The organism is Butyrivibrio sp. CB08 (assembly GCF_003625485.1).
Classification (GTDB): Bacteria; Bacillota; Clostridia; order Lachnospirales; family Lachnospiraceae; genus Butyrivibrio.
In genome coordinates, this window is sequence record NZ_RAIR01000003.1 from 1 (window position 1) to 53,919 (window position 53,919).

Sequence of the window (53,919 nt, forward strand, 5' to 3'; positions counted from 1 at the left end):
TTACTCTAGTGTAGCAGCAAAAGGTTATTCCTGTTTACAAAAATAAGTTAGGTGTCTACTTTTACGTTATCACTTCACTTCCAGCAAATGACCAACTGTCATCGAGGAAAAAGTATACCTTCAGAGCACAGTCATACCTCCTGAAGGCATATTTCAAATTTTTTCGCACTCCAAAACTGAAATGACAACAAGAAAGAACAACAAGAAAGGACAACAAAAGAAAACCAGAGAGAAAATGGATCTTTATAGAGCCAGTGGGATCTATCCTGGCAAGAATCTGATGTTCACCTACGAGACCGAGGATAATCCACTGGACATCACCGGCGTAAGAAAGATGCTGACTGAAGTGTTTCTGTCTTGAAATCAGCATAAAATCCGCTAGACTAATATATAACATCTAAAATCAGGAGGACTTATGCGTACAGCACGTAGTGAAAAAGAGAACCTGATCAGAGAGAAGATGCTCTCTGAATTATATTCAAATCAGTACAACCAATTTATTGGTTTCGAGGTATTGGAGCTTAGTCCAACCTACAGTAAATCCAGAGTCAAATGTGACGAGAGACTCCACAATACCTACGGAAGCATACACGGCGGAGCACTGCTGTCATTTGTTGATGCCATGGCCGGCGCAACAGGCAGCATGAGCGGTTATTATGTTACCACCGTTTCCGCGAATCTTAACTTCCTTCTCCCTGCGGTTAACACAGAGTACATATACTGCGAATGCATGAAACTTAAGACTGGAAAACATATCCTCGTCTTTGACATCAGAGTAACTGACGATGAGGGCAACCTGCTTGATAGCGGAGAGTTCTCCTTCTTTGCCAGCAAAGTTCCAGTACTTGATAGCAACCTGAAATATGGCAAATAGGAAGATCACAGAAAACATGAAAACAATCGACATCGTTGGCGACAACTATTTTGGGAAATGGACTAACACCCGCACGGCCTGCAGGGCGGTCATAATACAGGATGGCAAGCTCCTGCTGTCCTACGCAGCTGTAGACGACATATGGATGCTTCCTGGCGGAGGACTTGAGGATGGAGAGGGAGAAAGAGATTGCTGCGTCCGGGAAGTTGCTGAGGAGACCGGATATGTGGTAAGACCCTCAGACTGCATGCTGGAAATAAATGAATACTACGAAGACTGGAAATGGGTAAACAGATATTTCTTCGCAGAGGTAGTGGAGACAACAGAAGTGAAGCTCACGGAGAGAGAAAAAGAAGTTGGAATGGAACCAAGGTGGCTGCCCATAGATGAGATCATCGCCATTTTCTCAGAACACGCTTCCTACGCTGATACAGACGAGATGAAGCGTGGGATGTACCTTAGAGAATACACGGCACTTCAGGAGCTGATTCAGCAAGCAAACTGAACCGAATTCCCTAAACGCATACAAAAAGCCTGAGAGCACACTCGCTCCCAGGCTTAAATTTTCCATCAAATTCTTCAATCATCAAACAGTGGTGTTGAGAAATATCTTTCCGCCGTATCAGGCAGTACAGTCACAACAGTTTTCCCAGGACCAAGCTTTTTGGCGAGCTTGATGGCTGCAGCAACATTGGTTCCGCTGGAGATTCCGCACATGAGACCTTCAAGTCTTGCAAGGTCCTTGGATGTCTCGATGGCTTCTTTATCAGAAACCAGGCAGATGTTGTCGTAGATTGACTGGTTGAGGATCTCAGGGATGATGCCATCTCCGATACCCATCTGCAGGTGAGTTCCGATGTTTCCTCCGGCAAGGATCGCGGCGTTTTCTGGCTCCGCTGCCCAGATCTCCATGTCAGGGTATTTCTCTTTTAACACTTCACCGATACCTGTCAGGGTGCCGCCAGTGCCGATTCCTGAGCAGAAACCGTGGATCGGGCGATCAGCCTGTTCAAGAATCTCAAGGGCTGTGGCCTTTTTGTGGGCCATGGTGTTGTTGGGATTTTCAAACTGCTGTGGCACGAAGACCTTAGGGTTTTCATCGCGCATCTTAAGAGCAGTCTGCAAACATTCGTCGATGCACTTTCCGATGTCGCCGTCGTCGTGAATAAGGACAACCTCAGCGCCGTAGTGCCTTATGAGCTTTCTGCGCTCTTCGCTGACGGAGTCAGGCATGATGATAATGGTCTTGTAACCTTTGACTGCGCCGATGAGCGCCAGGCCAATTCCCTGGTTGCCGCTGGTGGGTTCCACAATAATGGAATCCTCGTGAATGAGGCCCTGCTTCTCAGCCTCTGTTATCATGTTAAGGGCGGTTCTGGTCTTGATTGATCCGCCGATATTTGTTCCTTCGAATTTAACAAGGACTTCTGCGCAGTCCTTATCAACCATTCTGTTAAGTCTCACAAGAGGCGTATTTCCAACTGCCTCAAGCACATTTTCGTAGATCAAGATTTCCTCTTTCTACCCTTTCCGAAAAGGGCGTCCAAAATTCTTCAAACAATACATATTTGAGCATAAGTTTCTTTTTTAGTGCTGTCAAGAATTAGCGAAATATTGTGGTAAAATATGTTGAGAGTTAGGAGGCAAGGACATGACAGAGTTATTTACCGGAAGACCAGTAAGCGCCGAGGGGCGCCTGCCAAGAGAAATCAGAGTCTATGATCTGTTGGACGAACTTCAAATAGAGTACAAAAGAGCTGACCACGAGCCCACCACAACCATGGAAGCCTGCGAAGAGGTGGACAAAGTGCTGGGCACAGTGATGTGCAAGAACCTGTTTTTGTGCAACAGACAGAAGACCAGGTTTTACCTTCTTCTCATGCCAGGTGACAAGAAGTTTAAGACAAAAGAGCTGTCGGCTCAGATAAATTCAGCCAGGCTCTCTTTTGCCGAAGCAGAAGATATGCTGAAATACCTGGACATCGAGCCCGGGGCAGTGAGCGTGATGGGGCTCATGAACGACAAAAATCACGAGGTGCAGCTCCTGGTGGACGAGGACGTCAAGGCCGGAGAGTTCATCGGATGCCATCCATGCGTTTGCACATCCAGCATGAAGATCAAGGCCGCAGACATTTTCGAGAAGTTCCTGCCGGCGGTGGGACACGAATATCAGACAGTGCATCTGGTTGGGGAGGACTAAAAATGAAGCATTACATAATCGCGAAATTCAAGGACAGAAACGATACAGAAAAGCTCCTTCCGGAGATAACAGCTCTTTTCCAAAAGAGCCTTGACCTTCCGGGAGTTGATGGCGTCACCATTCACAAGTCAAACAGCACCAGGGACAACAGGTACAGCCTCATGATCGAGATGGATCTGTCAAAAGAGGGACTGGAGGCCTTTGATGCGTCGGAGGTCCACAAGGAGTGGAAGGCGACCTACGGGGAGAGGCTTGAGAGCAAGGCGATATTTGACTGCGACTGATTTGATGGGAGGAGCGAGGATATGCTTAACGACTTTTACGATGACAGTGAACCAATAGTTAACTTCGAGACTTTTTACGGGCCCAGGAAAAATCTGGTGGAGAAGTGCCTCGTCATTTTCTCAAAGGTGATCTATGACCACATGCTTGAGGAATATGAGTGCGAGCAGATTGCGGAGATCGGGGCCTGCAACGGCGCGATCCCGGTTATGGCTTTTGAACATAATGGAGAAAAAGTCGCTTTCTACCTGACAATGATCGGCTCCGCGCTGGCGGGAGGAACTGTGGCGGAGGCTAGTCACCTTACGGGAGCCAGCAAATTTGTGATGTTTGGATCCTGCGGAAGTCTTGACGCGGAGAAGACAACTGGAAAGTTTATCTTACCAACGGAGGCTTATAGAGGAGAGGGCCTGTCATATTACTATGCTAAGGCCCAGGATTATATCAAGGTAAAGAACTCCGATAAGCTGGCGGAAATCTTTGCGGAGATCAACGTTCCATTTGTACAGGGAAGAATCTGGACCACAGACTCAATGCTCAGGGAAACAGTGAATCTCGTTAACAAGAGGAAGAGCGAGGGCTGCATCGCAGTTGAGATGGAAGTTGCCGGAGTGCAGGCGGTGTGCGATTTCTACGGATATGAGCTGTACGATTTTCTGGCAGCAGGCGACGTGCTGGTTGAAGGCGACTACCAGGTGGAGGGGCTTGCAGACGCCAACCACAACCTGGACAAGCTGCAGATCGCGCTTAAGATTTTGGAGAGAATTTGAGGCGGACGATAGTTCTTTTGCCGGATTGAGAAATTCTCCTTGCGCGAAAGCCGCTTATGGTCTATCATTGAACCTAATGTAACAACAATTCAATAGACGGGAGCTTGTATTACAGGCTGAGAGGAAGGTGCGACCTTCGACCGAGAACCTGATTTGGATAATGCCAACGTAGGGATGCCTTCTGGATTTGCGTGGAATGGAAGAGTTTGCGGGAGCTATCTTGTCAGGTAGCTCCCTTTTTTGCGCCCGTCGGAAGGAGACAGTATGAAGAAAAGTAACTATCTAAAACGAATGGTGATGCTGGGCATGTTCGTGGCCCTTGGGGTAGTCATATCGCCAATTCTCAGAGTTGAGGGGATGTGCCCCATGGCGCACCTCATCAACATCACCTGCGCAGTTTTCCTGGGCCCCTGGTACGCCCTGCTTTGCGCGCTTCTGATCGGAATCATCCGAATGGCGGTGATGGGGATCCCGCCTCTGGCCCTGACCGGAGCCATCTTCGGCGCTACATTATCCGGCGTCTTCTACAAACTATCCAAAGGTAAGATCATCGCCGCGGTCCTCGGGGAGATCATCGGCACCGGCGTCATCGGCGCCATCGTTTCCTACCCTGTCATGACTTTTTTCTGGGGAAAAGAGGGACTGACCTGGTTCTTCTATGTTCCCTCATTTATCATGGGCACGCTGATCGGCGGAAGCATCGCATTTTTCCTGCTTAAAAACCTCGAGGCAGCGGGACTCCTGACCAGGATGCAGGAGAGCCTTCGCGACCAACCAGCAAAGGAAAAAGAGGCAGCATGAAAACTAAGAATTCACCACTAATTCATTGCATCACAAATCCGATTTCCATGACCCAGTGTGCCAACACAGTCCTGGCCCTTGGGGCTAAGCCCATCATGGCAGAGCATCCAGGGGAGGTAAAAGAGATAACGGCTACCGCGAAAGCGCTCCTGCTTAACCTGGGGAACATCTCCGGCACCAGAATGGAAGCCATGGAGATAGCCTTTGGGGAGGCTTTGGTGCGTGACATCCCAGTTGTTATAGACGCTGTGGGTGTTTCCTGCTCGAAGCTTAGAAGAGATTTTCTGCTAGCTCTTTTGGGGAAAAGAGCTAACGACTCATGTCTGGTTATCAAAGGAAACTACTCTGAGATCCTTGCGACATGTGATGAGAGCTACAGGTCTGAAGGCGTTGATGCTGCGAAGGGAATTGAAAGAGAAGAGGTTGCAAGGGCGGCGGAAGAGCTTGCGAGAGAGCGAGGGGCTGTTGTTCTTGCCAGCGGCGCCGTGGACATCGTTACGGACGGCGAGAGGACAGAGCTTGTGGAAGGCGGATGTCCTGAGCTTGCCATGATAACAGGAACAGGATGCATGCTTGGGGCGATCTGCGCGACGCTGCTGGCGGAGAGCAGAGGATTGGCAACTGTCGCGGATGCGTGCAGACTTCTTGGAACAGCTGGGGAGAAGGCTGCCAAGGACTCTCATGGAGGAGCTGGCTCGTTCCTTGTTAAGCTAATGGACGACATTTCGATGGGAGGCGAGCAGGTTATGCAGCGCGTGACAAAAGACCAACTAAAACTCTACCTGGTCACAGACAGTACCGGCCTTTCAGAAGAGGAGTTTTTGACGAAGGTGGAGGCTGCACTGCAAGGCGGAGTCACCTTCCTGCAGATCAGAGAAAAGGACAGACCAACCCTTGATTATATTGACCTGGCCAGAAAAGTCCACGAGATCAGTGCTCGCTACAACGTGCCCCTTGTGGTAGATGACAGGGTGGATGTTGCTATGGCAATTGATGCTGAGGGAGTACATCTTGGCCAGAGCGACATGCCTGTGGACGAAGCAAGAAAGCTCCTTGGAGATAGCAAGATAATTGGAGCAACAGCCAAGACCGTGGAGCAGGCAAGGGTAGCCAAGGACATGGGAGCTGACTACATAGGAGTTGGAGCCATCTATCCTACAACAACTAAGGTAAAGACCATCATCACTTCAGTGGATACTTTAAGGGACATCTGCGAGAAAGTGGAAATCCCTGCCAATGCCATCGGAGGACTTAATAAGGACAACATCGACGTGCTTAAGGGAGTGCCAATCGCCGGCATCTGCGTGGTGTCAGCAATCATGAAGGCAGAGGATTCCTACAAGGCCACAAGAGATCTGCTCGCGCGAATGGACGAACTTGAAATAGGAAAGGGGAATAGCCTATGAAATTTGGAATAGGAAAGGGGAACTGTCCATGACACCTATGAAAAAAGTTTTGACCATCGCAGGAAGTGACCCTTCCGGAGGGGCAGGAATCCAGGCAGATCTTAAGACCATGGAGGCCCACGGAGTATATGGCATGAGCGTTATCACAGCTCTCACAGCTCAGAACACCATGGGAGTTACTGGGAAATTCCCGGTACCAGCAGACTTCGTCACAGAACAATTAAATTCAATTTACGAGGACATCATCCCCGACGCTGTTAAGATTGGAATGCTGCCAGACGCAGAAGTGATGCGCTCTGTCCGGGATGCGCTCGTAGCTCATAACCAAAAGAATGTAGTACTGGACCCGGTTCTTAGCTCCACATCAGGAACCAACCTCTCGGAGGAGGATGCAAGGGAAGTTTTAAAGACTGCTCTTTTCCCGGTGTGCAGGCTAATTACGCCAAATATTCCTGAGGCAGAGGTGCTGGCAGGAACTGCCATAACATCTAAAGAAGAGATGGAAAGAGCCGCTAAGTTTCTATACGAAACCTACGGCTGCGGCGTTCTGATAAAAGGCGGACACAGCGGATTTACTGGGGAGAAGGCGGAAGATTGTCTGTGCGACGATAGCTCTTTTGCCTGGTTCTCGGACAGAAGGATAGATAATCCAAACACTCACGGGACAGGATGTACGTTGTCCAGTGCCATTGCATGCAATCTTGCGGAAGGCTTGAGTCTGCCAGAAGCAGTAGAACGCGCGAAGGCTTACCTTACAAAATGCATAGAAAAAGGGCTGGACCTTGGAAAAGGCAGAGGCCCGCTTGAACATAGAATTTAGGAGGAGATTTAGGAATGAGAAATTACACAACACAGATGGATGCTGCAAGGCAGGGGATCATCACACCGGAGATGGAGGCGGTTGCCAGGGACGAGTACAGGACTCCCGAGGAGATCAGGGACCTGGTTGCCAGGGGACAGGTTGCGATCTGCGCCAACAAGAATCACAAATGTATTCAGCCAAAGGGCGTGGGTTCCATGCTGAAGACCAAGATAAACGTTAACCTTGGTGTGTCCAGGGACTGCAAGGACTACGACGTGGAGATGGAGAAGGTGATGGCGGCTGTGAACATGGGGGCTGACGCTATCATGGATCTGTCATCCCACGGAAATACGCAGCCTTTCAGGAAAAAACTCGTGGAGAGCTGTCCTGTGATGCTGGGAACTGTGCCAGTTTACGACAGCGTTATCCACTATCAGAGGGATCTGTCAGAGCTTACTGCTAAGGATTTCATCGATGTGGTAAGGCTTCATGCTGAGGACGGCGTTGACTTTGTGACTCTCCACTGCGGTATTACCAGAAAGACCATCGAGCAGATAAAGAAACATAAGAGAAAGATGAACATTGTTTCAAGGGGCGGATCTCTGGTGTTTGCCTGGATGAGCATGACCGGGCAGGAGAATCCATTTTATGAGTACTACGACGAGATCCTGGAGATCTGCAGGGAGTACGACGTGACCATTTCTCTGGGAGACGCCTGCAGGCCTGGATGTCTTGCGGATGCCAGCGACGTGTGCCAGATCGAGGAGCTGGTAAGGCTTGGGGAGCTCACCAAGAGAGCCTGGGAGAAGGACGTGCAGGTCATGGTTGAGGGTCCTGGACACATGCCAATGGACCAGATCGAAGCCAACATGAAGATGCAGCAGACCATCTGCATGGGCGCTCCTTTCTATGTTCTGGGACCTCTTGTTACTGACATCGCTCCTGGCTACGACCATATCACTTCAGCTATTGGCGGTGCTATCGCGGCTGCCAGCGGTGCGGCTTTCCTGTGCTATGTAACTCCCGCTGAGCACCTGGCACTTCCAAACGTTGAGGACGTTAAGCAGGGAATCGTGGCTTCCAAGATCGCTGCCCACGCTGCAGATATCGCCAAGAAGATCCCACACGCCATGGACATCGACAATAAGATGGGCGACGCCAGAAGAGTTCTTGACTGGGATGCCCAGTGGGAGTGCGCCATCGACCCTGAGACCGCCAAGAAGATCCACGCAGACAGGGCTCCTGAATTTGACGATACCTGCTCCATGTGCGGAAAATTCTGCGCGGTAAGAAGCATGAACAAGGCTCTGGCAGGAGAACATATCGATATTCTGTAATGGCTGGTTCATGTCACTGACAGTGCTGGGCTTTGACGCAAAGTATCTGGAATAAAGAAGAGAAAATGATGATTGGCGCTGTTGCTTTTTGATTTTGCCAGGTTTATGATATTTCCAATCATGAATGAAAAAAGTTTGGGGATTAAAACTAGAGAAGTGATAGGACAGGCCTTTTACAGGTCTGTTCCTGTTATGGCTGGATATATTGTTCTTGGAATTGGATTTGGAATTCTGCTTCGGAACGCTGGATTTGGCGTCATCTGGGCCTTTGCCATGAGCGCGCTGATCTACGCAGGTTCCATGCAGTATGTGGGCATCGGCCTTCTGACAGGTGGAGCTTCGGTTGTCACCACCATCATCACCACCATCATGGTGAACGCGAGACATCTCTTTTACAGCATCTCCATGATCGACAAGTACAAGGGCGCAGGCAAGTTCAAACCCTACATGATCTTCGCGCTGACAGATGAGACCTATTCTCTTTTGTGCGAGGATAGAGGGCCCTCTGCAGAGACCCTGAATCTATACCGCTTCTTTGTGTCGCTGTTTAACCAGTGCTACTGGGTTACGGGCAGCGTTCTTGGAAGCCTTCTTGGGAGCATTCTTCCCTTTTCTACTGAAGGAATTGAATTCTCGATGACAGCTCTTTTCATCGCCTCATTCACTGAGCAGTGGATCTCGTCAAAAGAGCATGTTCCGGCACTTACAGGACTGGCTTCAACGGTGCTGTGCCTCTTGGTGTTCGGGCCTCAGAAGTTCCTCATCCCGTCAATGCTCCTCATCACATTTGTACTATCTATCATCAGGAAGAGGGAGGTGGCAAAAGCATGACAGCAGCTATTCTCATCGCAGCCATGGCGCTTACCACCATGGCCCTTCGGTTCCTTCCATTTCTGATATTTGGCAAAAACACTCCTGAGTACATCTCGTATCTTGGCAGAGTGCTGCCCCAGGCTATCATCGCTCTTCTGGTGGTGTACTGCCTTCGTGAGGTTTCATTTCTATCCAGCCCCTTCGGAATCCCGGAGCTGGTGGCTGGCGCATTCGTTGTAGGAATGCAGGTCTGGAAGAGAAACGCGGTTCTGAGTATTCTGCTCGGAACAGCGGTTTACATGTTGCTGATTAGATTGTAAAAAATCTAATTGACAAATACCCCCTTAGGGTATATCATGCAATCATGATAGATACCCAGAGGGGGTATTTTATATGGAGGGAAAAGAGATGTCAGATCACCCACACTGTGTTGAAAACATAGAAGAATCCTGCTCCTGCTGCTGTTCAGGTAAGCACAAGGAGCGCGATGAAAAAGAATACAAGGACCTCATGAACAGGCTTAAGAGGATCGAGGGACAGGTTCGCGGCGTTGAAGGAATGCTTGAAAACGACGCCTACTGTACCGACGTTCTCATTCAGGTTTCAGCCATTACAAGTGCCCTTAACAGCTTTAACAAGGCGCTTCTTGCAAACCACATGAGGACCTGCGTTGCAGACAATATCAGGGAAGGCAATGACGAAGTGATCGATGAGCTGGTCACCACATTGCAGAAGCTGATGAAGTAATGTAAGGAGTTATTATGGAACAATATAAAGTTACAGGGATGAGCTGTGCTGCCTGCCAGACAAGAGTTGAGAAGGCGGTCAGCGCTGTTGACGGCGTTGAGAGCTGTGCAGTGAGCCTTCTTACCAACTCCATGGGAGTTGAGGGAAATGCTCGTCCGGAAGATATAATTGCTGCGGTTGAGGCAGCAGGGTATGGAGCAAGTGTTAAAGGCAGCGGATCTGAAAATGGAGCCGGCAGCGGAAGCAGCGGCAGCGGCGCCGGAGCCGGAACCATTAGCAGCGCATCAGCCGACGATTCTCTCAAAGACACCGAAACCCCCAAGATGAAAAAGCGTCTCATCTGGTCGATAGTTCTCCTGGTTCCACTTATGTACGTGTCCATGGGACACATGCTCTGGAACTGGCCACTACCAGGATTCCTTGATGGCAATCACGTTGCCATGGGAATATATCAGATGCTTCTGGCAGGAATGGTAATGGTCATCAACCAGAAGTTCTTTATTAGCGGATTCAGGGGGCTCATTCACAGGGCTCCAAATATGGATACACTGGTGGCGCTGGGTGCTACCGCATCTTTCGGTTACAGCGTAGTGGCGCTCTTTGGAATGAGCCGAGCCGTCATGGATGGCAACCAGGACCAGGTCATGTACTTCATGAACCAGTTCTACTTTGAGGCGGCGGCCATGATCCTGACCCTTATTACTGTGGGCAAGATGCTGGAGGCAAGGTCCAAAGGCAAGACCACAAGCGCCCTTAAGGGACTTATGGATCTGTCACCCAAGACCGCGGTGGTCCTCAAGGATGGCGCAGAAGTTACCGTTCCAATAGAGACCGTGAAGGTTGGAGATAAATTCGTAGTAAGGCCCGGAGACAGCATTCCTGTTGACGGCGTTGTGTCTGAAGGCGAGAGCGCAGTGAACGAATCTGCCCTTACCGGCGAGAGCGTTCCTGTTGAGAAGAACGTGGGCGACACGGTTTCTGCTGCTACCATCAACACCTCAGGCTACATGGTCTGCGAGGCTACAAGGGTTGGCGAGGACACCACTCTTTCAGCCATCATCAGGATGGTCAGCGACGCTGCGGCCACCAAGGCACCCATCGCCAAGATCGCCGACAAGGTTTCAGGCGTGTTCGTGCCAGCTGTAATAGGCATCGCACTGGTGACATTTATCGCTTGGCTCATTGCAGGACAGAGCGTTGGATACGCCATCGCAAGAGCGGTTTCAGTGCTTGTTATCAGCTGCCCATGCGCTCTTGGCCTGGCAACTCCTGTTGCTATCATGGTTGGAAACGGCGTTGCAGCTAAGACCGGGATCCTCTTTAAGACCGCAGCTTCTCTGGAGCAGGCGGGCAGGACCCAGATCCTGGCCCTTGATAAGACCGGAACCATCACAACCGGCGAGATGAAGGTTACCGACATCCACCCACTTAACGCATCTTCAGAAAAAGAGCTGCTGACAGTAGCCTACGCTCTCGAGTCAAAGAGCGAGCATCCAATCTCCAAGGCAGTTACAGACTACGCCAGCGAGAACCACATAGAACTTGCAGAGACAACAGAATTCGAAGTCCTCTCAGGAAACGGCCTTAAGGCCAAGCTTAATGGCAGCGAGATCACCGGCGGAAGTGCCAAATACATAGGCAGTTTGATCGGAGGACTAAGTAAAGAGACTGATGAACTTATAAAGCATCTTGCAATGGAAGGGAAGACGCCAGTTCTTTTCACCAAGAGCGGAGCGCTTCTGGGCGTCATCGGAGTTTCGGATGTGATAAAAGAGGATTCCACAGAGGCAATCGCAGAGCTTAAAAAGCTGGGAATCCACACGGTTATGCTGACCGGCGACAACGAGGTTACCGCAGCTGCGATCGCAGCCCAGGCGGGAGTTGACGAGGTTGTTGCTTCCGTCAAGCCAGATGGCAAGGAGGCTGTGGTAAAGCAGCTCATGGAGCACGGCGTTGTGACCATGGTGGGCGACGGCATCAACGACGCTCCGGCTCTGACAAGTGCGAACCTTGGAATCGCCATCGGCGCTGGAACAGACGTTGCCATCGACGCGGCTGACGTGGTTCTCATGAAGAGCAGCATCAGGGATGTTGCGGCGGCCATCAGGATCTCAAGAGGGACACTTAGGAACATTCACGAGAATCTTTTCTGGGCATTTTTCTACAATGTCCTTGGAATACCGCTTGCTGCGGGATGTTACGTGGCGGCTTTCGGATGGGAACTTAATCCTATATTTGGCGCAGCAGCCATGGGACTATCGAGCTTTTGCGTGGTGTCCAATGCGCTTCGCCTTAACTGGCTTAAGCCCTACGACAGCAAAGGCGATAAAATAGTTAAAAACCCTGTAACAGGGATTTTAATAGAACAGAAAACTGAAATTGAAACAATAAAGGAGAACAACGAAATGAAGATCAAAGTTAACGGAATGATGTGTGGACACTGCGAAATGCACGTAAAGAAGGCTCTTGAGGCAATTGAGGGAATCGAAAGCGCAACAGCATCTCACGAGGAGAACCAGGTTACAATCGCTACATCTGCAGATGTTGATGAGGCTGCGATCAAGGCAGCAGTTGAGGAAGCAGGCTACGAGTACGCTGGAATTATGGAGTAAAGAACATGATCACTGAGCTGAGTCCATCCTACGACCTGGAGCTTGCGGAGCTCATCAGGGTCAACCTAAAAAAGCACCATCTTGATATCCCAGGCACGGTCTATTTTGATGACAACTTGAATCACCTCAGCGACTTTTACCTGGCTGAGCCATCAAAGCGCAGTTATTTCATCATGACTGATGATGATGGCAGGCTCGTTGGCGGCATCGGCCTTGCGGAGCTTGAGTTTATCGAGGACTGCTGCGAGCTGCAAAAGCTGTATCTTTCAGATGACGTTAAGGGTGCGGGGCTTAGCTATAAGCTTATATCCCTCGTCGAGGACAAGGCAAAAGAGCTGGGCTACAAACGGATGTATCTCGAGACCCACGACAATCTTGCTGCGGCCATTCATGTCTACGAAAAAGCTGGCTTTAAAGAAATTGATAAGCCAGCCGGCGTTGTTCATGCTACAATGAATAGGTTCTTTATAAAAGAACTTGGCTGAAACTTTGGCCGGGAAGGAAATAACGTGAGCATAGACAGACAGCGGGTCAGGGAGCAGTTCGCCTCCTACACAAGAGACTACGACCCCACAGACCCCAAGATCGCGCTTAAGATTGCGCATACATACCGCGTCGCCGACAACTGCGAGAAGATCGCACAGGCCATCGGGCTGACTCCCGATCAGGTAGATTTTGCCTGGCTTTCGGGCATGCTTCACGACATCGGCAGGTTCGAGCAGGTGACAAGGTACAATACTTTCATTGATTCCCAGTCCGTGGATCATGCGGAATTCGGGGCTGACCTTCTTTTTGGAAAAGAGAACCTGATAGCCGGATACTTCGATGACAAAGGCGCATATGATCAGCTGGAGACCGTCATCAGGCAGCACAACAAATACAGGATCGCTGAGGAAGTGACTGGAGATACGCTTGTTTTCTGCAAAATCTTAAGAGACGCTGATAAGGTGGACATTTTGCGGGTTAACGTTGAGACTCCCATGGAGGAGATCTACAATGTCTCCGCAGAGGAGCTGCATTCTTCCGGAGTGTCAGAGGAAGTCATGAAGCAGGTCAGAGAGCACCATGCTGTCAGCCGCGATGTCACCAATACCCCGGCGGAGCACCTGGTGGGACATATCGCTCTTTGCTTTGAGCTTGAGTATCCAAAGAGCTGGGAGCTTGCCAAGGAGCAGGGATATCTTAATAAGATGTATAGATTCCCTTCAACCAACGAGAGCACTTTGAAGGCGCTGGATGAGATTAAGAAAGAGCTGGAGCTCTTTTACCAGAATAGATAAGATTTAGAGGCTGTTTGAACGGCCTCTTTTTTTTTGTAATTTTTTTTGAAATTTGTATTGACCCTGACGTTACGTTATAGTTTATGGTATAGATACACGTGAAGGAGATGAAAGCCATGATGACAGTAAATGAAGTAAGTAAGCTGACGGGAGTGAGTATACGCACCCTGCAGTACTACGACCAGATCAAACTCTTAAAGCCCACGCAATACACGGAGTCGGGCTACAGGCTGTATGACGATGCGGCCCTTGAGAAGCTGCAGCAGATCTTACTGTTTCGTGAGCTGGAATTTCCCCTTAAGGATATAAAAGAGATTGTAAGCAGATCTGACTTTGACGAGAAGAAAGCGCTTGAGCAGCAGATCGAGCTCCTGGAACTTAAAAAGGAGCACATCGAAAACCTGCTGAACATGTGCAAGTACCTGAAAAAGAGAGGAGTGAAGAAATTGAATTTTTCAGCATTTGATACAAGTAAGCTTGATGAATACGCACAGAAAGCCAAGGAGCAGTGGGGCGACACCGCGGCTTACAAGGAATTTGAGAATAAGAGTAAGGGCAGGACAAAGGAGCAGGAGAGTGGCCTCATGGCTGATCTCTCCAAGGTCTTCGAGGAGTTTGGCGCTATGAAGGGCGAGGAGCCAGGTTCAGACAGGGCCCAGGCTCAGGTCAAGAAGCTCCAGGACTTTATCACCAAGAACTTCTACACCTGCACCGACGAGATCCTTTACGGCCTTGGAACAGGCTACGTTGCCGGCGGCGAGATGACCGATAACATCGAGAAGATGGGCGGCGCAGGCACCGCACAGTTTGTGTTCGACGCGATCAAGGTTCACTGCGGGAAGTAATTTTTTAAAAAAACCCCAGTGTAGAATAAGTAGTATAATACTAAGCAGAGGCTTCTTAGGAGGCTTCTGCTTCTTGTTTTATCAGGAAGCGTGAGAGGAGGATGAAGAAATGACTATCTTTAGAAACAATAATAGAACCACACTTAGCAGCTGCGGGAAAAGAGCTATCGCAGTGATCTTCGCTGCAACCATGGCCCTTACAATCTGCGCATGTGGAAAAGAAACTTCTGACGCCGACAGTGGCCTGGCCTTCGAGCCAGTAGAGGCAACAGATGCAAACGCCGGAGCAGAGCAAAACGGCGGAGCAGAGCAGAACGCAGCAGGCGCCGCAACCCTTGCAGCTCCAGTCGTTAAAGACGGCGAGCTCAGGCCTGGCGAAGACTGTGTTGAGACATACTTTGAATGGGAACCAATAGATGGCGCTGAGGGCTACGAAGTAACCGTGCAGAACAAATACTACGAAGAAGAAACCTACAGAGAACCTGCAGAAACATTCGAGATAACAGACCCTAACTACGCTGCAGGAGCACAGGACTACTTTGATTTCAAGATCAAGGTTAGAGCCTACAAGGGCAGCGGAGATGCAAGAGTCTACAGTGACTATAGCAACGAAGCAGTTGGATCAACCTACGACGAGGCCGAGATTCAGAACGCAAACTAACAGGAGCGCCTCACAGGATGATGTGCGGGATGTGAAGCTCTGTACCGTCTACGTGTATACAAGGAGAAGGGAATATCGTGAGGGGAGTCAAGGTTCAGAAAGCAAATGTGAAAAGCAGGATACTGGAAAAGACAGGCGGAGTCTGCGCTGTGTGCGGAAGACCCCTGGAGTTTTCCAAGGTGACCATAGAGCACTACATCCCAAAGTATCACGGCGGGACAGACGACGAGAGGAATCTCCTGCCCCTGTGCAGGACTTGCAACCGGAGCAAGGGCTCGCGCCTTGTGCAGGCAAAAGAGCATTATCCGTACCTTAAGTCTGCTTACATAATAGAGACTAAACAATACCAAAACGAATGGGAGAATGGAGGAGACAAACATGGCAACAGCTAAGAAGACAACCACAACCAAGAAAGCAACAACAGCTAAGAAGACAACAGCAAAGAAGACAACAGCTAAGAAACCAGCTTCAACCACAGCCAAGAAAACTTCAACTGGCACATCCGTAAAGGTTACCGCCACAGAGAAGAAGCTCCTTGAGCTCTACAGGGCAGCAGACGCCGACACCAAGAAGGCAGCAGTAGCGCTTCTTAAGGGCGAGAAGTCCCAGCTTAGCGGAATCCTGGATTCCATTCTTGATAACAAAGCTATTATGAATACAGTTACAAGCTTGTTCAAACAGTCCTAAACAAGGGCTTTTGAAATATATCTTATGAGGAGCAAAGTTATGAAAAAGTTCTACAGACACCTGCCAGTCCTGGCAATGATCATGTTGCTCACAGGATGTGGCAGCAGTACCACTGCGCCTTCAGATGAGAGCGCAGAAACAGAGACTTCTACAAAAGAGGCTAGCATAGAGTCAGAAGCTCCCGCAGCTGAATCCAGCGTAGAAGCGGATTCAGAGCCTGCAGACGCAGACAGCCAAAGTGCCGACGCCGAAACATCTCCCTTCGAACTCTGGGAGTATGTGGGCTACGTTGACGAGTGCACCAATTACACCTGGCGCGCGGAGTTCGACAACTGCGACTACGACGGGGATGGCAAGACCGACCGCGTAAACCGCGACTGCGACACCAAGGAAGAGAGCGCCATCTACACCATCAAGTTTGGCAACGGCGATGAGCTTGTGACACCCAAGGGCTGGGATACCGGATTCCCTCACATTCAGTCAGGAGACCTTGATGGAGATGGGGCAAAAGAAATCCTGGTGACCCTCACATACGACACCAGCACTGATCCATTTTCCTTTGGTGACATGTGGCTCTTCCACAAGGACCAGACCACCGGCCAGTACAGCCAGGTTGAGCTTCCACTTGCAAATGGAGAAAACGGAGCTAAGGGATTTACCACGGAATACGATGAACCAGAAGATGGCAATATCAAATACACCTTCAAAGAAGCAGGCCTTTCAGCAACAGAAGAAGTCGGAGAAGACTACATCAAAGACTGGTGGACGACAGACGCTGTTACAGAGATCAGACCGGTATTCTTTGCAGAGATAATAAATGAAGACAGCCCGGTGTTAAGGTGCTACGTTACACCTTTCCCGAGGCTTGGAACCATCATGGGCTTTAACCTCAACTACAATAACGGCAAGTACGAGATTGGCTACATCGAAAGAGATGAGCCCAAGACCTGGGCCCAGTAAGAAATCACAGATTGACCTCACCCCACTTCTTCAGTTCAAGAAGGATTGGGATGAGGCTTTTTGCTTTTTTGGTCAGATTGTACTCGACACGGACTGGCATCTCGTCGTACTGCTTGCGCTCTACAAGACCGTCTGCCTCAAGCTCTTTAAGAGAGTTTGCAAGCATGGTGTTGGTGATGCCATCAACGGCGCGGTTGAGCTCACCGTAGCGCACTACTTCTTTGTTGTCGATGACGCAAAGGATCATGATCTTCCATTTGCCGCCGACTATATCTATTACTTTCTTAAGGCCGCAGCCCTTCCCAGCGATATCTTCACACAGAGGCTCGCGCTTCGCACCAGAAGTCTTCGCACCAGAAACCTTCCCACCTACATTCTTTTTTGAAGCCATAATTCCCATCCTTTCCCATTACTCAGTTTTTTCGTACCAGGTCTATATTATTTGCGTACTTGATATACTTTTTATACCACCTATAATATGAGTATCGCTCGCAAATTGCAAGCGGTAAAAGGAAAGATGTAAAAAGCGAGAATTAGATGGGAGAAGATCAAATGAGAAAGGCAGCAAACGACATAAACAGATGCGTTGCCTGCGGCGTCTGCGCATTGCAGTGCCCGCGAGGAGCAATCAGTATCTGCAAGGGATGTTATGCCGTTGTTGATATCGCGACCTGCGTTGGATGCGGACTTTGCGCCGGAGCCTGCCCCACAGGTTCCATGTCCATTCAGGACACCCTAACCCCCCTCAGAGATATCCAAGAAGAACGCACGGAGGACGCAGCACGATGAAGACGGCAACCAAGAAGAAACACTGGTACGACTACCTGTGGATCTGGACAATAGTATATTTCGCCCTTGGCTTTTTTAACATTCTGTTCGCCTGGCTTGGGCTCATTGATTTCATTCTCCCACTGATATTCGCCATCGCAGGAGGAAACAAGCTCTTTTGCAATCACTTCTGCGGAAGGGGACAGCTCTTTTGGGTGCTTGGCAGGAACATGAAATGCTCAAGAAGAAAGCCCGCCCCGAGGTGGATATCCTCAAAGTGGTTCAGATACGGGTTCCTGACATTTTTCATGACAATGTTTGGCAGCATGATCTTCCAGACATATCTGGTGTTCTCGGGAGCCGGAACTCTTCGGAAGGCCATCAAGTTATTTTGGACCTTCAAAGTACCCTGGAAATGGGCGTATAATGGAAGTGTGTTCCCGGACTGGGTGGCACAATTTGGATTTGGATTCTACAGCCTGATGCTGACATCGACGCTGATCGGGCTGATAGTTATGGCACTTTACAAGGAACGGACCTGGTGTTCATTTTGTCCCATGGGGACCATGACTCAGGGCATTTGCCAGATCAAGGCAAAGAAAGGTATGGAGAAATGACTTTACAGGAAAGAGCCGACAAGGCAGTACAATTAAAGGCTTCAGGAATGTACAACTGCGCGCAGTCAGTAACAGCGGCGCTGGCTGACGAAACGAACCTCACAGAGGAGCAGCTTTGCCAGATCTCTGCAGGCTTTTGCGCTGGAATGGGCAATCTCGAGGCAACCTGCGGCGCTCTCATCGGAGCAGGCATGGTAGCAGGCCTTAAGACCGAGGGCCGTGGAACTCTTGGAAAGACCAGGCAGATCCAGGAGGAGTTCGGCAGAAGATGCGGCGCCATCAAGTGCAAGGACCTCAAGGCCGTAACCGACGGCAAGCCCCTTTGCCCCTGCGAAGAGTGCGTAAGGAACGCAGTCATGATCTACGGCGAAGTCTTCGGGCTCCAATAATATAAGTGCAAATCAGGCCGTTATCCGTGTGAGTAACGGCCTTTTTTCATTTGCGGTATACTATTGGTATCTGGGAAAAGAGCTACAAGCTCCCCCGGAAAGGACGCCACAACAATGAACAAAGATGTAATAATCACTGAAGCGATAGAATACGTAAAAGACCTGTTTGCCGGAAATTCCGATGGCCACGGCGCTGACCACACCATGAGGGTCTACCAAAACGCCAAAGCCCTGATGGAATCTTACCCGGAGGCAGATGGCTTTATGGTCCTTCTGGCAGCGCTCCTTCACGACGCCGACGACCACAAGCTCTTCAACACAGAGAACAACGCCAATGCCAGAGCTTTCCTCGGGAAAAGAGATATCCCTGCCGAGACTGCAGATCAGATCTGCACCATGATCAACGCAGTTTCATTTAGCCAGAACAGAGGAAAGACACCAGAGACCTTAGAGGGCAAGATCGTCCAGGATGCAGACAGACTGGACGCCATTGGAGCTATCGGAATCGCCAGGACCTTTGCCTACGGCGGAAAAGTCGGAAGAGACCTGTCAGTTTCTATCCAGCATTTCTACGACAAGCTCCTTCTCCTCAAAGATGAGATGAACACCGACGCAGCCAAGGCCATGGCCCAGAAGCGCCATGAATACATGTGCGAGTTCTTGGAGGAATACTATAAAGAGACTGGAATGGAGAGACCATGAATGGTCTGCGATATTGGTGATCAAGGGGATGGCACAGAGTGCCATCTCCTTTTTCCATTTTTCGCAGGGGTCCATTGACAAAGATTTTCTTTGATAGTAATCTGTAACTAGAAAATAGTTACAAAGGATAATACGATGCCCAAAAAGGAAGACCTGCTTAGAAAGCTACTTAGTAAGCCAACACCTACAAATTTCACAACTCGCGAACTTGATGCGCTCATGAAGAAGTGTGGCTGCAAGAAATTTGAAGGAGGCAGAGGCTCAGGGATAGGCTATTATCACGAAGAAACAAAACGTATCGTTCAGTTTGATGGTCCACATCCTGGCAATGAGTTATATCGCTACCAGATAAAAATGATCATCAAGTTTTTAGGAGAGGTAGGTGAAATCTAATGCATAGTTCACTAATGGAATGTGAAGGTTATCACGCTAAGATTGAATTTGATCAGGAAGATAAGATATTCGTTGGCCATGTTCTTGGGATAAATGACTCTATAAATTTCCATGGAGAATCAGTAACAGAGCTGATGGTGGAGTTCCGTAAGTCAGTTAATCACTATGTTGACTATTGCATCCAGATCGGAAAAGAGCCTGAAAGAGAATTTAAAGGTTCCTTCAATGTCAGAATTAAACCGGAGCAACATAAAAAGGTGGCTCTCCATGCGGCTAATGAAGGAATAACAATAAACCAGTTTGTTGCCAGAGCGATTGACGATGAACTGGCTATGCTTGAAGGATAAGATGACATGAGCAGAATGTTACGACCACATCATGGGATGTGTTTTCAATTCTATGAAGGAAAAGGATACAGCGAGGATTTCACAGACCACATGGGCAGGATAATCCGTGAGATGGAGGCTGATCCGACGCAGCAAGTCATGCTTAAAGTAGAGACAGACATCGTATGCGAAAACTGTCCAAACAACGAGGGCGGAAAGTGCACAACCCAGGACAAGGTGAAGCGCTATGACGAAGAAGTCCTGAAAGCATGCGGCCTGGAAGACAGAGACGAAATCCCTTATGCCGACTTCATTACACTGGTCCATGATAAGATCATCAAAACCGGTCTTAGAAGCGACATCTGCGGCGACTGCAGCTGGGATTACATCTGCAGGGGAAAAGAGCTTCCACAGTAATACATGGAATTATAATTCCGCCAATACTATACCCCACGAAACAAACTCTCAAAAGCGGCAATTTTGCCGCTTTTTTTATATGCATTTTATTGACCGTAAGTCAACTAAGGGATAAACTCTTTACGATATTGCGATTAGTGTTATGAAAGATGAGGGACGAATAGCATGAATTTTAAAAGAGCTTTAGCCTTAACCTTGAGCGTAGTTACATTTGCAGCATGCTCAGTAACTGCCTTTGCAGCGCCAAAGAAGATGGCGGACGGAACAATGTTTGACGCTGAGTTTTATGCAAAGCAGTACCCTGATGTAGCAAACGCTGTAGGAACAAGTGAGAAGGCTTTATATAACCACTATGTTAACAACGGAAGAGCAGAAGGCAGATTTGCCACCGCAGACGCAGCAGCTGCCGCAGGCCAGTCAGCAATAGCATCAGCAACCCCTGCTGCCACCACAAACTTCGTTGCCTTGAAAGACCTTGCCAACTACAAGAGCCTTAAAAAGAAAATGACCAACCAGGAATTCCAGCAGGCCTACGACGTAGCGTATCAGCTGGTAGCACCTCTGGCAGGAATGAGCCGCCAGGATCAGCTGGTAGGCGTGGCAACAGGAATCAGAATGGGAGTTGACCTTGGAGTAGTTACCTACACAACAGAAGCTCCTCACTACAATGACCCTTATGGTTACTTTGTGACAGGCGTTGGCTCCTGCGCAGGATGCACCAGAGCAACAGGCCTTTGCCTCAACATTCTTGGAATCCCATACGAGCACGTAAACGAGAACCAGTGGGGCCATCAGTGGTGCAGAGTCCCAATGGGCGATGGAACCTACTGGATCTGCGATGCCTATGGTCTCTACTGCGGACCAGAGCCCGCACCATACAAGCACCCATATATACAGTGAGATATTTAAATTTTTAGGGAACTTTTGGTACAATTATCACATCAAAAGTTCCCTATTTTTATGGGAAAAGAAATATCGGAGGAGTGTTGGGGGATTATGAAAAAAGCAGTGGCAATGATTCTTTCATCAGCCATCCTGATAGTAGCATCCGGCTGCAGCGCACTAGATCAGGTAAAAGAGCCTATAGAGTACGCATACCCTGTTGACGAAGCAATCTACTATCAGACCATGGACAAGATACTGGGGCAGTACAATTTCAACGGGCTTGAGTGGGGCAGCAAAGTGAATCTTACAGAAGGTACAGACGCCCTCATCTTCTGGGATGAGGACGAAACAGGACGATATAAGGCCTACGGTGTTATCAGCATGGATGCAGGATGCTATGGAATAATTCTGGACGATACCATAGACGGAACAGATGACAACGCCAACTATGTCTATGAGGAATGGGCATATACTGGTAAGGCAGAGGATAAGCCTAAGTTTAAATGGGATGGTAATCAGCTGTACCTGACATATCCGGTTTCAGAAGATGGCGAAGTGACCAAGAAGACTGTAGAGATCGGCCACGGATTTGATACTGGACATATGGAATTTAGAGACTGAGGAAAGTAAACGTATAGTAAATATATGAAAACAGTGAACGTAGTCGCAGCAATAATCTGCGACGATTACAACAAGAAAACAAGAATATTCGCAACCCAGCGTGGTTATGGTGACTACAAGGATGGCTGGGAATTCCCAGGTGGCAAGATCGAGGATGGTGAGACTCCAGAGCAGGCTTTAGTCCGCGAGATCAGGGAAGAGCTTGGAGCTAAGATAGAAGTCCATGACCTTATCGACATCATCGATTACGACTATGAGACATTCCACCTCCACATGAACTGCTACTGGGCAACTGTAGAAGAAGGTGAACTCCAGCTCCTTGAGCATGAAGCTGCAAAGTGGCTTGAGTACAGTGAACTCAGAAGTGTTGACTGGCTTCCTGCGGACCTGGCGCTGATCCCTAATATCGCAAAAGAGATGTTTGATAACAACGTTGAGTATTACAACGAGAATGCTGACTCATTCTTCGCTGGAAGTGTTGATGCCAACATGTCCTATGCCAGAGAGAAGTTCACTTCACATCTCCCATCAGGAGCAAAGATCCTTGACGCAGGCTGTGGAAGCGGGAGAGATAGCAAGGCATTCCTGAATGCAGGATATGACGTAGAGGCCTTCGATGCATCTCCTGAGATGTGTAAACGCGCTTCTGAATATACTGGCTTAGACGTTAAGAACATGAGATTCGAAGACATGACATATACCAAAGAGTTCGATGGCATATGGGCATCTGCGACACTTCTCCATGTGCCAATGACAGAGCTTCCAAGCATCCTCCAAAAGATGAATGCAGCTCTTAAACCTGACGGAGTAATATACGCATCATTCAAGTACGGCGACGGAACCAAGATGCGTGGAATCCGCAAGTTCAGCGACTTCAATGAAAAGACCATAGTTCCACTTTTTGAAAACGCAGGATTTACAATCCTGGACAACGAAGTTGGCAATGACAACAGACTCGGCAGAGAAAGTGAAATGTGGGTAGAGGTAATAGTTAGAAAATGACAACAAAAGAAAAACCCTTAGGAATGAGAATAGGTGAGAACGTCTTCTGCATCGGCTATCTGATGTTTGCCCTGATCGCAGGGATCATATTCATCACCAGGACAGCCACCACCGGCAATCTGTTCTTTAGGATCTGCGCGGTCATGACCCTGCTCCTTGGCGGTGGCGATGCATTCCACCTGATCCCAAGGATCATCTACAACTTCAGGGGCGAGCCCTCGGGAAAAGAATTGCAGCAGAAGCGAGATTTCTGGCTGGGACTGGGAAATCTGATATCATCCATCACAATGACCGTGTTCTACATTTTCTTTTTCGCAGCATTGTCCGTAAAGCATGGAAAGTATGATATCAGCTCCGTGATGCCAGAGAAGTTCACTCTGTATTTGATACTGAATGCCCTGGCAATCATCCGCATCATCCTGTGTATGTTCCCTCAGAACCACTGGTTTTCCAAGGACCAGGAGACAAGATGGAACCTGTACAGAAATATCCCCTTTGTTATTATGGGAGTGATCACAATCCTGTATCTGATCATTTGGTATAAAGAGCTACTGCTGGCAGCGTTAGTGACAGTGAGCTTTGTCTGCTACATGATAGTAGTGCTGGGCGCCAGGAAAAAGCCCATGCTTGGAATGATGATGATTCCAAAAACAATATGTTATATCTGGATGATTGCACTGTTTCTATGAAGCCTGACAAGAGGAGGAAAATGAAATGAGTAATTTGGGGATGAGTATGCTCTGCCTTGCAGTGTGCTATATATTGGTGACCTGGGTTGGAATCGGTCACACGATTTTTAACGTCAAGGTGCTTCACATGAAGTCCATGAAGGAAGGGCCGGGAATGGGCGAGGCCTATGAAAAGACCAAGCCCTGGCATCCACTGTACAACATAATCCTGTTCCCTGTGTTCGGATATATCTACATGCACAGTCTCGCAAATCCAACAATGACTGAGGCTTTGCTGACAGGCTGCATCTGGGCAGTGATCAGCATCATCGTGGACCTGGTGGGCTGGGTCCTCATCAAACATCCATGGAGACTGACTTTCAAGCAGTTCTATGTGGAATACCAGCCATGGATCACATTGATCTATATCGCGATCTTCCTTGGACCAGTGATTGGATTTTTGTTTGTGAAGTAATTGGCAAGAATAAAGTTACTGGCATGATGTGCTTATAAGCCGCTCTGTTGAGCGGCTTTTTTAGTGTCCGATTTATCGCCCAAATGTTGTGGGATAATCCTATCATCAGAAGATTGGATTATAGAAAAAGGAGATTTTAACTATGTTAATAATATTGATAGCACTGTTTCCGGTACTGTTTACGCTTTGGGTCTTGGTACAGATAATCATAATTATGGTTCGCTTTATTAGCTTTGATATCAAACTTGCTTCTATCAAGCGCACTAATCCTAAGCTGTATGAAGAGTTAAGATATAAAGCCAATATGATGTCCAATGGATGTAGGACTGTGATTATTAAAGAGGATCATTACCTTTGATATTGGCAAAGAGGAACAAAAGATGAATGGTTTAGATATGCCCATGAGGGCAGGAGGTAGAACATGTTTTTTGGAAAGAAAGACAAAGATGTAAGACTAACTGATAAAGAGTACAAGAACCTGGTTGGTAATATGAGCAAGAAGGAGCGCAAAGACTTTGATCGTAGGCAGAAAGAGTTCAGACGTGACAGAGAATATGATCGCCTGAATGACTGGCTAGATTTTGAAGACGATATGGATGATATGGGATGTTAAAAGTAGGAGTTGCTTATGAAAAGACTATTGTATTGGGTAAGGAAGTGTTTCCTAAGGCATAACAAGTTCTGCAAGCACTTTTGTGTTACATGTAAGTACTATGAAATATGTCGCAGAGACGGAATGGAGTGATACAAAAAGATTATACGAATAATAATACATATTCATCCAGTTGATGGAAAATCGCAAGAACATGAATAAAAAGCTTAGTAATTTGGTGCGTTGCATAGCTCTATGTGATAGAATTAATCTCGTGTAACCGTATCTTTTATTATCAGTGAGGCGGAGTATGAAGATTAGTTATAAGAAATTATGGATTATGTTGGCAGAACAGGAAATGAGTAAGCAGGTATTCCGAGAAGAATTGAAAATTGCCTCTGGTACCATGACCAAATTAAATAAAGGTCAAGAAGTCTCCTTGTCTGTTATTCTTCGCATATGTGAGTATTTTGATTGCAATATAGGCGATGTATGCGATGCGGTTAAGGCAGAATAAATAGAGTGGTGGATGTATGATAGAAAGAATATGCCCAAAATGTAAAGTGCCAATGAATGGGGACAATTGTGTTAATCCTAAATGTGGTCATGCAACAGAAATGGCTTCAACAATATATTGGTGTGATGAGTGTAATATACCTATTTATGAGAAAGAGTGTCCTGTTTGTGGGAATGAAGGCAGATATCTGTCTACAGATCTAAGACCGGTTTTCCCTGAAGAAAACATGCTGGTTTCATTACTTATTACTGGTAATCCTTTTGAATATCAGAAGAGTTCGGTGTGGTACGGCTCGAATGCATATATCATTGATGGACAGAAGATAAAGTTTTCTGTGGGCAAAGAGAATGCCAAACCTTTAGATGAGATAAAAGCAATAAAAGCGGCTTATGATGAGGCGTCAAAGAGTCTTGATTATAAGTATTTTGAACAAAGTGTCAGCCTTTTTGTCAAAGCTAACGCCGACCGATACAACTACATAACTGAAGAGGCAATTAACTTTATTCAGCAGTATCTCAACAAATATACAATAGAGGATATGATGGTTTCGTTCAGTGGAGGAAAGGATTCTACTGTAACATCGCATCTTGTTAATCGTGCGCTTGGAACGAACAGGATATTGCATGTTTTTGGAGATACTACATTAGAGTTCCCATATACTCTTGAGTATAAGAAAAGATTTAATAAGAATGAAGAATCACAAGGGGTTAGAATTCTTACTGCAAAAAACAGAGAAAAGAATTTTGAGAATTTATGTGAGGTGGTTGGTCCACCTAGTAGAGTAATGAGGTGGTGCTGTACAGTTTTTAAAACGGGTGCGATACAGAAGACTATAGCATCAGCATTTAAAGATAAGAATAATATCTTGAGCTTTCAAGGAATACGACATAATGAATCGGCTAGCAGAAGTAAATATGAACGTGAGAGTGAAAGCCCAAAGATCTCAAAACAAACTGTAGCTGCGCCTATCATCGATTGGACAGACTTTGATGTATGGCTTTATATCCTTACTACTGGAATTGATTTTAATGAAGCTTACAGATTGGGATGGACTAGAGTGGGATGTTGGTGCTGCCCGAATAATGGAGCATGGTCGGAATTCTTATCTAAAGTTCATATGTATGAACAGTATGTTCATTGGCATGACATGTTAGTTGAATTCGCAAAACAAATAGGAAAACCAGATCCAGAAGACTATGTTGCTGAAGGTGGATGGAAGGCAAGACAAGGCGGAAATGGATTAGCTGCAGCACAAACATCAATTGTTGCTTTTGAACCATGTGCAACAGACGAGAGTGCATTCAACTATGATCTTCAGAGACCGATAACAGATTGTTAAAATGAATAGAGAGAAATGATAGATATCATAGGAGAGAGTTATGAGTAAAAATGACTACCACAGCATCTCTTTTCCGTTGATAAGTTCTGGTATTTTTGGAGGAAATCTTCCTAATGCTGTGGGTGAATCGACCAAACAATGCTGCAGAGCATATAAGAAGTTTGTCCAGGATTATCCTGATTATGAGATCGACGTTAAACTCTGTGCTTATGGACAAGGCGAGATGACTTTGGCCCAGGCAGAGTTTGATGCGAATTGAGGATAAGATATCAGAGTAAGTAGATTTCTATAAGAATATGAAATGGAGGACTGTTGGGGATGCAGGGAAAATATCCAGTTATTACGTTGTGTGGGAGCACACGTTTCAAGGATCAGTTTATGGAAGCACAGAAGAAGCTGACACTTGAAGGCAACATAGTAATTAGCGTTGGACTTTTTGGACATTCAGGAGATTCTGAAGTCTGGGAAAACATGGATGAAGGTACACTTACAAAGACCAAGGAAATGCTTGATGATATTCATAAGCGCAAAATTGATATGTCTGATGAGATCTTTGTGATCAATGTTGGAGGATATATCGGCGACAGTACTAGAAGCGAGATTGAGTATGCTTTAGCTCATGATAAGAAAGTAAGGTATCTCGAGGCATACAAAGAAAAGGCTTGATTGGCCCTGATATTATTTCCTTCGTTTATTAGATAAGAGTAGACCTGCAAGCAATGTAATAGGTACAGCAAGTACTGATATCAGTGTTGTTGCTCCTGCAGCGATACTCTTATTATTTTTCTTATTTTCATTGTTGTTTTCGCTCATGGACCTGGATTACTCCTGTGATGATCAACCTATATAATGGTCGCCCTTAACTAACCAGTGCCAGGTATCTTGGAAGTCTTCCCAGGTTATGTCCTCTTTGGGCTTGGCCATTGCTTCTTCCAAACTGGTAAATGAACGCTCATGACCTGGTTTTCTTCGAGGAGCAGCGGCCGCGCTCATTCCACCAGTTACTTTTTCCATTTCTTCGTTTGAAAGTTCCATTCCGGATTCTGCAAAGAAACTATTATTATTCTCTTTTGAGTTCTTTGATGGCTTCATATTGTTCTCCCTTTTTGCGAATAACAGACAACTAATTACCTTGAGCTCATATACTATTATATACGAATTACTATCTAACATGTCAGTATTTTTGTGATAAAAATGATATGATAGACGAGAGGAAGGTTGCTATGAAGATGACTCGTCTTGCAAATAGAATAAATATCGTCTTACTGGCACTTTGTGTCTCCATGTCCTTATTCCTCTTTGGCTGCGTACAGAGTCATGCAGAGGACGAGATTCCTGCGTATAGTGGAAATGCGTTTGTAGAGCTTAACAAGAATGTTTCGGAGTTCAAGAAAGATGAGATCACCGTTAGCTCTTTTGAACGATATGGAGAACTGGACAAGCTGGGAAGATGTACAACCGCGGTAGCATGTATCGGACGGGACCTTATGCCCACAGAGGAGCGCCAGTCTATTGGTGATGTGCGGCCTACAGGTTGGAAGCAGAATAAGTATCCTGGATTGGTAGATTCAGATCCTCCTTATCTGTACAACAGATGCCACATGATAGGATTTCAGCTGACTGGTGAGAATGCCAATGAGAAGAACCTTATCACTGGAACCAGGTACATGAACGTAGAGGGAATGCTGCCCTACGAGAACATGGTGGCAGAATATATCAGCAGTACTGGCAACCATGTAATGTACAGAGTTACTCCCATTTTTACAGGGAAGAATCTTCTGTGTGATGGGGTGAAGATTGAAGCTTACTCGGTAGAAGATAAGGGCAGAGGTATTTCTTTTAACGTATTCTGTTATAACGTTCAGCCGGGAGTAGAGATAAGCTATGCAAATGGCAGCAATAAGCTGGCGCCTGAGACCAGTAGAGAGGTAGACGGTAGTTCTTTTATCATAACTGGCGGAGATTCCGGGAATGGATCAGTAAGGTCTTCGGCAGGTAGTGAGGTTTCTGATATTCCTGCAGAGACTACATATATACTCAACAAGAATTCCAAGAAGTTCCATTATCCTGACTGTGAGAGCGTTTCTGACATGAAGGAAAAGAACAAGGTATATAGCGACAAGAGCAGGGATGAGATAATTGCTGATGGATACAAGCCCTGCAAGAGATGTAATCCATAGAGGTGGAAGAGATGCCATTTCAGATCATCAGAGCGGACATAACTAAAGTAAAAGCAGATGCCATCGTGAACACAGCTAATCCTGCTGTGGCTATTGGTGGTGGCGTTGATTCTGCCTTATATAAAGCTGCGGGGGAGGATAAGCTCCTTGCAGCCAGGGAGAAGGTTGGTGTTCTGGAGCCGGGAGAAGTTGGGATTACGCCGGCTTTTGATCTTGATGCCAGGTACATTATTCACGCCAGTGGACCATGGTGGGAAGGCGGAAGTCACGGTGAGGTAGAGCTCCTTACCCAGTGCTACGACAGGGCTCTGGCATTGGCTTTGGAGAATGGATGCAGGTCCATTGCTTTTCCGCTGCTTGCCACGGGGACTTATGGTTTTCCGAAGAGGATCGGTATAGAGGTAGCCGTTAGCTCTTTTACCAGGTTCCTGGGAGAGCATGAGATGGAGATATACCTGGTGGTGTTCGGAGAAAGTGCCGTCAGGATATCCGGAGAGCTGGGAGAAGAGGTCAGGAGCTTCATCGACGAGGACTATGAGACTGAGGCTCTTAAAGAGGAGTATTCATGCGACGGAATTCCGGAGGATGAGCCGGAGAAAACGGTAAGGCCCAGGGCGGCGATGCTATGCAGTACGGTGGCTGGAGCTGTACCAAACCAGGCCCTTGGGATGTCTCTTGATGCTGCGCTTAAGGACATGTACACGGATACCTTTGAGAAGCATCTTCAGCAGTACATCAACAAGAAGGGACTCAAGAATTCTGAGGTTTATGCAGCTGCCAATATTTCCAAGCAGTATTTTTCCAAGCTCCTTAAGGGGCAGGTCAAGCCGTCAAAAGAGAAGGTCCTTGCCCTGGCAGTTGGTCTGCGCCTGAACCTTGATGAGGCTGTGGATTTCCTGCGGCTTGCGGGGTATGCTTTGTCTCCGGTGTCACAGACGGATGTGATCGTGGAGTGGTTTATCACCCATGGGGATTACAATGTAATGAAGATCGATATCGTGCTTTTTGATTACGGACTGGATCCGCTGTCAAAGGGATGATGTGGGTTTTGCCAAGGTCGCCTTCGGGTTGACCTTTTTCTTTTCCCAAAAAGGTAATATGTGGTCATAACAAAGAAAACAGCCCACTGCAGGGGGCGACATGATTACCAGGAGGGAAATTAAATGAATAAGAATCTTACAGAAATCGTTTATATATTGGACAGATCGGGCTCCATGGGCGGGCTTGAGGCGGACACCATCGGCGGGTTTAATGCTATGATGGAGAAGCAGAAAAAGACAGGTGAGAAGGCACTTGTGTCGACGGTGCTGTTCGATGATGTCTGTGAAGTGATCCACGACAGGGTTCCGCTGGATAAGGTTGAGGAGATGACCGGGGAGCAGTACTACGTCAGGGGATGCACGGCGCTGCTGGATGCGGTGGGCGGAGCGATCCATCACATCGGAAACGTGCACAAGTACGCAAGGGAAGAGGACAGGCCGGGCAAGACCATATTTGTGATCACTACGGATGGCTTTGAGAACGCCAGCAGGAAGTACTCCCGGGAGAAGATTGAGAAGATGGTCAGAAGGAAGCAGGAGAAATACGGATGGGAGTTTATCTTTATTGGTGCGAATATTGATGCTTATGCGGAGGCGCAGAAATACGGGATCCGCAAGGACAGGGCAGTGAATTATGTGAGTGACAGTGTGGGGACTGCGAATGTGTACGCTGGAGTTTCAGCGGCGGTCTGCTGCACGCTTAAGGCTTCCGCGGAGAACTATCACATGGAGATGGATGAAAGCGGATGGGCTGATGAGATAAATGAGGATTATGTAAGACGCGGGGGATCTGACGCGGGACGAAGGAGTGTTCTGGGCGCTGGTAGTGTTCCGGGCGCTGGTAGTGTTCTGGGCGCTGGCGATGCGGCTTTTGCAGGACGTGGTAGAAAGGCCAGGAGGTGATGTGTTATGGCAATTAAAGGAGCAGTTCTTGGAGATATATTGGGTGCGCAGTACGAGTTTGACAGACCAAGGAATCTGGACTGGAAGAATGTGGCTTTGGTAGGCGGCGATGCTATCGGGTTTACGGATGATTCCGTGATGGCGCTGGCGGTGAAGAAGGCGATAGTGGAAGGCGCTGGAGGTTCTGGGGGTTCTGGAGCTGGTGGAGCCGCTGGGGCTGATGGAGCTGCTGGGGCTGAGTGCGGGGACGGTGATCGCGGCTGTGTGAGCAGCGAGGCGCTGGTGAAGACCATGGTGGCTGTTGGGCGCAAGTATCCATTCTGCGGATATGGTGGAAGGTTCTTTAAGTGGATAAATGGAGATAAGCATGAGCCTTATAACAGCTGGGGCAATGGATCTGCCATGAGAGTGGCTTTTGTTGGGGAGTTTTATGAGGATTATGAGGAGATGCAGAAGATGGCTGAGGTTACAGCTGCGGTTTCACACGATCACCCTGAGGGGATCAAAGGAGCAGTGGTCACAGCCACATGTATCTGGATGGCGAGACATGGCAAGAGCAAGCAGGAGATCTATGACTACGTGCTGGAGCAGTATCCAAAGGATGACTATGAGTACAGCATTGCATACAGCCTAGATGAGATCAGGCCAAGGTATAAGTGGAATGAGAGCTGCCAGGAGTCAGTACCTGCGGCTATGAGGTGCTTTTACGAGAGCAGCGACTACGAATCGTTCATCCGAAATGTCTTTTCCCTGAAATGCGACAGTGATACCTTCGGAGCCATCGCTGGCGGCGTGGCGGAGGAGTTCTACGGGGGATTTGGTGCGATCGACGCGGATGGACTGCTGAAGAAGTATCTGACACCGGAGCTGTGGGAGATACTGGTGGAGTGAAGTTTTGAGGGCTGGCGGGCTGGAGTTGTACTGGTTGCAGGGCTGTTGTGGGTGTTTTGGGTCAAAATCGGGTTTTTTGGAAAAGGGGGACCACTGATTTTTGAAAAGTTGACGTTATAGCGTTTGGGTTTGGGTAAAAAACCTGGTTTTTCTAAAAGAGGTACCATTTTTCTGGGTGTTTTCCGTGGAAATCTTCGGAAAAATCCTGGGTTTAATGGTACCTCTTTTTCAAAAAGGCCGTTTTTCGCCCAAAATGGGGAAGAGGAGAGGGTTGAAGTTCACGAAATATAGAATGTTGAATTTGGCATACTACATTTTCTATACATTACTGTCAAGAAATTACTATAATAAACTCTATGGAGGAGTTATGGTAAAGAGATTATTTACACCAGGGATCAGGGCGTTATGGTTTGTGCTTGCGGTTCTGTGCCTTGCGTATTCATTGATGGTATTTTTGGTGGGAAGCGGAACATTTTCCTTTGTGATATGGTTGGTGGGGGCAGCGTTTTTCGGGGCTTGTCACTTCCTGGCTGGAAAGGGAAGATGGGCTGCGGTGCCAAAAGTTGTAAGGTGGATGACGTATGTTGTTCTGGCGGCGGGAGCAGCGGTGTTCCTGGTCTGCCAGGTGGCGATCTGGTCGCATTTTTTTGATAAGGGAGAAGCGGATCTTGACTATGTCATTGTGCTGGGAGCGCAGATGAGAGGTGACAAGCCAAGCGTTATCTACAGGTACAGGCTGGAGAAGACTGGGGAGTACATGGAAGAGAATCCTGACACCAGGTGCGTGACTACCGGAGCCAAGGGCGGAAATGAGACCATGAGCGAAGGTCAGGGCGGAGCAGATTATTTGGTGAGCCTTGGAGTTGATAGAGACAGGATCGATGTTGAGGAACTCTCAACTGACACAAAAGAGAATATCCAGAATGCGTTGGATATCATCAGGCAAAGAGAAGCGCAGAGCGATGGCGACAAGGACAATCTGGATAACCTTGATAACCTCAGGATAGGAATCGTGACCAACGGATTCCATGTATTCAGAGGAGTACGCATCGCCAGGAAGCTCACGGATGCGGAAATTTGTGGCATCGCTGCTTACATGCAGCCACAGTACATTCCTAACAATACAGTCAGGGAGTGCTTTGGAGTAATAAGAGATTTTTTGGCAGGATTACTATAGGCAACGATACAGACATTAGGAGGAGGCAGTTGTATGAACATCGTAGTTTATTGCGGGTCAAGCAGTGGTAATGACGAAAGGTTCCTTGAGTCTGCGAAGGCCCTTGGAAAGTGGATCGGTGAAAGTGGTAATACTCTTGTTTATGGCGGAGCCAGCAAGGGACTTATGGGAGCAGTGAGCACAGCGGCGTTGGAAGCAGGGGCAGAGGTAATAGGAGTCCTTCCGGATGTTCCTTTGATCCAGGCAAGGAGGCAGCAGGGGCTTACCCAGTACATCGACACACCTACCATGGCTGAGAGAAAGGCCAGGATGATAGAGCTTGCGGATGCTTTTGTGGCGCTGCCAGGCGGGATCGGGACGCTGGATGAGCTGACAGAGGTTATGTCACTGATGAGCCTTAACATTACAAGCTGTCCGATAGTTCTTTTCGATACTAATGGATATTATCAGCCCTTCAGAGCAGTTGTAAGGAACATCGTTGAGAGCGGATTTGGAAGGGATGAGTATTTTGCAAATATGCTGTTCTCGGAGGATATGAAGGATATCGCAGAGTTCATAACGAGGAAATAAGTGGCTGCCGGCGCAGGCAGCAGGGGGATTACAACATGAGCAGACTTGAAAGATTAACAGAACACATATGGTACATGCCATTTGAATCAGAGCGTGACAGGCCAAACCTGAGCTATATCAAGGGTGACAACTGGAGCCTGGCAATAGACGCAGGGCACTCTGAGGCCCACACCAGGGAGTTTTACGAGCTTCTGGAAAAAGAGAATCTTCCGCTCCCAAGCATTACTGCCATAACCCACTGGCACTGGGACCATACATTTGGGATGCATGCCATCAACGGATTGTCTATCGCCAATGCAAAAACAAACCAGCATATCGCTGAGATTAAGAGCAGGATAGAGCAGAACGGAGCAGAAGAGTTCCTATCTTTTGATGAGAGTATCAGGCTTGAATACGCTGGGGGAAGGCCGGTTATCGTAACCCTGGCAGATATGGTGTTTTCTGGCGAGATGACACTGGACCTTGGAGGCATTCACGTTCAGCTCCTGGAAGCTGAGGCGCCGCACACTGATGATTCGACGCTAATCTATGTTCCGGAGGAGAAAGTTCTTTTCCTGGGGGATTCCACCTGTGGTGAGTTCCCAAGCTGGAGGAAGGACGGGGCTCTTGCCAGGAAACTAGCTGACACGATAGAGAAGATCGGGCCAGAGACCTGTGTTGAAGGACACTGGCAGCCGGTAGAGACCGCAGATACGCTAAATGACCTTTTAGAAGGGTGATGCCAAATTTGGCATCACTTTTTTATTACTTGAAAAAGCTTAGTGAGAGATGTATCATAAAAGTGAAATTAAAGATTTCAAATATGTGAGGGTGCAATATGGTAATCGATTATATTGTAGAAAATTACAAGGGTGGCGAGCCTATCTTTATAGATGAGATACCTGGGAAATCCAAGGATTATATCAGGCAGGAAATGAAGAGGCTTGTTGACGATGGCAAACTTGAGCGGCTATACAATGGGGTATATTATATCCCTTATTTGACAGTACTGGGTACGAAAGGCCGTATTTCCGTGGATAAATTCATTGAGAAGAAATATCTGAATGTAGGTGGTGAGACTACAGGATATATCACTGGCTTGCAGCTTGCGAATAAGTTTGGATTTACAACACAAAACCCGTCCTGTTATGAGGTTTGTAGCAATGAGGCCACAACCAAGCAAAGGAAACAGGATTTGGATGGCAATACCATAATAGTGTATAAACCAGTTGCTGAGATCTGCGAGAAAAACGTTGGAGCCCTTCAATTTCTTGATCTTATGACTAATATCGACAAATATAGCGAAGTTAGTGGAAAAGAGCTCTTTAAGAAGCTGAATAAATACATTAAAACAGTCAATCTGGACTTTTCTGTTGTTAAAGAGTATCTGCCATATTTCCCTGATAAGGTATTCAAAAATCTATATTACGGAGGCTTGATGAGTGAGCTGGTATAAAGGGAATAGGAGTGAATGGCAGGAGATAATTGAAACTGTAGCACGTGAGGAGAGAAGAACAGTACAGATGGTTGAAAAGGATACGATTCAATCATTCATTTTACTGGAACTGTCCAAAAGTGAGTTGCCATTTGTATTTAAAGGAGGAACATCTCTTTCAAAAGCCTTTGGTTTGATAGATCGTTTTTCAGAAGATATAGATTTATCAATGAATGTTAAGGTTTCGGAATCTGAAAAAAGGAAGTCTAAGGAAACTATCTTATCTATAGCCCAAAATCTGGGGCTTCAATTAGTCAATCCTGATGATATTAAATCAAAACACAGCTATAACAAGTATGTTTTTGAGTACGACTCTTTTTACAGCGATATACCACTTGAGCTTATTGTGGAAACAAGCTTTTATCAAAAGGTTTATCCGGTTACTACACGTAGAGTTGACAGTATTATTGGAGCGTTCTGTGATAAAAACAATATAGTATTGCCAGTTCCCTTTGATGCGGCCACTGTGAACATGCAGGTTCAGTCCCTTGAGAGGACATTTATCGATAAGATATTTGCTATATGCGATTACAGAATTCAGGACATGCAGGACAGGGATTCAAGGCATCTATACGATATTGCCAAGATACTTCCGGAAATTGCCATTAACGATGAGCTGGATAAACTCATTGATGATGTAAGAGATGACCGTATGTTATCCAAATACAACCCGTCAGCGTCTCTTGAGTACAGCATTCCCAAGCTGCTGGATGAGATCATAGAGAGTAGATTCTACGAGCGTGACTACAATGATATCACTAAGAGGCTCCTTTATGAGGATGTATCGTATGATGAGGCGATAGAGCAGGGAATAGCAAAGGTGGCATTGTTTGACATATTTAATTACCGTAAGCAGCGACCGTAAGGCCAAACTCTTTATTAAGCCACAGACCGCAGAGTTTATAGTTAATTAACGTTTTAGCGGCAATAATTATGCCAGAACTACTCCATCCACGACTACGAGCGAATTGCGGACAAAGAGATGTATGAGTGCAAGCACAGGATGAAGGCGGAGAGGACAGACTAAAGAGGATTGACAAGCAGAGCCTTTAGTAGGATGATTAAGCAATGCTTAACAATAATAGATTTCAGGAAAACCGCACGATAAGTGCTATCATATTTAACATGCTCCTGGCGGCTGTGAGTCTTTTCTGCAACGGATTTGGAGTGTACCTGACCATCCAGGCCAACATTGGCGCAGGTCCGTGGGATGTGCTGAATCTGGGACTTGCGAGGACCCTGGGGATCCTCTACGGAACAGCGTCAGTTGCTGTATCCTACGCGATACTTGGTATCGACATTGGTCTACGAGAGCCCATCGGGATCGCGATGTTCATTGACGCCTTTGTAGTAGGTAAGGCGGTAGACTTTTTTAACAGGATGAACGTAGTGCCAAAGTGCGATTCGGTTCCCAAAGGGATCGTGGTTATGCTCATCGGTCTTGTGATCATGGCATACACCCAGTACACCTACATGTCAGCGAGCCTTGGCTGCGGTCCAAGAGATACACTGCTGGTTGCGCTTGCGAAAAGAGCTGGTCGCATCCCTATAGGTGCTGTCAGCATAGCACTTCTGAGCCTTGCCACTTTCATTGGATGGCTCCTTGGAGGCCCGGTAGGAATTGGAACTTTGATATGCGCCTTCGCAACTGGCCCAATCATGCAGATGGCATTTAAGTCAGTGAAGTTCGATGCAACCCACGTACACCACCAGCATCTGACGGATTCGGTTAAGGTGTTCGTGGACAGGAAGACGAAGGCGGCGTAAGAGGCAACTTAGGGTTGTGCAGAAATGCATACCGGTGAATAATTATTCACAAAATATACATATAAAAAATAGCCCTGTACAGGATTTTGAAAACCTGCACAGGGCTTATTATTTATGTGTATTTCGGCATTAGCTCTTTTCCCGAGCCTAAGGCATTATGACTTGAAGAAGGACATCTCTTCGTTGAGCTTATCAGCGATATCCTTGAGGTTGTTAGCAGATCCAGCAAGGGTTGTAACTGTAGCAGAGAGCTCCTGCATGGAAGCGCCTGTCTCCTCTGAAGAAGCAGCGTTCTCTTCGGAAATAGCAGAAAGTGCGCTCATTGTGTCAACAACTGCGTTCTTACTTGATTCACAAGTATCAGCGCCCTGAGAGATGAGCTGTACGCCGCCTACTGTGCTGCTGATATCACCAAGCATTCCGTTAACTGCATCCAGTGTCTCGCCAAGGGCGATCTGCTGGTCATTGTTGCCCTGCTTAACGTCTTCAGCTGCCTGAACTGCGGCTTTGGACTGCTCGAGGAGGACATCCATCTCTTTTCTGATATCATCAGCCATCTGCTTGGAATCATCAGCAAGCTTGCCGATCTCTTCCGCAACGACTGCGAATCCTTTTCCTGCTTCGCCGGCTCTTGCAGCCTCGATGGAAGCGTTGAGGGAAAGGAGGTTTGTCTGTGTAGCGATTGAGGCAATGCCTTCAACCTTGCCATTGATATTTGTAACAGCATCCTGTGTAGCACTGATGGTCTTGGAGATCTCGTCGATCTTGGCGGTCATCTCGGCTGAGGAATCCTGCAGGGATGCAAGGGAGTTGCTGGATACTTCTGAAGCTTCCTTCATCTTGTTTGCAAGATCTGAAAGGCTTCCAGTTGAATTCTGAACGTCTCCTACAGCATCGCCGATTCTTCCAACGTTCTCGGATGCACTCTGGATCTCGTCTGCCTGCTGGGTTGCTCCGGATGCGATCTCCTGAACTGCATTTGATACGTCCTCAGCTGTCTGGGAGATCTGGTTAGCCATATCGGAGAGCTCCTCGGAGGATGTACCTACATCCGAAGCGGACGCCTTGATGTTGGTTACAATATCCTGAAGCTTCTGGATAACTGTATTGGTGCTGCCAACCATAAGGCCAAACTCGTCTTTTCTGTGGAGATGTCTTTTAACTGGCTTGAATTCACCGTCTGAAAGAGCTGACAGGGAGTCGCTTACATCGCCGATAGGATCTGTAAATGCTCTTGCCATGATCAGGGAAACAATGCCTGCAAGGACAGAAAGAATAAGTCCGATGATGATAACGATGATCGCTGAGCTTCTTGCTGAAGCCTTGATCTCATCGAGGTTCTGGGCACAGCATACTGTCCAGCCTGTATCAGGGTCTTTTGCATAGCAGATGATGGCGTTATATTCGCCAGTGAAAGCTGTGAAGGAACCGCTTGTTGCGTCACTTGTCATGAATGGCGTGTCTGTATAAACAAAGTTCTCTTCATTTTCAGCTGTGATATCAAACTGTGAATGAGCTGCCATCATACCTGATCTGTCAACGATGTAGGCATTCTCAGCATGCTCTGCAAGGAAATCGTGGAACTCGTTAAGGTTGTAGTTACGCTGAACAACACCGATTACAGTGCCGTTATCGTATACAGGACATGAGAAAGTTGTCTGACGGGCGCCTGTTGAAGCGGATGTGATTACATCTGATGCATGTACATTACCCTTCATGGCTTCCTGGAAATATTCTCTCTTGCTTACGTCAACCAGCTTACCTGATGCACGGAGCATCTGCATTCCGTCTGGTCCTGTGATAACTGTGATGTTACCGTCGTTAAGCTGGCCATCTACTTCATTAAGATATGCCTGAGCTTTTGAAGCTGAGGTCAGATCTGTTGGATTTACGTAGAAAGTCTTTGTTGATGGTGCAGCAGCAATGGCCTGCATGGCTGCAAAGTTTTTCTGAATAATGGTCTCGTACTCTGACTCAATGTACCAAGCCTGCCAGTTAAGAGCCTTGATAGCGTCTGCTTCAGCTTTCTTGGTGGAGTTGTTGTAGCTGACAATGATAGCGATTGCCAATGGAAGAATGGCAACGATCAGCATAACTGCAATGAGTCTGGTTTTGATACTGTTTGAGAAACTAACAGCATTTGTGTTCTTAGTTTTCTTAGTTACCTTCGCCATAAAAGTGCCTCCATACATTAGATTTGTAACGACCATAAAAAAGAAACTGCTACGAGAATAATTATACAGCTATAGTTGGGAAATAGCACGTATTTAGGCGAAATATAATAAATATTTTATGAGTTAAATTTCAAAAATGTATCTGTTTTAGCACATTTTCTTTCAAAGCCGTGTAAAAGTACGCGAAATAAGTGAATATTTAATACCTCCAGCCCCGACTGTGATAAATAATATAGCGTAAGGTGTGACACAGCATTTTGTAGTTTGTTGAGGTAAAGAAAAATGGTCATAGGAATTATCGGAGAAAATTGCAGCGGGAAATCAACCCTGGCAGATGAGATCAAAAAGAAAATAGGTGCGGAGATCATCACAGGGAAGGATTACCTTAGGATGGCCAAGAGCGAGAGTGAGGCGAAAGCTCTTTTCCAGAAGAAAATGGAAAACGCCGTCAACGGTGACAATCTGATCTACGTGATTTCTGACCGGGAGCATCTAGAGCTCCTTCCTGCCGGGGCAAAAAAGATACTGGTTTCGGCGGACTTAGACACAATTAAGGAACGGTTCAAGGCAAGGCTCCATGGCAATCTGCCTGCGCCTGTAGAGCTCATGCTGGTGAAGAAGCATGGGATGTTTGACAACGAACCGGTGGATTTCAAGTACGACGGTGTAAACGGCAACGCTTACATGTTGTGCGAGAGTTTGGAGGTAAATTAAAATGCACTTTTTTGATAGAATTTTTGGAAACAGAAGATCTCTCAGTAAAGACGAGCAGGCCCTTATCGAGTGGGCACGCATCGAGAAGGTAGACAGAATCGTATGCGAAAAAGATCTGAGAACTTTTTTCAACTACTGTAAATAATTCAGAAGGGAGCAGCCGGGCGCTGCTCCTTTTTCCATTTCGGGGCTTTGTTGACAGCGGTCGAAATAACGTCTATCGTTTTTATTGAGGGTTATTGAAATGGATGAAACAAGAATTATAAAAAGAGTGTCCAAAGTTGGAATATTCGGAAACGTGGTGCTGGCTTTATTCAAGCTGATCGCAGGTGTCATCGGTAATTCCGGAGCTATGATATCCGACGCGGTGCACTCTTTATCTGACGTATTTGCTACATTTGTTGCATATGTTGGCGTAAGGCTGTCCCAGCAGCCAGAGGACGACGAGCACCCATACGGCCATGAGAGGCTGGAGTGCGTGGCGGCCATGATCCTTGGCGCCCTTTTGGCAGTGACAGGCCTTGGCATCGGATACACCGGCCTTCAGAAGATCATTTCCGGAGAGCCCCTTGAAGTTCCCACAATTCTGCCACTTATCGCAGCTGTGGTCTCCATCGTGGTGAAGGAAGCCATGTTCTGGTACACCATGCACTACGCCAAGAAGATTGATTCTCCGGCATTTAAGGCAGACGCCTGGCACCATCGCTCAGACGCCATCTCATCAGTTGGCGCATTTATCGGTATCGGCCTGGCTAAGCTTGGCTTTCCTATCATGGACCCCATCGCAAGCCTTGTGATATGCTGCTTTATTCTTAAGGTGGCCTACGACATCTTCAAGGATGCCCTGGACAAGATGCTTGATACCTCCTGCGGAACTGAGATGGAAGGCAGGATGATGAGCTTTATCATTAAGCAGGAAGGTGTTGAAAATATCGATCTGTTCCACACCAGGCAGTTTGGAAACAAGATCTACATTGATCTTGAGATCGCTGTCAAAGGTGACATGTCTCTGTACAAAGCCCACGAGATCGCTGAGCGGGTTCACAACAGCGTGGAGCAGGAATTCCCCAATGTTAAACATATAATGATTCATGTTAATCCGGCGGACTAAGGGCTGGCGCGGGTTCGAGCTGCGGCCTGGGCGTGCTGGCGTCGTATTTTGCGTGGCTTGATGGGTTGCGCACAATATAATTGCATTTAATGTTTGAGAGTGGTATAATGGGTCCTATGAGTAAAGAATTTGATATCCAGGAATATATGACACATGGGGTTGAGCGCGTAGTTTCCGACGCCATCAAGGCAACCCTTAAGAATCCAAAAGAGAGCGCCTACATGGCGAAGTTTGCTCTGGCAACCAAGGCGGCTTCCAAAAGAAGAGCCAAGCTCGAAGCGGAGGGCGAGCACATTCCGCCGTTCCTTATTGCCAGCATCACCAGCAGCTGCAACCTTCACTGCGCAGGATGTTATTCAAGGTGCAACAATGCAACCCAGGACACTGAGCCGGTTCAGCAGCTTTCAGATGAAGAGTGGCTTAAGATCTTCGATGAAGCAGGAGATCTTGGCGTAAGCTTCATCCTTCTTGCAGGTGGAGAGCCGCTTCTTCGTAAAGGCGTTATTGAAGCAGCTGGCAAAAAGCCAGACATTCTTTTCCCCATATTCACAAACGGAACCTATATGGCGGACAAGTACTTCGAGATGTTCGACAGACGCCGCAACCTGATTCCTATCATGAGTATCGAGGGCGAGAAAGAGGCCACTGATGCAAGGCGCGGCGAGGGCGTTTACGACAAGCTGATCTCAAACATGGATGAGCTGTGCGAGCGCGGCCTTATCTACGGCGCATCAGTTACCGTGACAACTGAGAATTACAGGGACGTATCTTCCGAGGAGTTTATTGGGAAGCTCTCCAGCAAGGGCTGCAAAGCAGTGATCTTCGTTGAGTTCGTGCCAGTTACCGACGAGTCCCAGCACCTTGCTCCAGGCGACGCAGAGCGCGATTACCTGGCAAAAGAGATCTCACGCCTTCGTACTGAGCATCCGGAGATGGTGTTTGTTTCCTTCCCTGGAGATGAGAAGAGCTCCGGCGGATGCATCGCTGCAGGAAGAGGGTTCTTCCACATCAATTCCCACGGCGGAGCAGAGCCATGTCCATTTTCACCATACTCGGACATCAATGTAAAAGAGACGTCGCTCAGGGACGCCATGAAGTCCAGGTTGTTTAAGGCGCTGCAGCAGGAGGGCGTTCTCGTGGACGACCACCAGGGCGGCTGCGTACTGTATGAGAAGAGAAAAGAAGTGGAAGCGCTGATAGGAGGGTAATGTGATGAATGATTTTGAAGCTATTTATGCCAGGCACTCGGTTCGCAGTTACAAGCCAGATGCCATCGAGGCTGACAAGGTTTTACAGCTTCGCGAGAAGATAGATGAATTAAATGCCGCTGGTAACCTGCACCTGCAGTTTATCGAGGACGCAGGCAGGACCTACAGCAGGCTAATGAACAGAGTAGCAGGCCTTGGCTCTGCACCCAGCGTCATCGCCTGTGTTGGCAAGGACGCCGAGGACCTTGACCAGAGGGTTGGATATTACGGGGAGCAGTTAGTTCTTTTCGCTCAGAAGCTCGGACTTAATACCTGCTGGACAGGTACCTTTAGTAAGGGTAATACCGACGCTGATGTTAAAGAGGGCGAGAGGCTTGTGATCTGCATCGCCATCGGCTATGGCCAGGACCAGGGCAGAGTCCGAAAGTCCAAGAGCTATGAGGATGTTGCGAAGGTGGATGCTGCAGTCGGCGAGGCTCCAGAGTGGTTTAAGAAGGGCGTTGAGATGGCGCTTCTTGCACCAACAGCCATCAACCAGCAGAAGTTTGTAATTAGGCTTGGCGCTGATGAGAGCGTGGAGCTTGTCGACAAGGGCGGAATCTTTAGTAAGGTAGACCTTGGCATTGTTAAGTGTCACTTCGAGATCGGCGCAGGAAGAGAAGTTACAAAAAGTTAACAAATATTGATAACAATTTAATTGCAATAAATATTTAAAGTGATATAATCGTTCATGGACGGAGGGAAATTGAAATGAACGAGATCAGTGAGATTGTTGCCGGAGAGATCAAGAGCGTTCGCGATATCATGCAGAGCGAAGCAAATGCAAGATGGGCATCCGCTCGTGACGTCAAGTCAGATAAGGTAGTCATCAGACTTAATCCGGACGATTCAGTAGAATTTGTTGGCACGGGAGTAATCGTAGCCTGAAAGTTGTTTACTAACAAAATAGAACATTTAAAGAAAAACGTATCAAAAATCATCACATGACATCGTTGTCAGGTGAGAAAATTTGATACGTTTTTTGTATTAATGGCTGTCTATTTAGAAAAATCGAGGATTCCGCAGGGCGAAGAGGACATTTTTTGATACGTTTCTTTGAAAAAATCGAGTTTTGTGAAAATCCGACTTTCGCAGGGGGAGTCTCTAATTTATGTCAACCACCTCTAAGGGGGAGAATCTTTTTGCCAAGTCTCCTCCCCCTGGCAGGATTTCTTTTGCCGCGGCCTGGTGTTAAAATAGTTCCATACACCGAAATTTAGAGGAGAGAGGGCATGTACCCATCAAGAGAAGAAGCAGAGAGACTCCTTGTGGAGGCGGAAGGCTGTAATCCCGGGCCTTGGGGGAATCACAGCAGAGTGGCAGCTCACTGCGCGGAAGCCATTGCGGCGCGGTTGGGGCTTGATCCGGAGAAGGCCTACGTGCTGGGACTGCTCCACGATATAGGAAGGAAGTATGGAAAGCGCCATCTGGGGCATGTTTCCGATGGGTATTCCTATATGATGTCCCTGGGGTACGATGAGGTGGCGCAGATATGCCTGACCCATTCTTTCAGCGATCACGATTATAAGAAGTACGTTGGAAACTTTGACACCAATGAGGAAGAGACGGCGCTGATAAGGGACAAGCTTCTGGAAGCTGAGTTTGATGACTATGACTATCTTATCCAGCTGTGCGACGCAATCGCAGGGGCTGAGGGTGTCATGGATATGATAGAGAGAATGAGTGATGTTAAGGCCCGATACGGGGATTATGATCCTGTGAAGTGGGACAGCAACATAAAGCTCAAGGCATATTATGAAGAGAAAATGGGCATGGACCTTTACGAGGTAGTAGACAAGGAACATTTCAAGCCCGGGGCATAAAATCAGGGAGGTAGGTATGAGCAGCATAAAGTATCATTCTGGTGACATTACGAAACTTAAGGTTGACGCCATAGTCAACGCGGCCAACAGCTCACTTCTTGGAGGAGGGGGCGTTGATGGCGCGATCCACAGGGCAGCAGGCCCGGAGCTCCTTGCAGAGTGCAGGACGCTGAATGGCTGCAATACGGGAGAGGCCAAGATCACCAAGGGCTACAACCTTCCAGCGGCTCACGTTATCCACACCGTTGGGCCTATTTACAGCGGAAGCCCATCGGACCCAGTAAGCTTAAGGAATTGCTACTGGAACAGCCTTGAGCTTGCCAAGGAAAACGACCTTCACAGCATCGCATTTCCTGGCATCTCCACTGGCGTTTATGGCTATCCCAAGAAGGACGCCGCCAAGGTGGCTCTTACTGCAGTCAGGGAGTGGATGGAAGAAAACGCAGATTACGATATTGACGTGACAATCGTTAATTTCTCTGAAGAGGATTATCTAATTTATCAGAAAGTTGCAGCGCAGCTGGACTAATCGCTGCGGGGAGGAAACATGGACAAGAAGCTGGCAGTTCTTTTCCCAGGAATTGGGTATCACTGCGACAAGCCGCTGCTGTACTATTCTAAGAAGCTGGCTCGGCAGCAGGGGTATGAGGTGGTGGAGATCCACTATGATTTTGACGGCGAGATTTTGGACGTAAAGAATAACGCCCATCGTATGATAGAGGCGGTAGAAGAGTTCGGAAGACAGGCACTTTCGCAATTAGCCGACATCTCTTTTGACCAGTATACAAGTGTTGTGTTCGTAGGTAAGAGCATCGGGACAGCCATCGCAGCCCGCCTTGCCAAGGGAAAAGAGCTATCGGTAAAGCAGGTGGTGCTGACTCCCGTTCCAGACACCCTCAAGAACCTTCCAAAAGAAAACACCATCGTCTTTCATGGCCTTAGCGATCCATGGTGTGACAACGACATCGTGGACAAAGCCCAGGCAGAGACTGGATTTGAGCTGCATCTTGTAGAAGGCGCAAACCACTCGCTGGAGACAGGAGACCCCATGCGGGACCTTGAGATCGTGCGGGACGTTATTGAGAAATTGGCAGAGTTTCTTGATTAAGGTTGCATTTTTTAGTTGGGCCAAAAATCGCGGCTTAGAGAATTGTCACCATACCATGTTCGTAATAACGTTGATAATCGGGCTGGTATGGGCGTTTTGAAGAATTGTCACCATAAGGAAAAAGAAAGACATCGCATTTTTTGCGGGAATTTTGCGGAAATTAGGCAAATCTTGAGCTTGTACATGGTGACATTTCTCCAGAGACCATGTTTTAGCCCAGGCGCCATACAAAATATAGAATAGAAAGGCAAAACTGTAGAATGAGACAAGAATCATGGAGATGATCTTGGACTGACGCAAAAGGCGTAGACTGAAATATGCCCTCGCCCTTGGAATGGGGCGGACAGTGTGATATTATAGTGACAGAAAGCAAAGGCGCTTACAGAAATGTTGACGTACTTTGCTTTTTTTGTAGATATGATTGGCAGAGAGGAGACATGCTATGGAAATTACAGAAAAGCTTGAAGGCCTTATCGAGAAAGCTAAGGGGGATGCGGCCCTGAAGGACAGGCTGCTGGCCACAAGAAATTCATCTAACCCCGTTGCGGAATTCTGTGATATTGCCACAGAGTGCGGTTTTCCCATGTCTGTCATGGATATAGTAAATCAGGGAGAGGAGTTCTACGCGGAGATCAAGCGCAGCACCAACGGCGGCGGAGAGAATTCGCCGGATCTTGATTTCCAGAATGATGAGTACTCCATTTTCATGATGAGGCTGAGCGACCTGTAAACGCGGGTAGCGTCTGCAGCGAGCCGGGCCGTTAGCTCTTTTCCCTAACAGCAGGAGGTACGCGTATGGCAGCATTTGACCGGGTGAAATCCGGAATCCCGGAGATGGACACGGCGCTGGACAACATCAGGCTCGGGGATAACGTGGTGTTCCGCGTGTCGGACCTTGATGAGTTCAGGCTCTTTGTGGATCCTTATGTGGAGCAGGCCAAGCGGGACAAAAGAAATATCATCTACTTCAGGTTTGCGTCCCATGAGCCGCTGGTGGCGGACTGCCCCGAGGTTAAGACCTATGAGGTTCCGCTGACACACCACTTCGAGACCTTTACCATGGACATCCACAACATCATAGATAAAGAGGGCAGAGACGCCTTCTACGTTTTCGATTGTCTGTCGGAACTTCAGATCCGCTGGGCAAATGATCTTATGATGGGCAATTTTTTCAGGGTTACGTGCCCATTTCTGTTTATTCTTGATACTGTCGCATTCTTCCCTATCATCAGGGGCAGGCATTCTTTCCACGCAGTCAACAAAATCCTAAACACAACGCAGCTCTTTCTTGATGTGTATTCCGATATAAAAAACGTATACGTGCGCCCGGTGAAGGTCTGGAACAGGGATTCCGAGACCATGTTTTTGCCGCACATTTATAAGAAGGACGAGGGGACTTTCAGGCCGATCCTTGATGGCGTTCAGTCAAGCCGCTTCTATCAGCTTCTGGACAACCACCAGAGGCCTGGAGAGGACCAGTACATCGACTTCTGGGACAAGTTCTTTAACGCAGCCAGGATCCAGTACGACGCTCAGATGGACATGACCGCGTCCTGCGAGACCATGTGCAATATCATGATGACCAGGGACGAGAAGATGCAGCTCATGGTAAAAAAGCATTTCCGGCCGGAGGATTATTTCAACGTAAGGAGTCACATGATCGGCACTGGAATGGTTGGCGGAAAAGCCTGCGGAATGCTGCTTGCAAGGGCTATCATAAGGAATCTGTGCCCTGAGATAAATGAGGTTTTGGAGCCCCACGATTCGTTCTTTATCGGGTCGGATATCTACTATACATATATCGTTGACAATGAGTTCTGGGACCTGAGAGTCAGGCAGAGGACCGAGGAGGAGTACTTTTCACTGGCGGCGGAGTTTGCGGATAAGCTCCAGCAGGGCACTTTCTCGGAGGCTCTGGAGACCCAGTTCAAGCACATCCTTGAGTACTACGGTCAGGATCCGTTCATCGTCAGGTCCAGCAGTATCTTGGAGGACGGCTTTGGCAATGCCTTTGCGGGCAAGTACGAGTCAGTTTTCTGCGCAAACAGAGGAACTCTTGAAGAGAGGCTTCTTGAGTTTGAGAACGCGATCCGCACGGTATATGCCAGCACCATGAGCCTTTCTGCGCTGGACTATCGTAAGCGCAGGGGTCTGGACAAAAGAGATGAACAGATGGCGCTGCTTGTTCAGAGGGTTTCAGGCTCTTACTACGGCCCTTACTATATGCCATGCGCTGCAGGCGTAGGCTATTCCTACAGCCCATACAAATTCCTGTCGGGGATAGATCCAAAGGCAGGAATGCTAAGGCTCGTCATGGGCCTTGGAACTTCTGCCGTTGACAGGACTATGGGCTCTTATCCCAGGCTGGTTAGCCTTGATATGCCAGAAGCAACCTCATCTACAACTGTTGCTGAGAAGCACCAGTTCTCCCAGAGAGCCGTTGAAGCTATGGACGTCAATGAGCACGTGCTTAAGCGCCTAGAGCTGAGAGAGATTGAGAGTAAGCTCCCGTTCTACCTGCTGAACACTTTGCTTGAGCACGACTACGAGGTTGAAGATTCCCTTAAGGAGCGCGGGATCATCAGGGATGTACGCTTCATTTCCTGCAAGGGCCTTGTGAAAAAGCAGATCCTCATGGAGCAGATGCAGCAGCTTATGCAGCTGATCCAGAGCGAGTATGAGCATCCGGTGGACATCGAATTTACCATGAACCTGTCTGAGAGCGGAGAGTATTCCATAAACCTTCTGCAGTGCAGACCCCTTCAGGTGTTCAAGGACACAGCACAGGTTGCGGTTCCTGAGAATATCCCGCAGGAGAGCATCGTTCTTGAGACTATGGATTCCTCCATGGGCCTTTCAAGAAACGTTCCCATCGATATGGTGGTCTACGTAGATCCAAAGGCCTACTACAACATGCCTTACGCAGACAAACCCAAGGTTGCAAGTCTTATAGGTAAGATAAACTGGAAGTACCGCGGACAGGGAAGACACATGATGCTGATGGTTCCTGGGCGCATCGGAACTTCGTCTCCGGAGCTTGGCGTTCCCACTACCTTTGCGGACATCAGTGAATTCGAGGCGGTGTGCGAGGTGGAAGAAAAGGAAGCTGGCTACAACCCTGAGCTCTCCTACGGAAGCCACATTTTCCAGGACCTGGTTGAAGCTGACATTCTGTACACAGCTATTTTTGCAAATGAAAAGACGCTTACCTTCGCACCGGATAAGCTGTCACGGTTTGAAGACATAGCGTCTGAATTTGAAGAAAACAAGGATGTGGCTGGCATCGTAAAGGTCTATGATATGAAGGAAAAACAGTGCGCATTGTTCTACGACCTTGAGAAGAACCATCTTATGCTTAAGATGGGAGAGTGAACGACCGGCTGCTTTGGCCGCAGGCCAAGGCTTTCCCGGGCGGCGTCAGGACTCGATCAGATCACTGATTTTTTTCCCGAAAAAGAAATTTCGCTCGATCTCATAGAACTCCTCCCACATGGAGAGAGTCCTGCAGTTCTCTTTCCTGGGGCAGTCCTCAGCACCTTCCGCAAGGCAGGCAACTGGGGCGATTGACCCCTCCATAAGTTCTATGATCTCCCCCACGGTGTACTCCGCGGGGGTTTTTGTTAGTTTATATCCGCCGTGTTTGCCGCTGGCGCCTGCAAGTAGATTGCCGTGGACCAGCTCTTTTGCAATGATCTCCATGTATTTCTTGGACAGGCCCTGGCGCTCTGCGATGTCCTTGAGCGGAATGAACTCGTCCCCTGGCTGCTCAGCCAGATCTATTATCATTCTGAGTGCGTATCTTCCCTTGGTTGAAAACATGTGTCCGTCCTTTCGAAAGCTCTTTTCCCCTATGGTATAAGGAAAATGTATAGATAGCAATAACTTTATCCTATTATAAAACCTATTGACACGGTAGGCAAATAGTAATAACCTTTTAACAAGTTAAATCGATAAAACGAGCGACAGAAAATATATAAACGCAGGAGGTTACAGGTATGAGCAACTACAGATTCGAGACATTACAGTTACATGTTGGACAGGAGCAGCCAGATCCCGCTACAGATGCAAGGGCGGTTCCAATTTACCAGACCACATCTTATGTTTTCAGAAACAGCCAGCACGCAGCAGACAGATTCGGACTTGCTGACGCGGGCAACATCTACGGAAGACTTACCAATTCCACACAGGACGTTCTGGAAAAGAGAATTGCAGCTCTCGAGGGCGGATCAGCAGCCCTGGCAGTAGCTTCTGGAGCAGCAGCTATCACATATACAATTCAGGCGCTGGCAGCAAACGGCGGACACATCGTAGCACAGAAGACCATCTACGGCGGAAGCTACAACCTGCTGGCACACACACTTCCACAGTACGGCGTGACTACTACATTTGTAGACGCTCACAACCTCTCTGAGGTTGAGGGAGCAATCAAGGAGAACACAAGAGCCATCTACCTTGAGACCCTTGGAAATCCTAACAGTGATATTCCTGACATCGATGCAATCGCTGAGATCGCACACAAGCACGGACTTCCACTTGTAATCGACAACACATTTGGAACACCATATCTCATCAGACCTATCGAGCACGGCGCTGACATCGTTGTTCATTCAGCAACCAAGTTCATCGGCGGACACGGAACAACCCTTGGCGGAATCATCGTTGAGGCTGGTAAGTTCAACTGGAAGGAGAGCGGAAACTATCCACAGATCGCAGCTCCAAATCCAAGCTACCACGGCGTTTCATTCTACGATGTTGTTGGACCAGCTGCTTTCGTTACTTATATAAGAGCAATCCTTCTTAGAGATACCGGAGCTACAATCTCTCCATTCAATGCGTTCCTGCTTCTTCAGGGCGTTGAGACACTTTCACTTCGTCTCGATAGACACGCTGAGAACACCAAGAAGGTTGTAGAGTTTTTAAAGAACCATCCAAAGGTTGAGAAGGTTAACCATCCTTCACTTCCTGATCATCCAGATCATGCGCTTTATGAGAAGTACTTCCCTAACGGTGGAGCTTCAATCTTTACCTTTGAGATCAAGGGTGGAAAAGATGCAGCATGGAAGTTCATCGACAACCTTGAGATCTTCTCACTTCTTGCAAACGTTGCGGATGTAAAGAGCCTTGTTATCCATCCTGCAACAACTACACACTCACAGCTTAACGACGATGAGCTTAAGGACCAGGGCATCACACAGAGCACAATCAGACTTTCAATCGGTACTGAGCACATCGATGACATCATTGCAGATCTCGAAAAGGGATTCGCAGCAATCTGATACAAAACTACTAAACCGCTTTTTTCTAAATGAAAATCTCCTATTTACATAATGTATAATCTCCTACGAGCAAGGGCCAAAACCGCACAGCCAGCGGTTTTGGCCTTTGTTTATATTTATTTTAGAATTTTATTTTTGGAGGGGTGTTGACATTTTGTTCTACTTGTTCTATAACATACTTGTAACAAGAAATTAGCAGCCGAACACATCGAGTGCTAATAAACCAAAACCACTACACCACAAAAAATCTTTTAGTAAAGGAGTGATAGATATGTTGATGCCTATGTTATGGAGTAATAATGATTTATTTGACGAGATGGACAATTTCTTTAACGACGGTTTCTTTGGCGGAAACTGCAGAGCTCCAAGAGCAGCCCAGCAGTTCGACTCTATGTCAGGCCTTATGAGAACTGATGTCATCGAGAAGGACGACGCTTATCAGCTTGAGGCTGAACTTCCAGGATTCAACAAGGAAGACATCAGCATCGATCTCAAGAATGACACACTGACCATCAGTGCAAATCATACAGAGAACAACGACGAGAAGGGCGACGACGGCAAGTACATCCGCCGCGAGAGGAGAAGCTCATCTTACCAGAGATCCTTCCACGTTGAGGGACTTAAGCCTGAGGACATCATCGCCCAGTACAAGAACGGCGTCCTTACAGTAAACCTTCCTAAGAAGGAAGCAATCCCTGAGAAGGAAGAGACCTTCAAGATCGAGGTCAAGGACTGAGACAAAAAAAGAGCTGCCGGCTAAGGCAGCTCTTTTTTATTATTAATAGTTCTGAGCCTTGCGGATAAAGTAAGCCTGAGGGTGGTTGCAGACTGGGCAAACCTCTGGAGCCTTAGGGCCTACAACTACGTGTCCGCAGTTTGAGCACTCCCAGATTGTGTCGCCGTCAGCTGAGAATACGATGCCATCCTCGATGTTCTTAAGGAGCTTGCGGTATCTCTCCTCGTGCTCCTTCTCAATTGCTGCTACCTGCTCAAAGAGGGCTGCGATGTCGTCAAAGCCTTCCTCTCTGGCCTTCTTGGCAAATGAAGGATACATCTCTTTCCACTCGTATGCCTCTCCATCTGCTGCTGTCTCGAGATTGTCTACTGTGGTTCCGATTCCTGAAAGAATCTTGTACCAGAGCTTAGCGTGCTCTTTCTCGTTGGCAGCTGTCTCTTCAAAGATCTTGCTGATCTGTACATATCCGTCTTTTTTGGCCTTGGAAGCGAAGTATGTGTACTTGTTTCTGGCCTCTGACTCACCTGCAAATGCTGCAAGGAGGTTTTTCTCAGTTTCAGTTCCCTTAAGTTCGTTAGTTCTTGGATCAAGATTAGCCATTTTAAAAGTCCCCTTTCCTTGTGAAAAACATTTTGAAAAGCCCGAAAATACGGGGCTTGTTGCCGTACAGTTATTCTAACATAAGCCGGAAACCGATTCCATGTTTACTTTTGGCTAAAAAGCATGTTAATTTTTGTGCATTTTAAGCGCCCTGCAGATGGCGGATTCTGCGGCACGGATGGAACAAATAGTATATAATATAGAAAGTAATGCAATTGTAAATTTCACTTAAGAGGAGACAAGACATGCAAAAGACCGCTATTTTTCTGGCTGATGGATTTGAAGAGATTGAGGCTCTGGCTGTTGTTGACCTGCTGCGCCGCGCCAAGATCGACGTTGCGATGGTTTCAATCATGGAGAGCAAGAGCGTTTACGGCTCCCACGGGATCGCTGTTGAGGCGGACACTGTGATCGAGGGCTTTGACTTTGACGGCGTGGATATGCTGATCCTTCCTGGCGGAATGCCTGGAACCACCAATCTTGATGCATGCGAGCCTCTTAAAGCTAAGATAAAAGAGTTTAACGACGCCGGCAAAATGCTGGCTGCAATCTGCGCAGCTCCTACCGTTTACGGTAAAATGGGGCTCCTCTCGGGTAAAAGAGCTACCTGCTACCCTGGACGTGAACCAGACCTCCTTGGGGCTACCGCTGTGACTGACAAGGTCGTTAAGGACGGCAACTTCATCACAAGCCGCGGAGCAGGAACAGCAATAGATTTCGCGCTGGCTATAATCGAGCATTTCCAGGGCGTTAATGCAGCCAAGGACATGGCAGAGAAGATCGTATATACAGCTTGATGATCACTGGCCGGACGCCGGCCTTATAAGGAGACGCACATGGGCGTAGAGATAGAGAGAAAGTTCCTGGTAAAAGAGCTGCCAGGCGACCTCAACAAATATCACTTCCACCAGATCGAGCAGGCTTACCTCAACGTAAGCCCCGCGATCCGCGTTCGCCGCGAGGACGACACCTACTACATGACCTACAAGGGAATTCGCGGAGAGATAAATGACAAGGGCGCAGGAGACTGGGCTGTGGCAGACGACCACGAACGCATCGGACAGACAGAATACAACATGCCTCTTACGGCTGAAGCTTACGAGCATTTGGCAGCCAAGGCCGATGGCAACATTATTATTAAGAAGAGATATCTGATCCCACTTAATGAGGATGCTTTTGATGACAATATCCTTGAGGCTCACCCTGAGCTTAAGCAGGCCATGGAAGAGCGAACCATCAAGATCGAGCTGGATGTCTTTGAGGGAGTGTTTGAAGGCCGCATGATCGCGGAAGTAGAGTTCCCATCTGAGGAAGCAGCTCTTGTTTACCATCCTGCAGAGTGGTTTCTTAAGGATGTAACAGGTGATCCCCAGTACAGCAACGCACATATGACAACGGAAAAACTTTGAGGGTCGCCGTAATTTCTTTTGACCCAAAAGGATTTGTTCACAAAATGTTAACAATTTAAATTATAAAATAACTCTAAAGTTTCATCTCTAATTTCCGATATAATTTACGACGGAACGAAAAGGTTTGAGAATAAAAACCTGAGAATTGTACGGAAACAAGGGATTCTATTAACTTTTTTACTAGTTGCCCTGATAGTGTTTTTGACCATTACATGCTCTAAAAAGTTTGGGGGAATTTTTTAGAAAAAAACTAAAGTAATGGTAACTTCTACCGATAAATGATATAGAAGTTCAAAAATACTCCAGGGAAGGAGGAAAAGATATGCGAATAGAAGCATACAGTCAGGTTCAGCAGATTTACTCTAACAGCAAAGTAGGTAAGCCCCAGGCAGCTAAGAAGACCAATGATATCAGAGATACTGTATCATTTTCTTCAATTGGAAAAGATATCCAGGTTGCTAAACAGGCTGTAAACAATGCTCCGGATGTCAGGGAAGATGTCGTTGCAAAGTTAAAAGCTGCTATTAAGAACGGTACTTATGATGTGAGTGGAGAGGCTTTTGCTGATAAATTACTGGCAAAATACGAAGAACTGGCTTAAGTAGCCAGATCCACATCAATTAAATAATAATTTGGAGGATGATTCCAGTGGCAAGTCTCGTGGAAACACTGGTGGATGTTCTCGACAGAGAATGTACACTTTATGAAAAATTACTGGGATTATCTAGCCGGAAGACCACCATCATTATCAAAGGTGATCTTAAGGCACTTGCAGAAATCACGGATGAGGAGCAGTGCATAATAGGCGATATCCAGGGAATAGACAAGCAGAGAGAGACAGCGATGAAGGATATTGCGAATGTACTTAACATGGATGTTAATTCATTAAAACTGACCGATCTGATCCAGGTACTTGAGAAGAGACCAGCGG

71 protein-coding genes, 2 pseudogenes and 1 riboswitch (1 of these 74 only partly in view) are annotated in these 53,919 nt (G+C 47.5%); of the genes and pseudogenes, 66 read left to right on the forward strand and 7 right to left on the reverse strand.

Going from position 1 to position 53,919, the window contains the following annotated elements; all coding sequences use genetic code 11:
- Window positions 1–235: 235 nt before the first annotated feature.
- Genes D6855_RS16995 through D6855_RS06245 form a run of 3 tightly spaced genes read left to right on the forward strand, consistent with a single transcriptional unit; the run spans window position 236 to window position 1,379 of the window.
- Window positions 236–361 (forward strand): hypothetical protein, encoded by a 126-nt coding sequence (locus D6855_RS16995; RefSeq protein WP_256372301.1) that lies wholly within the window; start codon window positions 236–238, stop codon window positions 359–361.
- Between the two features lie 54 nt (window positions 362–415).
- Window positions 416–874, forward strand: a complete 459-nt coding sequence (locus D6855_RS06240) for a PaaI family thioesterase (RefSeq protein WP_120739187.1) — start codon at window positions 416–418, stop codon at window positions 872–874.
- A 16-nt stretch (window positions 875–890) separates the two neighbouring features.
- Entirely contained in the window at window positions 891–1,379 is a 489-nt protein-coding gene (locus D6855_RS06245) for an NUDIX domain-containing protein (RefSeq protein ID WP_158589483.1), read from the forward strand.
- A gap of 74 nt (window positions 1,380–1,453) precedes the next feature.
- On the opposite strand, the gene cysK is transcribed toward D6855_RS06245, so the two are convergent.
- Window positions 1,454–2,383: a cysteine synthase A gene (gene cysK / locus D6855_RS06250; RefSeq protein WP_120739191.1), complete on the reverse strand. Its 930-nt coding sequence runs from the start codon at window positions 2,381–2,383 to the stop codon at window positions 1,454–1,456.
- Window positions 2,384–2,525: 142 nt separating this feature from the next.
- Here cysK and D6855_RS06255 point away from each other — a divergent pair, with 142 nt between their 5' ends.
- The 18 genes from D6855_RS06255 to D6855_RS06340 all read left to right on the forward strand — a co-directional run bounded on the left by D6855_RS06255 (window position 2,526) and on the right by D6855_RS06340 (window position 17,077).
- Window positions 2,526–3,074, forward strand: a complete 549-nt coding sequence (locus D6855_RS06255) for a prolyl-tRNA synthetase associated domain-containing protein (RefSeq protein ID WP_120739193.1) — start codon at window positions 2,526–2,528, stop codon at window positions 3,072–3,074.
- Between the two features lie 2 nt (window positions 3,075–3,076).
- Window positions 3,077–3,358 carry a hypothetical protein gene (locus tag D6855_RS06260; RefSeq protein ID WP_120739195.1) on the forward strand — a complete coding sequence of 94 codons (282 nt, stop codon included), beginning with the start codon at window positions 3,077–3,079 and terminating at the stop codon, window positions 3,356–3,358.
- Window positions 3,359–3,379: 21 nt separating this feature from the next.
- Window positions 3,380–4,126, forward strand: a complete 747-nt coding sequence (locus tag D6855_RS06265; RefSeq protein ID WP_120739197.1) for a nucleoside phosphorylase — start codon at window positions 3,380–3,382, stop codon at window positions 4,124–4,126.
- Between the two features lie 89 nt (window positions 4,127–4,215).
- Window positions 4,216–4,318, forward strand: a riboswitch (TPP riboswitch).
- Between the two features lie 72 nt (window positions 4,319–4,390).
- Window positions 4,391–4,927, forward strand: coding sequence for an energy coupling factor transporter S component ThiW (gene thiW, locus D6855_RS06270; protein WP_120739200.1), 537 nt, complete (start codon window positions 4,391–4,393; stop codon window positions 4,925–4,927).
- On the forward strand, window positions 4,924–6,333 hold the full coding sequence (gene thiM / locus D6855_RS17070; RefSeq protein WP_120739202.1) for a hydroxyethylthiazole kinase: 1,410 nt from the start codon (window positions 4,924–4,926) through the stop codon (window positions 6,331–6,333). The genes thiW and thiM overlap by 4 nt, the downstream gene beginning before the upstream one ends.
- 37 nt (window positions 6,334–6,370) lie before the next feature.
- Entirely contained in the window at window positions 6,371–7,153 is a 783-nt protein-coding gene (gene thiD / locus D6855_RS06280; protein WP_120739803.1) for a bifunctional hydroxymethylpyrimidine kinase/phosphomethylpyrimidine kinase, read from the forward strand.
- A 14-nt stretch (window positions 7,154–7,167) separates the two neighbouring features.
- Complete coding sequence (gene thiC / locus D6855_RS06285; RefSeq protein ID WP_120739204.1) at window positions 7,168–8,472, forward strand: phosphomethylpyrimidine synthase ThiC; 1,305 nt, start codon at window positions 7,168–7,170, stop codon at window positions 8,470–8,472.
- A 135-nt stretch (window positions 8,473–8,607) separates the two neighbouring features.
- Complete coding sequence (locus D6855_RS06290; protein WP_243111818.1) at window positions 8,608–9,303, forward strand: AzlC family ABC transporter permease; 696 nt, start codon at window positions 8,608–8,610, stop codon at window positions 9,301–9,303.
- Window positions 9,300–9,605 (forward strand): branched-chain amino acid transporter permease, encoded by a 306-nt coding sequence (locus D6855_RS06295; RefSeq protein WP_120739206.1) that lies wholly within the window; start codon window positions 9,300–9,302, stop codon window positions 9,603–9,605. Before D6855_RS06290 ends, D6855_RS06295 begins: the two co-directional genes overlap by 4 nt.
- 88 nt (window positions 9,606–9,693) lie before the next feature.
- Window positions 9,694–10,032, forward strand: coding sequence for a metal-sensing transcriptional repressor (locus D6855_RS06300; RefSeq protein ID WP_199712416.1), 339 nt, complete (start codon window positions 9,694–9,696; stop codon window positions 10,030–10,032).
- A gap of 14 nt (window positions 10,033–10,046) precedes the next feature.
- Window positions 10,047–12,644 (forward strand): heavy metal translocating P-type ATPase, encoded by a 2,598-nt coding sequence (locus D6855_RS06305; protein WP_120739208.1) that lies wholly within the window; start codon window positions 10,047–10,049, stop codon window positions 12,642–12,644.
- Window positions 12,645–12,649: 5 nt separating this feature from the next.
- Window positions 12,650–13,129 carry a GNAT family N-acetyltransferase gene (locus D6855_RS06310; RefSeq protein WP_120739210.1) on the forward strand — a complete coding sequence of 160 codons (480 nt, stop codon included), beginning with the start codon at window positions 12,650–12,652 and terminating at the stop codon, window positions 13,127–13,129.
- A 24-nt stretch (window positions 13,130–13,153) separates the two neighbouring features.
- The gene (locus D6855_RS06315) at window positions 13,154–13,924 is read left to right on the forward strand and encodes an HD domain-containing protein (RefSeq protein ID WP_120739212.1); all 771 of its coding nucleotides are present in this window, start codon (window positions 13,154–13,156) and stop codon (window positions 13,922–13,924) included.
- Between the two features lie 116 nt (window positions 13,925–14,040).
- On the forward strand, window positions 14,041–14,769 hold the full coding sequence (locus D6855_RS06320) for a MerR family transcriptional regulator (protein WP_120739214.1): 729 nt from the start codon (window positions 14,041–14,043) through the stop codon (window positions 14,767–14,769).
- A gap of 109 nt (window positions 14,770–14,878) precedes the next feature.
- Entirely contained in the window at window positions 14,879–15,430 is a 552-nt protein-coding gene (locus D6855_RS06325) for a hypothetical protein (protein WP_120739216.1), read from the forward strand.
- Between the two features lie 77 nt (window positions 15,431–15,507).
- The gene (locus D6855_RS06330) at window positions 15,508–15,822 is read left to right on the forward strand and encodes an HNH endonuclease (protein ID WP_158589484.1); all 315 of its coding nucleotides are present in this window, start codon (window positions 15,508–15,510) and stop codon (window positions 15,820–15,822) included.
- Window positions 15,809–16,117 carry a hypothetical protein gene (locus tag D6855_RS16785; protein ID WP_199712407.1) on the forward strand — a complete coding sequence of 103 codons (309 nt, stop codon included), beginning with the start codon at window positions 15,809–15,811 and terminating at the stop codon, window positions 16,115–16,117. Before D6855_RS06330 ends, D6855_RS16785 begins: the two co-directional genes overlap by 14 nt.
- 39 nt (window positions 16,118–16,156) lie before the next feature.
- Complete coding sequence (locus tag D6855_RS06340; protein WP_120739220.1) at window positions 16,157–17,077, forward strand: hypothetical protein; 921 nt, start codon at window positions 16,157–16,159, stop codon at window positions 17,075–17,077.
- 4 nt (window positions 17,078–17,081) lie between these two features.
- Here D6855_RS06340 and D6855_RS06345 read toward each other — a convergent pair whose 3' ends face one another.
- Window positions 17,082–17,468, reverse strand: coding sequence for a winged helix-turn-helix transcriptional regulator (locus D6855_RS06345; RefSeq protein ID WP_120739809.1), 387 nt, complete (start codon window positions 17,466–17,468; stop codon window positions 17,082–17,084).
- Between the two features lie 146 nt (window positions 17,469–17,614).
- On the opposite strand from D6855_RS06345, the gene D6855_RS06350 reads away from it, so the two are divergent.
- The 18 genes and pseudogenes from D6855_RS06350 (at window position 17,615) to D6855_RS06440 (ending at window position 27,454) form a co-directional block, all read left to right on the forward strand.
- On the forward strand, window positions 17,615–17,866 hold the full coding sequence (locus tag D6855_RS06350) for a 4Fe-4S binding protein (protein WP_199712408.1): 252 nt from the start codon (window positions 17,615–17,617) through the stop codon (window positions 17,864–17,866).
- On the forward strand, window positions 17,863–18,462 hold the full coding sequence (locus tag D6855_RS06355; protein WP_120739224.1) for a 4Fe-4S binding protein: 600 nt from the start codon (window positions 17,863–17,865) through the stop codon (window positions 18,460–18,462). The genes D6855_RS06350 and D6855_RS06355 overlap by 4 nt, the downstream gene beginning before the upstream one ends.
- Entirely contained in the window at window positions 18,459–18,851 is a 393-nt protein-coding gene (locus tag D6855_RS06360; RefSeq protein WP_120739226.1) for a C-GCAxxG-C-C family protein, read from the forward strand. The genes D6855_RS06355 and D6855_RS06360 overlap by 4 nt, the downstream gene beginning before the upstream one ends.
- A gap of 114 nt (window positions 18,852–18,965) precedes the next feature.
- Window positions 18,966–19,553: an HD domain-containing protein gene (locus D6855_RS06365; RefSeq protein WP_120739228.1), complete on the forward strand. Its 588-nt coding sequence runs from the start codon at window positions 18,966–18,968 to the stop codon at window positions 19,551–19,553.
- Window positions 19,554–19,688: 135 nt separating this feature from the next.
- Window positions 19,689–19,946 (forward strand): type II toxin-antitoxin system HicA family toxin, encoded by a 258-nt coding sequence (locus D6855_RS06370; protein WP_120739230.1) that lies wholly within the window; start codon window positions 19,689–19,691, stop codon window positions 19,944–19,946.
- A complete protein-coding gene (locus D6855_RS06375; protein WP_120739232.1) occupies window positions 19,946–20,293 on the forward strand; it encodes a type II toxin-antitoxin system HicB family antitoxin in 348 nt (115 codons plus the stop codon). The genes D6855_RS06370 and D6855_RS06375 overlap by 1 nt, the downstream gene beginning before the upstream one ends.
- Window positions 20,294–20,299: 6 nt before the next feature.
- The gene (locus D6855_RS06380; RefSeq protein ID WP_120739234.1) at window positions 20,300–20,689 is read left to right on the forward strand and encodes a DUF1284 domain-containing protein; all 390 of its coding nucleotides are present in this window, start codon (window positions 20,300–20,302) and stop codon (window positions 20,687–20,689) included.
- Between the two features lie 165 nt (window positions 20,690–20,854).
- Window positions 20,855–21,589: a hypothetical protein gene (locus tag D6855_RS06385; RefSeq protein ID WP_120739236.1), complete on the forward strand. Its 735-nt coding sequence runs from the start codon at window positions 20,855–20,857 to the stop codon at window positions 21,587–21,589.
- Window positions 21,590–21,685: 96 nt separating this feature from the next.
- A complete protein-coding gene (locus D6855_RS06390; protein ID WP_120739238.1) occupies window positions 21,686–22,195 on the forward strand; it encodes a hypothetical protein in 510 nt (169 codons plus the stop codon).
- Between the two features lie 24 nt (window positions 22,196–22,219).
- Window positions 22,220–22,615: pseudogene (locus D6855_RS17120) on the forward strand ((deoxy)nucleoside triphosphate pyrophosphohydrolase); the annotation flags it as partial.
- Between the two features lie 102 nt (window positions 22,616–22,717).
- A pseudogene (locus D6855_RS17125) lies at window positions 22,718–23,197 on the forward strand (class I SAM-dependent methyltransferase); the annotation flags it as partial.
- On the forward strand, window positions 23,194–23,886 hold the full coding sequence (locus D6855_RS06405; RefSeq protein ID WP_120739240.1) for a hypothetical protein: 693 nt from the start codon (window positions 23,194–23,196) through the stop codon (window positions 23,884–23,886). The pseudogene D6855_RS17125 and the gene D6855_RS06405, both read left to right, overlap by 4 nt.
- 25 nt (window positions 23,887–23,911) lie before the next feature.
- A complete protein-coding gene (locus D6855_RS06410; protein WP_199712409.1) occupies window positions 23,912–24,340 on the forward strand; it encodes a hypothetical protein in 429 nt (142 codons plus the stop codon).
- A 421-nt stretch (window positions 24,341–24,761) separates the two neighbouring features.
- Complete coding sequence (locus D6855_RS06420; RefSeq protein WP_120739245.1) at window positions 24,762–24,953, forward strand: hypothetical protein; 192 nt, start codon at window positions 24,762–24,764, stop codon at window positions 24,951–24,953.
- Window positions 24,954–25,242: 289 nt separating this feature from the next.
- A complete protein-coding gene (locus D6855_RS06425; RefSeq protein WP_120739247.1) occupies window positions 25,243–25,449 on the forward strand; it encodes a helix-turn-helix domain-containing protein in 207 nt (68 codons plus the stop codon).
- 16 nt (window positions 25,450–25,465) lie between these two features.
- The gene (locus D6855_RS06430; protein WP_243111819.1) at window positions 25,466–26,788 is read left to right on the forward strand and encodes a phosphoadenosine phosphosulfate reductase domain-containing protein; all 1,323 of its coding nucleotides are present in this window, start codon (window positions 25,466–25,468) and stop codon (window positions 26,786–26,788) included.
- A 40-nt stretch (window positions 26,789–26,828) separates the two neighbouring features.
- Window positions 26,829–27,047, forward strand: a complete 219-nt coding sequence (locus D6855_RS06435; protein ID WP_120739249.1) for a hypothetical protein — start codon at window positions 26,829–26,831, stop codon at window positions 27,045–27,047.
- 59 nt (window positions 27,048–27,106) lie between these two features.
- On the forward strand, window positions 27,107–27,454 hold the full coding sequence (locus D6855_RS06440) for a hypothetical protein (RefSeq protein ID WP_120739251.1): 348 nt from the start codon (window positions 27,107–27,109) through the stop codon (window positions 27,452–27,454).
- Between the two features lie 12 nt (window positions 27,455–27,466).
- Here the strand turns inward: D6855_RS06440 and D6855_RS17000 are convergent, their stop codons facing one another.
- Complete coding sequence (locus D6855_RS17000) at window positions 27,467–27,601, reverse strand: hypothetical protein (protein WP_256372302.1); 135 nt, start codon at window positions 27,599–27,601, stop codon at window positions 27,467–27,469.
- 24 nt (window positions 27,602–27,625) lie between these two features.
- On the reverse strand, window positions 27,626–27,880 hold the full coding sequence (locus D6855_RS06445) for a hypothetical protein (protein ID WP_120739253.1): 255 nt from the start codon (window positions 27,878–27,880) through the stop codon (window positions 27,626–27,628).
- A gap of 131 nt (window positions 27,881–28,011) precedes the next feature.
- Here D6855_RS06445 and D6855_RS06450 point away from each other — a divergent pair, with 131 nt between their 5' ends.
- The 10 genes from D6855_RS06450 to D6855_RS06495 all read left to right on the forward strand — a co-directional run bounded on the left by D6855_RS06450 (window position 28,012) and on the right by D6855_RS06495 (window position 36,790).
- Window positions 28,012–28,968: a DNA/RNA non-specific endonuclease gene (locus D6855_RS06450; RefSeq protein WP_243111820.1), complete on the forward strand. Its 957-nt coding sequence runs from the start codon at window positions 28,012–28,014 to the stop codon at window positions 28,966–28,968.
- An 11-nt stretch (window positions 28,969–28,979) separates the two neighbouring features.
- On the forward strand, window positions 28,980–30,008 hold the full coding sequence (locus tag D6855_RS06455; protein WP_120739257.1) for a macro domain-containing protein: 1,029 nt from the start codon (window positions 28,980–28,982) through the stop codon (window positions 30,006–30,008).
- Between the two features lie 123 nt (window positions 30,009–30,131).
- Window positions 30,132–30,911: a vWA domain-containing protein gene (locus D6855_RS06460; RefSeq protein WP_243111821.1), complete on the forward strand. Its 780-nt coding sequence runs from the start codon at window positions 30,132–30,134 to the stop codon at window positions 30,909–30,911.
- Window positions 30,912–30,917: 6 nt separating this feature from the next.
- Window positions 30,918–31,802, forward strand: a complete 885-nt coding sequence (locus D6855_RS06465) for an ADP-ribosylglycohydrolase family protein (RefSeq protein ID WP_120739259.1) — start codon at window positions 30,918–30,920, stop codon at window positions 31,800–31,802.
- 367 nt (window positions 31,803–32,169) lie between these two features.
- Window positions 32,170–32,979: a YdcF family protein gene (locus D6855_RS06470; protein WP_120739261.1), complete on the forward strand. Its 810-nt coding sequence runs from the start codon at window positions 32,170–32,172 to the stop codon at window positions 32,977–32,979.
- Between the two features lie 33 nt (window positions 32,980–33,012).
- A complete protein-coding gene (locus D6855_RS06475; RefSeq protein ID WP_120739263.1) occupies window positions 33,013–33,549 on the forward strand; it encodes a TIGR00730 family Rossman fold protein in 537 nt (178 codons plus the stop codon).
- 35 nt (window positions 33,550–33,584) lie between these two features.
- A complete protein-coding gene (locus tag D6855_RS06480; protein ID WP_120739265.1) occupies window positions 33,585–34,268 on the forward strand; it encodes an MBL fold metallo-hydrolase in 684 nt (227 codons plus the stop codon).
- Window positions 34,269–34,366: 98 nt separating this feature from the next.
- Window positions 34,367–34,984, forward strand: coding sequence for a hypothetical protein (locus tag D6855_RS06485; RefSeq protein ID WP_120739267.1), 618 nt, complete (start codon window positions 34,367–34,369; stop codon window positions 34,982–34,984).
- Window positions 34,971–35,888: a nucleotidyl transferase AbiEii/AbiGii toxin family protein gene (locus D6855_RS06490; RefSeq protein WP_120739269.1), complete on the forward strand. Its 918-nt coding sequence runs from the start codon at window positions 34,971–34,973 to the stop codon at window positions 35,886–35,888. The genes D6855_RS06485 and D6855_RS06490 overlap by 14 nt, the downstream gene beginning before the upstream one ends.
- Before the next feature lie 203 nt (window positions 35,889–36,091).
- Window positions 36,092–36,790, forward strand: coding sequence for a YczE/YyaS/YitT family protein (locus D6855_RS06495; RefSeq protein WP_120739271.1), 699 nt, complete (start codon window positions 36,092–36,094; stop codon window positions 36,788–36,790).
- Between the two features lie 155 nt (window positions 36,791–36,945).
- Here the strand turns inward: D6855_RS06495 and D6855_RS06500 are convergent, their stop codons facing one another.
- Complete coding sequence (locus D6855_RS06500) at window positions 36,946–38,964, reverse strand: methyl-accepting chemotaxis protein (RefSeq protein WP_120739273.1); 2,019 nt, start codon at window positions 38,962–38,964, stop codon at window positions 36,946–36,948.
- Window positions 38,965–39,246: 282 nt separating this feature from the next.
- Here D6855_RS06500 and D6855_RS06505 point away from each other — a divergent pair, with 282 nt between their 5' ends.
- The 11 genes from D6855_RS06505 to D6855_RS06545 all read left to right on the forward strand — a co-directional run bounded on the left by D6855_RS06505 (window position 39,247) and on the right by D6855_RS06545 (window position 48,339).
- Window positions 39,247–39,678 carry a hypothetical protein gene (locus D6855_RS06505; RefSeq protein WP_120739275.1) on the forward strand — a complete coding sequence of 144 codons (432 nt, stop codon included), beginning with the start codon at window positions 39,247–39,249 and terminating at the stop codon, window positions 39,676–39,678.
- Window position 39,679: 1 nt separating this feature from the next.
- Window positions 39,680–39,823 (forward strand): hypothetical protein, encoded by a 144-nt coding sequence (locus D6855_RS16685; RefSeq protein ID WP_158589485.1) that lies wholly within the window; start codon window positions 39,680–39,682, stop codon window positions 39,821–39,823.
- A 99-nt stretch (window positions 39,824–39,922) separates the two neighbouring features.
- Window positions 39,923–40,789: a cation diffusion facilitator family transporter gene (locus D6855_RS06510; RefSeq protein ID WP_120739277.1), complete on the forward strand. Its 867-nt coding sequence runs from the start codon at window positions 39,923–39,925 to the stop codon at window positions 40,787–40,789.
- A 116-nt stretch (window positions 40,790–40,905) separates the two neighbouring features.
- Window positions 40,906–41,997: a radical SAM protein gene (locus tag D6855_RS06515; RefSeq protein WP_120739815.1), complete on the forward strand. Its 1,092-nt coding sequence runs from the start codon at window positions 40,906–40,908 to the stop codon at window positions 41,995–41,997.
- Window positions 41,998–42,001: 4 nt separating this feature from the next.
- Window positions 42,002–42,673 (forward strand): nitroreductase family protein, encoded by a 672-nt coding sequence (locus D6855_RS06520; RefSeq protein ID WP_120739279.1) that lies wholly within the window; start codon window positions 42,002–42,004, stop codon window positions 42,671–42,673.
- 74 nt (window positions 42,674–42,747) lie between these two features.
- On the forward strand, window positions 42,748–42,924 hold the full coding sequence (locus D6855_RS16690) for a hypothetical protein (RefSeq protein WP_158589486.1): 177 nt from the start codon (window positions 42,748–42,750) through the stop codon (window positions 42,922–42,924).
- Between the two features lie 344 nt (window positions 42,925–43,268).
- Entirely contained in the window at window positions 43,269–43,859 is a 591-nt protein-coding gene (locus D6855_RS06525; RefSeq protein WP_120739281.1) for an HD domain-containing protein, read from the forward strand.
- A 16-nt stretch (window positions 43,860–43,875) separates the two neighbouring features.
- Window positions 43,876–44,388 (forward strand): O-acetyl-ADP-ribose deacetylase, encoded by a 513-nt coding sequence (locus D6855_RS06530; protein WP_120739283.1) that lies wholly within the window; start codon window positions 43,876–43,878, stop codon window positions 44,386–44,388.
- Window positions 44,389–44,406: 18 nt separating this feature from the next.
- Complete coding sequence (locus D6855_RS06535) at window positions 44,407–44,967, forward strand: alpha/beta family hydrolase (protein ID WP_120739285.1); 561 nt, start codon at window positions 44,407–44,409, stop codon at window positions 44,965–44,967.
- Between the two features lie 442 nt (window positions 44,968–45,409).
- Window positions 45,410–45,697, forward strand: a complete 288-nt coding sequence (locus D6855_RS06540) for a hypothetical protein (RefSeq protein ID WP_120739287.1) — start codon at window positions 45,410–45,412, stop codon at window positions 45,695–45,697.
- Window positions 45,698–45,762: 65 nt separating this feature from the next.
- Entirely contained in the window at window positions 45,763–48,339 is a 2,577-nt protein-coding gene (locus D6855_RS06545; protein ID WP_120739289.1) for a PEP/pyruvate-binding domain-containing protein, read from the forward strand.
- Window positions 48,340–48,384: 45 nt separating this feature from the next.
- On the opposite strand, the gene D6855_RS06550 is transcribed toward D6855_RS06545, so the two are convergent.
- A complete protein-coding gene (locus D6855_RS06550; protein WP_120739291.1) occupies window positions 48,385–48,786 on the reverse strand; it encodes an RrF2 family transcriptional regulator in 402 nt (133 codons plus the stop codon).
- A gap of 176 nt (window positions 48,787–48,962) precedes the next feature.
- Between D6855_RS06550 and D6855_RS06555 the strand changes: the two genes are divergently transcribed.
- On the forward strand, window positions 48,963–50,243 hold the full coding sequence (locus tag D6855_RS06555; protein WP_120739293.1) for an O-acetylhomoserine aminocarboxypropyltransferase/cysteine synthase family protein: 1,281 nt from the start codon (window positions 48,963–48,965) through the stop codon (window positions 50,241–50,243).
- 277 nt (window positions 50,244–50,520) lie between these two features.
- Window positions 50,521–50,979, forward strand: coding sequence for an Hsp20/alpha crystallin family protein (locus D6855_RS06560; RefSeq protein ID WP_243111822.1), 459 nt, complete (start codon window positions 50,521–50,523; stop codon window positions 50,977–50,979).
- Between the two features lie 42 nt (window positions 50,980–51,021).
- On the opposite strand, the gene rbr is transcribed toward D6855_RS06560, so the two are convergent.
- The gene (rbr, locus tag D6855_RS06565; RefSeq protein WP_120739296.1) at window positions 51,022–51,579 is read right to left on the reverse strand and encodes a rubrerythrin; all 558 of its coding nucleotides are present in this window, start codon (window positions 51,577–51,579) and stop codon (window positions 51,022–51,024) included.
- Between the two features lie 245 nt (window positions 51,580–51,824).
- On the opposite strand from rbr, the gene D6855_RS06570 reads away from it, so the two are divergent.
- The 4 genes from D6855_RS06570 to D6855_RS06585 all read left to right on the forward strand — a co-directional run.
- The gene (locus tag D6855_RS06570; RefSeq protein ID WP_120739298.1) at window positions 51,825–52,376 is read left to right on the forward strand and encodes a DJ-1 family glyoxalase III; all 552 of its coding nucleotides are present in this window, start codon (window positions 51,825–51,827) and stop codon (window positions 52,374–52,376) included.
- Window positions 52,377–52,415: 39 nt separating this feature from the next.
- Window positions 52,416–52,988, forward strand: a complete 573-nt coding sequence (locus D6855_RS06575; RefSeq protein ID WP_120739300.1) for an adenylate cyclase — start codon at window positions 52,416–52,418, stop codon at window positions 52,986–52,988.
- A gap of 322 nt (window positions 52,989–53,310) precedes the next feature.
- On the forward strand, window positions 53,311–53,589 hold the full coding sequence (flgM, locus tag D6855_RS06580) for a flagellar biosynthesis anti-sigma factor FlgM (RefSeq protein WP_120739302.1): 279 nt from the start codon (window positions 53,311–53,313) through the stop codon (window positions 53,587–53,589).
- Window positions 53,590–53,627: 38 nt separating this feature from the next.
- Window positions 53,628–53,919 carry the 5' portion of a flagellar protein FlgN gene (locus tag D6855_RS06585; protein WP_243111823.1) on the forward strand. The gene runs 236 nt beyond the window's last position, so the window shows 292 of its 528 coding nt (coding positions 1–292); it begins with the start codon at window positions 53,628–53,630; its stop codon lies beyond the right edge, outside the window.

What these genes read in the sequence shown, in the direction of transcription:
- D6855_RS16995 (WP_256372301.1), top strand. Translation starts at nt 236, where the DNA reads ATGGATCTTTATAGAGCCAGTGGGATCTATCCTGGCAAGAATCTGATG.
- D6855_RS06240 (WP_120739187.1), top strand. Translation starts at nt 416, where the DNA reads ATGCGTACAGCACGTAGTGAAAAAGAGAACCTGATCAGAGAGAAGATG.
- D6855_RS06245 (WP_158589483.1), top strand. Translation starts at nt 891, where the DNA reads ATGAAAACAATCGACATCGTTGGCGACAACTATTTTGGGAAATGGACT.
- D6855_RS06255 (WP_120739193.1), top strand. Translation starts at nt 2,526, where the DNA reads ATGACAGAGTTATTTACCGGAAGACCAGTAAGCGCCGAGGGGCGCCTG.
- D6855_RS06260 (WP_120739195.1), top strand. Translation starts at nt 3,077, where the DNA reads ATGAAGCATTACATAATCGCGAAATTCAAGGACAGAAACGATACAGAA.
- D6855_RS06265 (WP_120739197.1), top strand. Translation starts at nt 3,380, where the DNA reads ATGCTTAACGACTTTTACGATGACAGTGAACCAATAGTTAACTTCGAG.
- thiW (WP_120739200.1), top strand. Translation starts at nt 4,391, where the DNA reads ATGAAGAAAAGTAACTATCTAAAACGAATGGTGATGCTGGGCATGTTC.
- thiM (WP_120739202.1), top strand. Translation starts at nt 4,924, where the DNA reads ATGAAAACTAAGAATTCACCACTAATTCATTGCATCACAAATCCGATT.
- thiD (WP_120739803.1), top strand. Translation starts at nt 6,371, where the DNA reads ATGAAAAAAGTTTTGACCATCGCAGGAAGTGACCCTTCCGGAGGGGCA.
- thiC (WP_120739204.1), top strand. Translation starts at nt 7,168, where the DNA reads ATGAGAAATTACACAACACAGATGGATGCTGCAAGGCAGGGGATCATC.
- D6855_RS06295 (WP_120739206.1), top strand. Translation starts at nt 9,300, where the DNA reads ATGACAGCAGCTATTCTCATCGCAGCCATGGCGCTTACCACCATGGCC.
- D6855_RS06300 (WP_199712416.1), top strand. Translation starts at nt 9,694, where the DNA reads ATGTCAGATCACCCACACTGTGTTGAAAACATAGAAGAATCCTGCTCC.
- D6855_RS06305 (WP_120739208.1), top strand. Translation starts at nt 10,047, where the DNA reads ATGGAACAATATAAAGTTACAGGGATGAGCTGTGCTGCCTGCCAGACA.
- D6855_RS06310 (WP_120739210.1), top strand. Translation starts at nt 12,650, where the DNA reads ATGATCACTGAGCTGAGTCCATCCTACGACCTGGAGCTTGCGGAGCTC.
- D6855_RS06320 (WP_120739214.1), top strand. Translation starts at nt 14,041, where the DNA reads ATGATGACAGTAAATGAAGTAAGTAAGCTGACGGGAGTGAGTATACGC.
- D6855_RS06325 (WP_120739216.1), top strand. Translation starts at nt 14,879, where the DNA reads ATGACTATCTTTAGAAACAATAATAGAACCACACTTAGCAGCTGCGGG.
- D6855_RS16785 (WP_199712407.1), top strand. Translation starts at nt 15,809, where the DNA reads ATGGCAACAGCTAAGAAGACAACCACAACCAAGAAAGCAACAACAGCT.
- D6855_RS06340 (WP_120739220.1), top strand. Translation starts at nt 16,157, where the DNA reads ATGAAAAAGTTCTACAGACACCTGCCAGTCCTGGCAATGATCATGTTG.
- D6855_RS06345 (WP_120739809.1), bottom strand. Translation starts at nt 17,468, where the DNA reads ATGGCTTCAAAAAAGAATGTAGGTGGGAAGGTTTCTGGTGCGAAGACT.
- D6855_RS06350 (WP_199712408.1), top strand. Translation starts at nt 17,615, where the DNA reads ATGGGAGAAGATCAAATGAGAAAGGCAGCAAACGACATAAACAGATGC.
- D6855_RS06355 (WP_120739224.1), top strand. Translation starts at nt 17,863, where the DNA reads ATGAAGACGGCAACCAAGAAGAAACACTGGTACGACTACCTGTGGATC.
- D6855_RS06360 (WP_120739226.1), top strand. Translation starts at nt 18,459, where the DNA reads ATGACTTTACAGGAAAGAGCCGACAAGGCAGTACAATTAAAGGCTTCA.
- D6855_RS06365 (WP_120739228.1), top strand. Translation starts at nt 18,966, where the DNA reads ATGAACAAAGATGTAATAATCACTGAAGCGATAGAATACGTAAAAGAC.
- D6855_RS06370 (WP_120739230.1), top strand. Translation starts at nt 19,689, where the DNA reads ATGCCCAAAAAGGAAGACCTGCTTAGAAAGCTACTTAGTAAGCCAACA.
- D6855_RS06375 (WP_120739232.1), top strand. Translation starts at nt 19,946, where the DNA reads ATGCATAGTTCACTAATGGAATGTGAAGGTTATCACGCTAAGATTGAA.
- D6855_RS06380 (WP_120739234.1), top strand. Translation starts at nt 20,300, where the DNA reads ATGAGCAGAATGTTACGACCACATCATGGGATGTGTTTTCAATTCTAT.
- D6855_RS06385 (WP_120739236.1), top strand. Translation starts at nt 20,855, where the DNA reads ATGAATTTTAAAAGAGCTTTAGCCTTAACCTTGAGCGTAGTTACATTT.
- D6855_RS06390 (WP_120739238.1), top strand. Translation starts at nt 21,686, where the DNA reads ATGAAAAAAGCAGTGGCAATGATTCTTTCATCAGCCATCCTGATAGTA.
- D6855_RS06405 (WP_120739240.1), top strand. Translation starts at nt 23,194, where the DNA reads ATGACAACAAAAGAAAAACCCTTAGGAATGAGAATAGGTGAGAACGTC.
- D6855_RS06410 (WP_199712409.1), top strand. Translation starts at nt 23,912, where the DNA reads ATGAGTAATTTGGGGATGAGTATGCTCTGCCTTGCAGTGTGCTATATA.
- D6855_RS06420 (WP_120739245.1), top strand. Translation starts at nt 24,762, where the DNA reads ATGTTTTTTGGAAAGAAAGACAAAGATGTAAGACTAACTGATAAAGAG.
- D6855_RS06425 (WP_120739247.1), top strand. Translation starts at nt 25,243, where the DNA reads ATGAAGATTAGTTATAAGAAATTATGGATTATGTTGGCAGAACAGGAA.
- D6855_RS06430 (WP_243111819.1), top strand. Translation starts at nt 25,466, where the DNA reads ATGATAGAAAGAATATGCCCAAAATGTAAAGTGCCAATGAATGGGGAC.
- D6855_RS06435 (WP_120739249.1), top strand. Translation starts at nt 26,829, where the DNA reads ATGAGTAAAAATGACTACCACAGCATCTCTTTTCCGTTGATAAGTTCT.
- D6855_RS06440 (WP_120739251.1), top strand. Translation starts at nt 27,107, where the DNA reads ATGCAGGGAAAATATCCAGTTATTACGTTGTGTGGGAGCACACGTTTC.
- D6855_RS17000 (WP_256372302.1), bottom strand. Translation starts at nt 27,601, where the DNA reads ATGAGCGAAAACAACAATGAAAATAAGAAAAATAATAAGAGTATCGCT.
- D6855_RS06445 (WP_120739253.1), bottom strand. Translation starts at nt 27,880, where the DNA reads ATGAAGCCATCAAAGAACTCAAAAGAGAATAATAATAGTTTCTTTGCA.
- D6855_RS06450 (WP_243111820.1), top strand. Translation starts at nt 28,012, where the DNA reads ATGAAGATGACTCGTCTTGCAAATAGAATAAATATCGTCTTACTGGCA.
- D6855_RS06455 (WP_120739257.1), top strand. Translation starts at nt 28,980, where the DNA reads ATGCCATTTCAGATCATCAGAGCGGACATAACTAAAGTAAAAGCAGAT.
- D6855_RS06460 (WP_243111821.1), top strand. Translation starts at nt 30,132, where the DNA reads ATGAATAAGAATCTTACAGAAATCGTTTATATATTGGACAGATCGGGC.
- D6855_RS06465 (WP_120739259.1), top strand. Translation starts at nt 30,918, where the DNA reads ATGGCAATTAAAGGAGCAGTTCTTGGAGATATATTGGGTGCGCAGTAC.
- D6855_RS06470 (WP_120739261.1), top strand. Translation starts at nt 32,170, where the DNA reads ATGGTAAAGAGATTATTTACACCAGGGATCAGGGCGTTATGGTTTGTG.
- D6855_RS06475 (WP_120739263.1), top strand. Translation starts at nt 33,013, where the DNA reads ATGAACATCGTAGTTTATTGCGGGTCAAGCAGTGGTAATGACGAAAGG.
- D6855_RS06480 (WP_120739265.1), top strand. Translation starts at nt 33,585, where the DNA reads ATGAGCAGACTTGAAAGATTAACAGAACACATATGGTACATGCCATTT.
- D6855_RS06485 (WP_120739267.1), top strand. Translation starts at nt 34,367, where the DNA reads ATGGTAATCGATTATATTGTAGAAAATTACAAGGGTGGCGAGCCTATC.
- D6855_RS06495 (WP_120739271.1), top strand. Translation starts at nt 36,092, where the DNA reads ATGCTTAACAATAATAGATTTCAGGAAAACCGCACGATAAGTGCTATC.
- D6855_RS06500 (WP_120739273.1), bottom strand. Translation starts at nt 38,964, where the DNA reads ATGGCGAAGGTAACTAAGAAAACTAAGAACACAAATGCTGTTAGTTTC.
- D6855_RS06505 (WP_120739275.1), top strand. Translation starts at nt 39,247, where the DNA reads ATGGTCATAGGAATTATCGGAGAAAATTGCAGCGGGAAATCAACCCTG.
- D6855_RS16685 (WP_158589485.1), top strand. Translation starts at nt 39,680, where the DNA reads ATGCACTTTTTTGATAGAATTTTTGGAAACAGAAGATCTCTCAGTAAA.
- D6855_RS06510 (WP_120739277.1), top strand. Translation starts at nt 39,923, where the DNA reads ATGGATGAAACAAGAATTATAAAAAGAGTGTCCAAAGTTGGAATATTC.
- D6855_RS06515 (WP_120739815.1), top strand. Translation starts at nt 40,906, where the DNA reads ATGAGTAAAGAATTTGATATCCAGGAATATATGACACATGGGGTTGAG.
- D6855_RS06520 (WP_120739279.1), top strand. Translation starts at nt 42,002, where the DNA reads ATGAATGATTTTGAAGCTATTTATGCCAGGCACTCGGTTCGCAGTTAC.
- D6855_RS16690 (WP_158589486.1), top strand. Translation starts at nt 42,748, where the DNA reads ATGAACGAGATCAGTGAGATTGTTGCCGGAGAGATCAAGAGCGTTCGC.
- D6855_RS06525 (WP_120739281.1), top strand. Translation starts at nt 43,269, where the DNA reads ATGTACCCATCAAGAGAAGAAGCAGAGAGACTCCTTGTGGAGGCGGAA.
- D6855_RS06530 (WP_120739283.1), top strand. Translation starts at nt 43,876, where the DNA reads ATGAGCAGCATAAAGTATCATTCTGGTGACATTACGAAACTTAAGGTT.
- D6855_RS06535 (WP_120739285.1), top strand. Translation starts at nt 44,407, where the DNA reads ATGGACAAGAAGCTGGCAGTTCTTTTCCCAGGAATTGGGTATCACTGC.
- D6855_RS06540 (WP_120739287.1), top strand. Translation starts at nt 45,410, where the DNA reads ATGGAAATTACAGAAAAGCTTGAAGGCCTTATCGAGAAAGCTAAGGGG.
- D6855_RS06545 (WP_120739289.1), top strand. Translation starts at nt 45,763, where the DNA reads ATGGCAGCATTTGACCGGGTGAAATCCGGAATCCCGGAGATGGACACG.
- D6855_RS06550 (WP_120739291.1), bottom strand. Translation starts at nt 48,786, where the DNA reads ATGTTTTCAACCAAGGGAAGATACGCACTCAGAATGATAATAGATCTG.
- D6855_RS06555 (WP_120739293.1), top strand. Translation starts at nt 48,963, where the DNA reads ATGAGCAACTACAGATTCGAGACATTACAGTTACATGTTGGACAGGAG.
- D6855_RS06560 (WP_243111822.1), top strand. Translation starts at nt 50,521, where the DNA reads ATGCCTATGTTATGGAGTAATAATGATTTATTTGACGAGATGGACAAT.
- rbr (WP_120739296.1), bottom strand. Translation starts at nt 51,579, where the DNA reads ATGGCTAATCTTGATCCAAGAACTAACGAACTTAAGGGAACTGAAACT.
- D6855_RS06570 (WP_120739298.1), top strand. Translation starts at nt 51,825, where the DNA reads ATGCAAAAGACCGCTATTTTTCTGGCTGATGGATTTGAAGAGATTGAG.
- D6855_RS06575 (WP_120739300.1), top strand. Translation starts at nt 52,416, where the DNA reads ATGGGCGTAGAGATAGAGAGAAAGTTCCTGGTAAAAGAGCTGCCAGGC.
- flgM (WP_120739302.1), top strand. Translation starts at nt 53,311, where the DNA reads ATGCGAATAGAAGCATACAGTCAGGTTCAGCAGATTTACTCTAACAGC.